At 55.3% G+C, this 57,671-nt stretch carries 33 protein-coding genes and 1 pseudogene; 18 read left to right on the top strand and 16 right to left on the bottom strand.

What is annotated here, in order from left to right; all coding sequences use genetic code 11:
• On the top strand, positions 1-310 hold a 310-nt coding region (locus tag ACJHYR_RS22895), incomplete at its 5' end, for an IS3 family transposase (RefSeq protein ID WP_032209474.1).
• 85 nt (positions 311-395) lie between these two features.
• Here ACJHYR_RS22895 and ybaL read toward each other — a convergent pair.
• Together ybaL and fsr are read right to left on the bottom strand one after the other, a co-directional pair.
• Positions 396-2,072, bottom strand: coding sequence for a YbaL family putative K(+) efflux transporter (ybaL, locus tag ACJHYR_RS22900; RefSeq protein ID WP_000546234.1), 1,677 nt, complete (start codon positions 2,070-2,072; stop codon positions 396-398).
• A gap of 237 nt (positions 2,073-2,309) precedes the next feature.
• On the bottom strand, positions 2,310-3,530 hold the full coding sequence (gene fsr / locus ACJHYR_RS22905) for a fosmidomycin MFS transporter (RefSeq protein WP_001251635.1): 1,221 nt from the start codon (positions 3,528-3,530) through the stop codon (positions 2,310-2,312).
• 217 nt (positions 3,531-3,747) lie between these two features.
• Here fsr and ushA point away from each other — a divergent pair, with 217 nt between their 5' ends.
• Positions 3,748-5,400: a bifunctional UDP-sugar hydrolase/5'-nucleotidase gene (gene ushA / locus ACJHYR_RS22910; protein WP_072837532.1), complete on the top strand. Its 1,653-nt coding sequence runs from the start codon at positions 3,748-3,750 to the stop codon at positions 5,398-5,400.
• A gap of 36 nt (positions 5,401-5,436) precedes the next feature.
• On the opposite strand, the gene ybaK is transcribed toward ushA, so the two are convergent.
• The 3 genes from ybaK to copA form a co-directional block, all read right to left on the bottom strand.
• Entirely contained in the window at positions 5,437-5,916 is a 480-nt protein-coding gene (gene ybaK / locus ACJHYR_RS22915) for a Cys-tRNA(Pro)/Cys-tRNA(Cys) deacylase YbaK (RefSeq protein ID WP_000186631.1), read from the bottom strand.
• A 203-nt stretch (positions 5,917-6,119) separates the two neighbouring features.
• Positions 6,120-6,914 carry a TraB/GumN family protein gene (locus tag ACJHYR_RS22920; protein ID WP_000365158.1) on the bottom strand — a complete coding sequence of 265 codons (795 nt, stop codon included), beginning with the start codon at positions 6,912-6,914 and terminating at the stop codon, positions 6,120-6,122.
• A 428-nt stretch (positions 6,915-7,342) separates the two neighbouring features.
• On the bottom strand, positions 7,343-9,847 hold the full coding sequence (gene copA, locus ACJHYR_RS22925; RefSeq protein ID WP_000083991.1) for a copper-exporting P-type ATPase CopA: 2,505 nt from the start codon (positions 9,845-9,847) through the stop codon (positions 7,343-7,345).
• 262 nt (positions 9,848-10,109) lie between these two features.
• On the opposite strand from copA, the gene glsA reads away from it, so the two are divergent.
• The 7 genes and pseudogenes from glsA (at position 10,110) to cueR (ending at position 38,658) form a co-directional block, all read left to right on the top strand.
• Entirely contained in the window at positions 10,110-11,042 is a 933-nt protein-coding gene (gene glsA, locus ACJHYR_RS22930) for a glutaminase A (protein ID WP_000883027.1), read from the top strand.
• A 2-nt stretch (positions 11,043-11,044) separates the two neighbouring features.
• Positions 11,045-12,337, top strand: a complete 1,293-nt coding sequence (locus ACJHYR_RS22935; RefSeq protein WP_000982143.1) for an APC family permease — start codon at positions 11,045-11,047, stop codon at positions 12,335-12,337.
• Between the two features lie 337 nt (positions 12,338-12,674).
• Positions 12,675-14,030, top strand: a complete 1,356-nt coding sequence (locus ACJHYR_RS22940) for a TolC family outer membrane protein (RefSeq protein ID WP_000090488.1) — start codon at positions 12,675-12,677, stop codon at positions 14,028-14,030.
• A 108-nt stretch (positions 14,031-14,138) separates the two neighbouring features.
• A pseudogene (gene siiEA, locus ACJHYR_RS22945) lies at positions 14,139-34,916 on the top strand (BapA-related adhesin SiiEA).
• A gap of 3 nt (positions 34,917-34,919) precedes the next feature.
• Entirely contained in the window at positions 34,920-37,082 is a 2,163-nt protein-coding gene (locus ACJHYR_RS22950; RefSeq protein ID WP_001586740.1) for a type I secretion system permease/ATPase, read from the top strand.
• A complete protein-coding gene (locus tag ACJHYR_RS22955) occupies positions 37,079-38,254 on the top strand; it encodes an HlyD family type I secretion periplasmic adaptor subunit (protein ID WP_001586741.1) in 1,176 nt (391 codons plus the stop codon). The genes ACJHYR_RS22950 and ACJHYR_RS22955 overlap by 4 nt, the downstream gene beginning before the upstream one ends.
• On the top strand, positions 38,251-38,658 hold the full coding sequence (gene cueR / locus ACJHYR_RS22960) for a Cu(I)-responsive transcriptional regulator (RefSeq protein WP_001026747.1): 408 nt from the start codon (positions 38,251-38,253) through the stop codon (positions 38,656-38,658). The genes ACJHYR_RS22955 and cueR overlap by 4 nt, the downstream gene beginning before the upstream one ends.
• A gap of 3 nt (positions 38,659-38,661) precedes the next feature.
• On the opposite strand, the gene ACJHYR_RS22965 is transcribed toward cueR, so the two are convergent.
• The 3 genes from ACJHYR_RS22965 to ACJHYR_RS22975 all read right to left on the bottom strand — a co-directional run bounded on the left by ACJHYR_RS22965 (position 38,662) and on the right by ACJHYR_RS22975 (position 40,419).
• Complete coding sequence (locus tag ACJHYR_RS22965) at positions 38,662-38,865, bottom strand: hypothetical protein (RefSeq protein ID WP_000664216.1); 204 nt, start codon at positions 38,863-38,865, stop codon at positions 38,662-38,664.
• Positions 38,862-39,284 carry a hypothetical protein gene (locus ACJHYR_RS22970; protein WP_001305512.1) on the bottom strand — a complete coding sequence of 141 codons (423 nt, stop codon included), beginning with the start codon at positions 39,282-39,284 and terminating at the stop codon, positions 38,862-38,864. The genes ACJHYR_RS22965 and ACJHYR_RS22970 overlap by 4 nt, the downstream gene beginning before the upstream one ends.
• Before the next feature lie 85 nt (positions 39,285-39,369).
• A complete protein-coding gene (locus ACJHYR_RS22975; RefSeq protein WP_247142178.1) occupies positions 39,370-40,419 on the bottom strand; it encodes a YadA-like family protein in 1,050 nt (349 codons plus the stop codon).
• Between the two features lie 1,102 nt (positions 40,420-41,521).
• On the opposite strand from ACJHYR_RS22975, the gene ACJHYR_RS22980 reads away from it, so the two are divergent.
• Positions 41,522-41,884, top strand: a complete 363-nt coding sequence (locus ACJHYR_RS22980) for a hypothetical protein (protein WP_001001643.1) — start codon at positions 41,522-41,524, stop codon at positions 41,882-41,884.
• A 185-nt stretch (positions 41,885-42,069) separates the two neighbouring features.
• On the opposite strand, the gene ACJHYR_RS22985 is transcribed toward ACJHYR_RS22980, so the two are convergent.
• A complete protein-coding gene (locus ACJHYR_RS22985; protein WP_000571817.1) occupies positions 42,070-42,528 on the bottom strand; it encodes an NfeD family protein in 459 nt (152 codons plus the stop codon).
• Entirely contained in the window at positions 42,525-43,442 is a 918-nt protein-coding gene (locus ACJHYR_RS22990) for an SPFH domain-containing protein (protein ID WP_000904488.1), read from the bottom strand. The genes ACJHYR_RS22985 and ACJHYR_RS22990 overlap by 4 nt, the downstream gene beginning before the upstream one ends.
• A gap of 145 nt (positions 43,443-43,587) precedes the next feature.
• On the opposite strand from ACJHYR_RS22990, the gene fetA reads away from it, so the two are divergent.
• Positions 43,588-44,265, top strand: coding sequence for an iron efflux ABC transporter ATP-binding subunit FetA (gene fetA / locus ACJHYR_RS22995; RefSeq protein ID WP_001157555.1), 678 nt, complete (start codon positions 43,588-43,590; stop codon positions 44,263-44,265).
• Positions 44,252-45,031 (top strand): iron efflux ABC transporter permease subunit FetB, encoded by a 780-nt coding sequence (gene fetB, locus ACJHYR_RS23000; RefSeq protein WP_001295323.1) that lies wholly within the window; start codon positions 44,252-44,254, stop codon positions 45,029-45,031. The genes fetA and fetB overlap by 14 nt, the downstream gene beginning before the upstream one ends.
• Before the next feature lie 62 nt (positions 45,032-45,093).
• Here the strand turns inward: fetB and cnoX are convergent, their stop codons facing one another.
• From cnoX to tesA, 3 genes are read right to left on the bottom strand one after another with little or no spacing between them, the layout of a single operon-like run.
• Positions 45,094-45,948: a chaperedoxin gene (gene cnoX / locus ACJHYR_RS23005; protein WP_001586744.1), complete on the bottom strand. Its 855-nt coding sequence runs from the start codon at positions 45,946-45,948 to the stop codon at positions 45,094-45,096.
• 60 nt (positions 45,949-46,008) lie between these two features.
• Entirely contained in the window at positions 46,009-46,818 is an 810-nt protein-coding gene (gene ybbO, locus ACJHYR_RS23010) for an NADP(+)-dependent aldehyde reductase (RefSeq protein ID WP_072837529.1), read from the bottom strand.
• Positions 46,808-47,431 (bottom strand): multifunctional acyl-CoA thioesterase I/protease I/lysophospholipase L1, encoded by a 624-nt coding sequence (gene tesA, locus ACJHYR_RS23015; RefSeq protein ID WP_001295836.1) that lies wholly within the window; start codon positions 47,429-47,431, stop codon positions 46,808-46,810. The genes ybbO and tesA overlap by 11 nt, the downstream gene beginning before the upstream one ends.
• On the opposite strand from tesA, the gene ybbA reads away from it, so the two are divergent.
• On the top strand, positions 47,402-48,088 hold the full coding sequence (gene ybbA, locus ACJHYR_RS23020) for a putative ABC transporter ATP-binding protein YbbA (protein WP_001110573.1): 687 nt from the start codon (positions 47,402-47,404) through the stop codon (positions 48,086-48,088). The genes tesA and ybbA overlap by 30 nt on opposite strands.
• Positions 48,085-50,499 carry a putative ABC transporter permease subunit YbbP gene (gene ybbP, locus ACJHYR_RS23025; RefSeq protein ID WP_059327832.1) on the top strand — a complete coding sequence of 805 codons (2,415 nt, stop codon included), beginning with the start codon at positions 48,085-48,087 and terminating at the stop codon, positions 50,497-50,499. The genes ybbA and ybbP overlap by 4 nt, the downstream gene beginning before the upstream one ends.
• Before the next feature lie 226 nt (positions 50,500-50,725).
• On the opposite strand, the gene dinQ is transcribed toward ybbP, so the two are convergent.
• The 3 genes from dinQ to allS all read right to left on the bottom strand — a co-directional run bounded on the left by dinQ (position 50,726) and on the right by allS (position 53,310).
• A complete protein-coding gene (gene dinQ / locus ACJHYR_RS23030) occupies positions 50,726-50,881 on the bottom strand; it encodes a damage-inducible type I toxin DinQ (RefSeq protein ID WP_001308457.1) in 156 nt (51 codons plus the stop codon).
• A gap of 339 nt (positions 50,882-51,220) precedes the next feature.
• Positions 51,221-52,315: a tRNA 2-selenouridine(34) synthase MnmH gene (mnmH, locus tag ACJHYR_RS23035; protein WP_001586746.1), complete on the bottom strand. Its 1,095-nt coding sequence runs from the start codon at positions 52,313-52,315 to the stop codon at positions 51,221-51,223.
• Between the two features lie 68 nt (positions 52,316-52,383).
• Positions 52,384-53,310, bottom strand: coding sequence for an HTH-type transcriptional activator AllS (gene allS / locus ACJHYR_RS23040; RefSeq protein WP_000460146.1), 927 nt, complete (start codon positions 53,308-53,310; stop codon positions 52,384-52,386).
• A 229-nt stretch (positions 53,311-53,539) separates the two neighbouring features.
• Between allS and allA the strand changes: the two genes are divergently transcribed.
• The 4 genes from allA to hyi all read left to right on the top strand — a co-directional run bounded on the left by allA (position 53,540) and on the right by hyi (position 57,575).
• Entirely contained in the window at positions 53,540-54,022 is a 483-nt protein-coding gene (allA, locus tag ACJHYR_RS23045; RefSeq protein WP_000776375.1) for an ureidoglycolate lyase, read from the top strand.
• A gap of 77 nt (positions 54,023-54,099) precedes the next feature.
• Positions 54,100-54,915: an HTH-type transcriptional repressor AllR gene (gene allR, locus ACJHYR_RS23050; protein ID WP_319963492.1), complete on the top strand. Its 816-nt coding sequence runs from the start codon at positions 54,100-54,102 to the stop codon at positions 54,913-54,915.
• 89 nt (positions 54,916-55,004) lie between these two features.
• A complete protein-coding gene (gene gcl, locus ACJHYR_RS23055; RefSeq protein ID WP_001309310.1) occupies positions 55,005-56,786 on the top strand; it encodes a glyoxylate carboligase in 1,782 nt (593 codons plus the stop codon).
• A gap of 12 nt (positions 56,787-56,798) precedes the next feature.
• Positions 56,799-57,575 carry a hydroxypyruvate isomerase gene (hyi, locus tag ACJHYR_RS23060; protein ID WP_000943560.1) on the top strand — a complete coding sequence of 259 codons (777 nt, stop codon included), beginning with the start codon at positions 56,799-56,801 and terminating at the stop codon, positions 57,573-57,575.
• Positions 57,576-57,671 lie beyond the last annotated feature (96 nt).

The following is a 57,671-nucleotide window of genomic DNA, read 5'->3' on the forward strand; positions in this document are numbered from 1 at the left end:
AGAAAAACCGCTGCTCCACAGTGATCAAGGGTGGCATTACCGGATAAAAAGTTATCAGTCTGCCCTGGCAGACAAAGGGTTAGTGCAGAGCATGTCGCGCAAGGGCAACTGCCTTGATAATGCGGTAATGGAGAATTTCTTTGGTCACCTGAAAGAAGAAATGTACTATCGCCGGGACTACAGAAGTGTAGAAGAGCTGGAAAATGCCGTTAACGAATACATAACTTACTGGAATCAAAAAAGAATAAAACTCAGTCTTGGGGGACTCAGTCCGGTAGAATACCGGACTGAGTATCAAAAAGCCGGTTAACTGAAACTGTCCAGGTTTTGGGGTTCAGTTCATGGCGCGTCTTATCAGGCCTATATATCCGCGCCTATTATCCGGCAACCACCGTTTACCCCGTCACCACTTCACCCGCCGGTGGTGTTTCCAGCAGTTCCAGCATAGTACGAGCAATTTCACGCTCACCCATCACTACCTGATTCGCGCCACGTTCGGTGATATACGCCACTTCATCGTCATAATGGGCGCGGGCGATAATCTCAATATCCGGATTTTTCGCGCGGGCAGACGCCACAATCTCGCCCGCTTCATAACCGTTGGGAATCGTCAGGATCAGCCATTTTGCACATTCCAGATGTGCCAGTTGCATAATCTCTTCGTTCGCCGCATTGCCCAATACTGCGCGGACCCCGCGCTCGCGCAGTTCATCGACGCGAGTACGTGACGTCTCAATCACCACTAAAGGAATATCAGAGGCGAGCAATTTCTCCCCCAGCAGGCTGCCTACACGACCGTAACCTACCAGTAGCGCATGGTTGCAAATATCCACTGGGATCTGCTTCTCTTCTTCGATAGCCTCTTCCAGCGTCTGCTCTTCCAGCGTTTCGGTCTTCGCCAGATATTTCTCCAGCAGCGCAAACAGGACCGGGTTGAGCATAATCGACAAAATCGCCCCTGCCAGTACCAGGTTTTGTCCGGCCTGCGGCAGTAAATTCAATGCCATTCCCAGTCCCGCCAGGATAAATGCGAACTCACCAATCTGCGCAAGGCTGGCGGCGATGGTTAACGCCGTGCGCTGGGAGTGACCAAACAGACGCACAAGGAACAGTGCCGCGACCGATTTACCAAACAGAATAATTGCCAGCGTCGCCAGCACTGCCAGCGGTTGCTGAATCAGAATTAACGGATCAAACAACATCCCGACGGAGACAAAAAACAGCACCGCAAACGCGTCGCGCAATGGCAGCGTATCGTGGGCGGCACGGTGACTCAGTTCAGACTCGTTCAGTACCATCCCGGCAAAGAACGCACCGAGTGCAAAGGAGACATCAAACAGCTCCACCGCACCAAAGGCAATCCCTAACGCCAGCGCCAGCACCGACAGGGTAAACAGCTCACGGGAACCGGTTGCTGCGCTACGTGCCATAATCCACGGCACCAGACGGCGACCTACCAGCATCATAATGGCGATAAATGCGATCACCTTGCCGATGGTGATCCCCATATCGACAGCAAGAGTGGCAAAGCCCACATCGCCTTGTTCCATCATTCCTGCCACTGCGGGCAGCAACACCAGCGTCAGAACCATTACCAGGTCTTCCACAATCAACCAACCGATGGCGATTTGCCCACGCTGACTGTCTATTAATTGCCGTTCTTCAAGTGCGCGCAGTAACACCACGGTACTGGCGGTGGAAAGGCATAAGCCGAACACGATACCGGTCATTAACGACCAACCCAGCACGGCGGAGAGCGCCATACCCAGCAGCGTCGCCACGGCTATCTGGGCGATCGCACCGGGAATGGCGATGGCCTTTACCGCCATCAAATCCTTCAGCGAAAAGTGCAGACCCACGCCAAACATCAACAGAATGACGCCCAGTTCAGCCAGTTCCGGCGCAAGCTTGGTATCGGCAACAAAGCCCGGAGTGAATGGTCCTGCCAGCACACCCGCTAACAGATATCCCACCAGAGGAGAAATACGTAGTTTATTGGCCAGCATGCCGAGGATAAAGGCGAGCACAAGGCCGCCAACAATGGTGGTGATAAGCGGGGTGGCGTGATGCATTCCGTCTCCTTTTCCTGGTGGTTATTGTCCATTTTTGGCCGGGAAAACCAAAATTACAGGTAATAGTTTATGACAATTTCATTGAAGATGTTTATGAATAATTGTTGAATTTTGCAGAAAAATGGAATTAGCTGCAAAAAAAGCACGGATCGGAAAACAGAAGGCGGTTTAACAGAGTAAAGGCTTATGGCGACTGTAAAACGATGCAGCCAAAGTTTGCCTTTGGCTGCAATGAAATCACTCTTTATGCCGGTTATCAGGCAGGAATATGGTCAACATTCCCAATAGTGGCAGGAAAGCACAGATTTTATAGACTAACTCGATGCTGGTGTGATCGGCGATAAGCCCCAGAACTGCCGCTCCCAGACCTCCCATGCCAAAAGCAAAACCGAAAAAGAGTCCAGAAACCATACCGATACGTCCCGGAAGTAGCTCCTGAGCGTAGACCAGAATGGCAGAGAATGCCGAAGCGAGGATAAATCCAATAATCACCGTTAAAACCCCCGTCCAGTGCAGGCTGGCGTAGGGTAAAATCAGCGTAAACGGCGCAACGCCGAGGATAGAGCCCCAAATCACATATTTCCGTCCAATTTTATCCCCTACAGGCCCGCCGATCACCGTACCTGCCGCAACGGCAAACAGGAAGGCAAACAGATGAAGCTGAGCATTCTGGATAGATAATCCGAATTTTTGCATCAGATAAAAGGTGTAATAGCTGCTGATGCTCGCCATATAGAAATATTTCGAGAAAATGAGGATTAACAGAATGCTGACCGCCAGTACCACTTTGTTGCGCGGCAGTGGATTGATAATCGTCGCTTTGGGTTTTCCTTTATTCATTCGGTGCTGTGCCGAGTACCAGCGGCTGATTTGCGCCAGCACCACGATCGCCAGCAGTGCCGCAAGCACAAACCAGGCAACGTTGCCTTTGCCATAAGGCGCGATAATCACCGCCGCCAGCAAGGGGCCCAGGGAGCTGCCAAAGTTGCCGCCGACCTGAAAGATAGATTGCGCCAGGCCATGCCGCCCGCCGGAAGCCATACGGGCCACGCGAGAAGATTCCGGATGAAAGACCGATGAACCGGTACCGACCAGCGCCGCCGCCAGCAGAACTGCGCCAAAACTGCCCGCCAGCGCAAGCAGCACCAGACCACTTAAGGTAAAGCACATGCCAATTGGCAACGACCACGGCATCGGATATTTATCGGTCCAGTAACCGACCACCGGTTGCAGTAGCGAGGAGGCGAGCTGGAAGGTGAGGGTTATCATGCCAATCTGCATAAATGTCAGAGAAAACTCTGACTGAAGCAGCGGATAAATCGCCAGAATCAGCGATTGGATCATGTCGTTCAGCAGATGTGAGAGGCTGATAGCACCTAAAATACCAAACGATGTTCGGGCCTTGGTCGTTGACGCAGCCGCGCCCGCCACAGGCTGGGTTTGTTCACTCATTGCCATAGGAAAGTCACTTTTTCAGGGTTGCTATGTAAAGAATGATCTTATTTGTGATTATTACCCGACTAACATACCTGTATGCGTCGCCTGAAGGAAGTCTCAACGCCGAATACAGAATTTCTAATCTGGATGCAGATTTATCTTCACCGGACGCAGACTTGTCTATGATGTCGCGTCATACTATTTTTCAACACGTTGAAATCAGGTCAGGGAGAGAAGTATGAAATTATTGCAGCGGGGCGTGGCGTTAGCACTGTTAACCACATTTACACTGGCGAGTGAAGCTGCTCTGGCGTATGAGCAGGATAAAACCTACAAAATTACAGTTCTGCACACCAATGATCATCATGGGCATTTTTGGCGCAATGAATATGGCGAATATGGTCTGGCGGCGCAAAAAACGCTGGTGGATGGTATCCGCAAAGAGGTTGCGGCTGAAGGCGGTAGCGTGCTGCTACTTTCCGGTGGCGACATTAACACTGGCGTGCCCGAGTCTGACTTACAGGATGCCGAACCTGATTTTCGCGGCATGAATCTGGTGGGTTACGATGCGATGGCAATCGGTAATCATGAATTTGATAACCCGCTCACCGTATTACGCCAGCAGGAAAAGTGGGCAAAGTTCCCGTTACTTTCTGCCAATATCTACCAGAAAAGTACCGGCGAGCGCCTGTTTAAACCATGGGCGCTGTTTAAGCGTCAGGATCTGAAAATTGCCGTTATTGGTCTGACGACGGATGACACAGCGAAGTTAGGCAACCCAGAAAACTTCACCGATATTGAGTTCCGTAAGCCCGCCGATGAAGCGAAGCTGGTGATTCAGGAGCTGCAACAGACAGAAAAGCCAGACATTATTATCGCGGCGACCCATATGGGGCATTACGACAATGGTGAGCACGGCTCTAACGCACCGGGCGATGTGGAGATGGCACGCTCGCTGCCTGCCGGATCGCTGGCGATGATCGTCGGTGGTCACTCGCAAGATCCGGTCTGCATGGAGGCAGAAAACAAAAAACAGGTCGATTACGTGCCGGGTACGCCATGTAAACCGGATCAACAAAACGGCATCTGGATTGTGCAGGCGCATGAGTGGGGCAAATACGTGGGACGGGCTGATTTTGAGTTTCGTAATGGCGAAATGAAAATGGTTAACTACCAGCTGATTCCGGTGAACCTGAAGAAGAAAGTGACCTGGGAAGACGGGAAAAGCGAGCGCGTGCTGTACACCCCTGAAATCGTTGAAAACCAGCAAATGATCTCGCTGTTATCGCCGTTCCAGAACAAAGGCAAAGCGCAGCTGGAAGTGAAAATAGGCGAAACCAATGGTCGTCTGGAAGGCGATCGTGACAAAGTGCGTTTTGTACAGACCAATATGGGGCGGTTGATTCTGGCAGCCCAAATGGATCGCACTGGTGCTGACTTTGCGGTGATGAGTGGAGGCGGAATTCGTGATTCTATCGAAGCAGGCGATATCAGCTATAAAAACGTGCTGAAAGTGCAGCCATTCGGCAATGTGGTGGTGTATGCCGACATGACCGGTAAAGAGGTGATTGATTACCTGACCGCCGTCGCACAAATGAAGCCAGATTCAGGTGCCTACCCGCAATTTGCCAACGTTAGCTTTGTGGCGAAAGACGGCAAACTCAACGACCTGAAAATCAACGGCGAACCGGTCGATCCGGCGAAAACTTACCGCATGGCGACATTAAACTTCAATGCCACCGGCGGTGATGGCTATCCGCGCCTTGATAACAAACCGGGCTATGTGAATACCGGCTTTATTGATGCCGAAGTGCTGAAAGCGTATATCCAGAAAAGCTCGCCGCTGGATGTGAGTGTTTATGAACCGAAGGGTGAGGTGAGCTGGCAGTAATCCGAAAGTGCCGGATGTTCGCATCCGGCACAATGCTTAATCGCGGCGGGCGATATCAGCAAATTTGGCATCGAGGATCTTCGCCAGATCGCCTGCCGCCAGTTCGATATCCAGCCCGCGCTTGCCGCCGGAAACATAAATAGTGGCAAATTCTTGTGCGGGGGCGTCGATAATCGTTGGCAGACGTTTTTTCTGCCCCAGTGGGCTAATCCCCCCAACCAGATATCCCGTCGAACGCTGCGCAACCATCGGATCGGCCATCTCAACTTTCTTGGCACCCAGCGCTTTTGCTACTTTTTTAAGATCCAGTTGACCTGCGACCGGCGTAACGGCCACGGCAAGGTGTTTCATATCACCGTTCACTGCGACCAGCAGCGTTTTGTAGACCTGATCCGGATTCAAACCTAATTTTTTGACGACTTCATCGCCAAAATTGGTTTCAGCCGGATCGTGCTCGTAGGTATGGATTTGAAACGAAATCTTGTTTTTTTCGAGTAATTTAACTGCGGGTGTCATGGTAATTTTCCTGCCTTAAACAAAAAAACGAAGCAAGCATACGCCTGATGGCGGTCCAAAAAAAAGAGTCATCTTGCCTAAGAGTATTGGCAGGATGGTGAGATTGAGCGACAATCGAGTTACACCGTCGCTTAAAGTGACGGCATAATAATAAAAATATGAAATTCCTCTTTGACGGGCCAATAGCGATATTGGCCATTTTTTTAACGCAACATCTGCGGCAAATTCCCTTCTCCATACAGGTGTAGTGCACCGACTGCGACCACATAGCGCCCCGGCGGCATGGCGCATAATTTGTCCCGCCAGGCGAGATTTCGCTGATGCATCAGCACATCGTACAGCGACTGACTGAACGTATTAGGCAGCGTTATTTCATTATTTTGCGGCGGCGCATTCAGCCACCAGCTCATCATTTGTTGCAGCAACCGTGCATTGGTGTGCCAGTGGGTCAGCGTATCGTCCAGCAGCGCCAGTCCGTTGTCAGGGAGCTGGAGCAACATGGCAATCTGGTTTTCTGCCCCTTCCAGTTCAATCACGGGTTTATGTTGTTGCTTCGCCGCCTGCAATAGCTGGTAATCGATACCGTATTCTGCCCGCAGCCCCAGTTTTTGTGCCTGCGTCGCCTGAAGAACCATCGCGATTTGCCACAGCGGTTGGGTAGAAAAGAGTGAGGTAGAAATGCCCATCTCCTGGCTAATGTGCTGCAGGTTTTGGAGTTGCTCCTCGCTAATGCGCTCTTCCAGCGCCTCGCAGGCAGGCAAATTAGCAAAAGGCGTATCGCTGGTGGAAACATCCGCCTCGACGATCAGCGCATCGGCGTTTTTGAGCTTTTTGAGCAAACGGGTGGGCAGGGGAGCCATATCGTGGCTGCCCATATGAATACTGCCAATCAGATGAAAATGGCGATTGCCGGGAAGAGAGATATCGATAGCAGGCCAGGTGTAATGATTACCGCGCAGCGCGGCCCAAAGCGTTTTTACCCGGTACAACAGATCCATACGACCTCCCTTTGTGAAATATCATGCTAGCGCGCGGGGAGGGATGGCGCAAATGGAGTTATGAGGCTTGTTCAGTGGTAGCTTAAATATGATCGAAAAATTGTTTTTGCTTTGAAACGAAAGACTGCACCGGTGTTGGTGGCGTCAAAATCGCCGAGGCGTTCCCTGAAGGCCGGGGCAGCCCACATGGATGTGGGCTGAGGGCGCGTTTTACAGGGATGTTACCTCGCGCCCGACCCGGTAGCCGCAAGGGATAAGCTGAGGGTACCGCGCAGCGGCGATTTTGTTCGCCAGAGCCCGGGGGTGCAGGGGGCGGCGGCGATTGGCCGCCCCCTGCGCGCTCCCTGCGCCAGTCACTTTATATGGCATGACTCATAAAAGGAGCGCAACAAGAACTGGATCTCACAAACGCATTAAGTAAATACCAATCACTCTTTCGGTTTAAACCGCAGTAACCGGTTGGCGTTACTCACTACGGTAATCGATGAGAGCGCCATTGCCGCTCCGGCGACCACCGGGTTAAGCAGTGTTCCAGTGAACGGCCACAAAATACCGGCGGCGACCGGAATACCAATGCTGTTGTAGATAAACGCGCCGAGCAGGTTCTGCTTCATATTGCGCAGCGTTGCGCGGGAAATCGCGAGCGCATCTGCAACACCCATCAGGCTATGGCGCATCAGGGTAATCGCCGCGGTTTCAATGGCAACATCACTGCCGCCACCCATCGCAATACCGACATCCGCCTGGGCCAGCGCTGGCGCGTCGTTAATGCCGTCGCCCACCATTGCCACCTGACGTCCTTCACTTTGCAGACGTTTGATCGCTTCGGCTTTACCGTCCGGCAGCACCCCGGCGATCACCTCATCAATCCCTGCTTCTTTGGCGATCGCATTGGCGGTGGTTGGGTTATCCCCGGTCAACATCACCAGACGATATCCCGCTTTATGCAGACGTTGCAGCGCCGCCACGCTATCACTACGCAACGGATCGCGTACTGCCAGCAAGGCCACCGCTTTCCCGTCAACCGCCAGCAGCACAGGCGTTGCCCCTTGCGATGCCTGAGCTGAAATATCTGCCTCAATCGCTTTAGTATCAACTTGCTGGTCATTTAACAGCGCCTGATTGCCCAGCAATACCGCATGACCTTCAGCTTCACCGCTCACACCCAGCCCGCGCAATGTGCGGAAACCGTTGACCTGCGGTAGCTGCATATCACCTGCTTTATCGAGGATCGCCCGTGCCAGCGGGTGGCTGGAACCTTGCTCCAGCGCCGCCGCCAGACGCAATGCTTGCGCTTCATCAACATCAGCAAATGTTTTTACTGCGACAACCTGCGGCTTCCCTTCGGTCAGCGTCCCGGTTTTATCGAACACCACGGTGTCGAGCGTACTGGCGCGTTGCAGCGCGTCGGCGTCCCGCACCAGCACACCAAACTCAGCCGCCCGCCCGACGCCCGAAATAATCGACATCGGCGTCGCCAGTCCCAGCGCACACGGACAGGCGATAATCAGCACCGTGGTGGCAATCACCAGGGTATAGACAATCTGCGGTGCCGGACCAAAGAAATACCAGATTGCCGCACTGATCAGCGCAATGACTACCACTACCGGCACAAACACGGCGGAGATTTTATCCGCCAGTTGACCGATTTCTGGCTTGCTGCTCTGGGCCTGTCGCACCATGCGAATGATCCGTGACAGCGTAGTATGGCTGCCGACCGCACTGGCACGAAACAGCACACTGCCGTCCTGTACCACTGTCCCGGCATGGACGCTATCGCCTTCGCCTTTTTGCTGCGGGATAGGTTCGCCCGTCAGCATCGCTTCATCCAGCCACGCTTCGCCTTGAGTAATCTCACCATCTACCGGCACACGGTCGCCGGTCGTCAGGCGCAGTAACATACCTGGCTGAACATCTGCCAGCGGCACGTTTTTTTCACCTTCGTCAGTGACCAGGCGCGCCGTCGGTGGGGTTAAATCGAGTAATTTCTCCAGCGCCTTAGAAGAACGCTGACGCGCGCGCGCTTCCAGCATATGGCCGAGATTGATCAGACCGATAATCATCGCGCTGGCTTCGTAATAAAGATGTCGCGCTTCCATCGGGAACCACTGCGGCCACAGGTTGACGCTCATCGAATAGAGCCACGCCACGCCCGTACCCAGCGCCACCAGCGTATCCATTGTCGCCGCGCCGTTCAGCAGGCTTTTCCATGCACTGCGGTAAAAATGCCCGCCGGCGAAAACCATTACCGCCAGGGTTATCAGGCCGATAACCAACCACAGGCTGCGGTTGTCGGCGGTGACCATCATGTTATCGCCGATCATCCCCCAGACCATCACCGGGATACCCACCGCCAGTGCGACAATCGCCTGCCAGCGGAAGCGCTTCATCGTAGCGACGGCGGTTTCTTGCTGGCGCTCGCGGCGTTTAGCGTCATCTTCAATCGCTTCCGCGCCGTAGCCCGCTTTTTCCACCGCCTGCACTAAATCTTGTGGGGAGGCACTGCCCATCACCAGCGCAGTACGCTCCGCCAGGTTTACCCGTGCCTGAGTGACGCCCGGTACGCTTTGCAACGCATTTTGTACGCGGGTGACACAGCTGGCGCAGCTCATGCCGCTCAGCAGCAACTGCTGGCTGTCATCGTCATCGGCGGTCGCTGCCGGAAGCGCCTCAGAAACCGCTGTCAGTGCTTCCGACGGGATTGATGACTCCGCCAGCGGTTTAGCCTTTGGGTGGCTTACAGATGCGTCATAACCCGCTTGTTTGATGGTTTCGATCAGCTGTTCTGCACTGGCAGTCCCGGTAACGTGCGCTTCAGTGACAGACACATCCGCCTGCTCAACATCCGGGCGCTGTTCGAGACTTTCTTTCACGCGTTTAACGCAGTGACCGCAGGACAGGCCGTCCAGGGTCAGGTCGATAGTTTGTGACATAAAACACTCCTTTTAAGACAGTTTTGACTGGCTGTGATAAAGGTTAAACCTTCCAGCAAGGGGAAGGTCAAGAAATTAATAAACCAGGCGGGTAAAAGTCCGTAAAGATTAAAAAATCGGCTCGATTTGCATCAGGATTAGACATTTATCTCTTTGTTTTCCTGTAGTTAAGTTGCGGGTGCTAAGTTAAATCAGGATGCCTGAAAATCGGCACCGGGGTGAGGAATTACCTCCCGCATCTATAAAAAGGAGTTAACAAAAGATGTTAGATGCAAACAAATTACAGCAGGCAGTGGATCAGGCTTACACCCAATTTCACTCACTTAACGGCGGACAAAATGCCGACTACATTCCCTTTCTGGCGAATGTACCTGGTCAACTGGCAGCAGTGGCTATTGTGACCTGCGATGGCAACATCTATCGCGCGGGTGAGAGTGATTACCGCTTTGCGCTGGAATCCATCTCGAAAGTCTGTACGTTAGCCCTTGCGTTAGAAGATGTCGGCCCGCAGGCGGTACAGGACAAAGTTGGCGCTGACCCGACCGGATTGCCCTTTAACTCAGTTATCGCCTTAGAGTTGCATGGCGGCAAACCGCTGTCGCCACTGGTAAATGCTGGCGCTATTGCCACCACCAGCCTGATTAACGCTGAAAATGCCGAACAACGCTGGCAGCGAATTTTACATATCCAACAACAACTGGCTGGTGAGCAGGTAGCGCTCTCTGACGAAGTAAACCAGTCGGAACAAACAACCAACTTCCATAACCGGGCCATTGCCTGGCTGCTGTACTCCGCCGGATATCTCTATTGTGATGCAATGGAAGCCTGTGACGTGTACACCCGTCAGTGCTCCACGCTCATCAATACTGTTGAACTGGCAACGCTTGGCGCGACGCTGGCGGCGGGTGGTGTGAATCCGCTGACTCATAAGCGCGTTCTTCAGGCCGACAACGTGCCGTACATTCTGGCTGAAATGATGATGGAAGGGCTGTATGGTCGCTCCGGTGACTGGGCGTATCGCGTTGGTTTACCGGGCAAAAGCGGTGTAGGTGGCGGTATTCTGGCGGTCGTCCCTGGCGTGATGGGAATTGCCGCGTTCTCACCACCGCTGGACGAAGAAGGTAACAGTGTTCGCGGTCAAAAAATGGTGGCATCGGTCGCTAAGCAACTCGGCTATAACGTGTTTAAGGGCTGATCATGATGAACACGGAAGGTAATAACGATAACAAACCCCTCGGTCTATGGAACGTCGTTTCCATCGGCATTGGGGCAATGGTGGGGGCGGGGATCTTCGCGCTGCTGGGGCAGGCTGCGTTGCTAATGGAAGCCTCGACCTGGGTCGCCTTTGCTTTTGGCGGTATTGTGGCGATGTTTTCCGGTTATGCCTATGCGCGCCTGGGGGCGAGCTATCCCAGCAATGGCGGTATTATCGACTTCTTTCGTCGCGGATTAGGCAACGGCGTCTTTTCGCTGGCACTCTCGTTATTGTACCTGTTGACGCTGGCGGTGAGCATCGCCATGGTCGCCCGTGCTTTTGGCGCTTATGCCGTGCAGTTTTTGCATGAAGGCAGTCAGGAGGAGCACCTTATATTGCTCTACGCGTTGGGGATCATTGCGGTGATGACGCTTTTCAACTCCTTAAGCAACCATGCGGTAGGGCGGCTGGAAGTGATCCTCGTCGGCATTAAAATGATGATCCTGTTATTGCTGATCATTGCAGGTGTCTGGTCGCTGCAACCGGCGCATATTTCTGTCTCTGCGCCCCCCAGCTCCGGTGCGTTCTTCTCCTGTATCGGGATAACCTTCCTTGCCTATGCGGGCTTTGGCATGATGGCGAACGCGGCGGATAAAGTGAAAGATCCGCAGGTCATTATGCCACGGGCGTTTCTGGTGGCGATTGGCGTTACCACGTTGCTTTATATCTCGCTGGCGCTGGTTTTGCTTAGCGATGTATCGGCATTAGAGTTAGAAAAATATGCCGATACCGCCGTAGCGCAGGCAGCTTCTCCGCTGCTCGGGCATGTGGGTTATGTGATCGTCGTCATCGGCGCTTTACTGGCGACGGCTTCAGCCATCAACGCGAACCTGTTCGCCGTGTTTAACATCATGGACAACATGGGCAGCGAACGCGAACTGCCGAAGCTAATGAATAAATCCCTGTGGCGGCAGAGTACCTGGGGCAACATCATTGTCGTGGTGCTGATTATGCTGATGACGGCGGCGCTGAATTTAGGCTCACTCGCCAGCGTTGCCAGCGCCACCTTTTTGATCTGCTATCTGGCGGTGTTTGTGGTGGCGATCCGCCTGCGTCATGATATTCACGCCTCGTTGCCGATTCTTATCGTAGGTACGTTGGTGATGTTGTTGGTGATCGTTGGCTTTATCTACAGCCTGTGGTCCCAGGGCAGCCGTGCGTTGATATGGATTATTGGTGCAATCTTACTCAGCCTTATTGTGGCAATGGTCATGAAGCGCAATAAAACCGTATAACACCTCTCTGCGCGCAGTACAGCCTGTACTGCGCCTTTGTCTTTAATTCAAATTTCCTTTCTTATTCCTTTAATAAATAAGTCACATAAAAATGATATATACGCGATAAATCTGTGATGCTAATCACTTATTACCGTGGATTATTCTTAATGTGTATGATGGTAATCTAAAAGTCGTAGTGTATTCTAAATAAATAACGTATAAGCTTTTTAGCTGCATTTCTTTGCCAATATCAATGATCGACAAAAGAGATGCACAAGTTATTACCCTTCTTAATAAAATGAGACTGGTTATAAAAACCAGTTAAAATAATGACCTGGAAGGAAGTGACTTATCTATGGCGCGATTCCAGTTTAAAAACCGTAAAAATAATGGACTTATTTTTTTTATAAGTTTTATGGTGATGGGAGAAGCTGCAATTGCTGCACCGCTGCCACAATGGGCGAATGCCCCAGCGGTAACGCCAGTTGCCCAATTATCTTTACAGGAAAGTATATTACGCGCCTTTGCGCGAAATCCCGACGTCACTCAACAGGCGGCGCAGATAGGTATTGGCGAAGCGCAAATTGATGAAGCCAAAAGTGCCTGGTACCCGCACGTTGGATTAACCGGCAATGCGGGACCGTCCCGACAAACGGACTCCAGTGGCAGGCTTGATAACAACGTTTCGTATGGCATAACCCTGACACAGCTGGTGTATGACTTTGGTAAAACTAACAACGATATCAAACTGCAAACTGCCGCCCGTGACAGCTACCGCTTTAAATTGATGGCAACATTAACCGATGTTGCAGAGAAAACGGCGACTGCCTATATGGAAGTCAGTCGTTATCAGGCTTTGTGCGATGCGGCTCAACGCAATATTCACTCGCTGGAAAACGTTTACAACATGGCGGCATTGCGTGCTAACGCTGGCCTGAACTCGTCGTCGGATGAATTACAGGCACAGACGCGCATTGCCGGAATGCGCTCAACGCTGGAGCAATATCAGGCGCAGATGGCAAGCGCCAAAGCGCAACTGGCGGTGCTCACTGGCGTACAGCCGGAGGCGATAGCCGCGCCACCTGCTGAATTAGCCGAGCAGCCGGTATCGCTGAAAAATATTGATTACCAGTCCATCCCGCTGGTGCTGGCGGCAGAAAACTTACGCCAGTCAGCACAGTACGGCGTGGAAAAAACGAAAGCGCAATACTGGCCAACGCTCAGTATTCAGGGGGGGAAAACGCGCTACCAGACCAGCGACCGCTCGTATTGGGATGATCAGCTACAACTGAACGTTAACGCGCCGCTGTATCAGGGCGGCGCGGTTTCTGCCCAGGTGCAACAGGCCGAAGGGCAACAAAAAATCTCTGCCTCGCAGGTCGAACAGGCAAAACTGGATGTGCTGCAACGAGCGTCTGTGGCATATGCCAACTGGACCGGCGCACGGGGTCGCGAAGAAGCCGGTTTAGCACAATCCGAAAGTGCGCACAAAACGCGAGATGTGTACCAAAATGAATATAAATTGGGCAAACGCAGTCTGAATGATCTATTAACCGTCGAGCAAGATGTCTTTCAGGCGCAATCGGCTGAAATAAATGCCAATTATGATGGCTGGGTCGCCGCCGTAAATTATGCCGCTGCGGTGAATAACCTTATTCCATTAGCGGGAATTAAACAGGGCTTATACAACGACTTACCCGACTTGAAATAATCCTGCCATTATTAATATCAGGTATGCCTCGTTGTTAAGTGATTACCTTTGTCTTATTTAGATAAATGGACTCGCTAAGGATATGCGCCATTTATCAGGAATGCCATTATGAGCCTGATTATTGATGTTATTTCGCGTAAAACATCCGTCAAACAAACGCTGATTAATCCTGGCGACGTCACGGTTGTTATTTATGAGCCTTCCGTGGTGCAGGTTCATGCTCAGGCCTCTGCCGTTGCGCGTTACGTCCGTGAAGGAAATGACCTGCTGATCTATATGCAGGACGGCACGGTGATCCGCTGCAACGGTTATTTCCTGCAAGCGGCGAATACCGCTGAACAATCGGAACTGGTGTTTGCCGATGGACAACAGCTCACCCACGTCACCTTTGCCGATACTGCTGCGGGTGGATTAGCCCCCGTAGAACTGACTGCCCAGACCACCGCGATTGAAAGCATTGCGCCATTTCTTGATACCGTTGCTCAGACCAGCACCTTCCCGTGGGGATGGCTGGCGGGGGCGGCGGTAGGCGGTGGCGCGCTTGGTGCACTGCTGGCAAGCGGTGGCGATGGCGACTCGAAAACGGAAGTGATTAGTAACCCTACGCCACCCGCTGAGCCTGGCAACGCCACTCCATCATTTTTAGTTACCGATAATCAGGGCGATCAGCGCGGCATTCTCGCCACCAATGACATCACCGATGATACCACGCCAACCTTTAGCGGCAGCGGGCAGGCGGGGGCGACTATTCAGATTAAAGACAGTAACGGCAATACTATTGCCAGTACTCAGGTAGACAACAACGGTCACTGGAGTGTCTCGTTACCCACGCAAAGTGCAGGTGAACATACCTGGTCAGTGGTGCAAATTGTCGGCAGTACCATCACTGACGCCGGTTCGATAACGTTAACCATCGACAATAGTCAGGCCAGCGTGCAGGTTGCCACCACCGCAGGCGATAACATTATTAACGCCAGCGAACAGGCCGCCGGGTTTACGCTTTCTGGCACCAGTAGCCATCTGGCGCAGGGAACAGAACTCACCGTTACGCTAAACGGCAAAACCTACACCACCAGCGTAGGCGCTAACGGTGCCTGGAGCGTGCAGGTGCCGACCGCCGATGCACAGGCGTTAGGCGAAGGGAATCAGGCGGTGCTGGTCAGTGGGAAAGACGCCACAGGCAATACGGTCACCGGCGCGCAGCTGCTAACGGTCGATACCCAACCGCCAACGCTTGCCATCAACACCATCGCTCAGGACAACATCATCAGTGCTGCGGAACATAACGTCGCGCTGGTACTGAGCGGCACGTCGAATGCAGAAGCGGGGCAAACCGTAACACTGACCGTCAACGGGAAAAGCCATACAGCAACCGTCGGTAGCGACGGAACCTGGCAAGTGACGCTGCCTGCCACGGAAGTCCAGGCACTGGCGGAGGGTAATTATGCTGTCAATGCCAGTGTCAGCGATCGGGCAGGAAACACCACCAGCCACAGCGCGAATTTCACGGTAGACACCTCAGCACCCGTGGTCAGCGTTAACACCGTGGCGGGCGACGATATTCTTAATAATGCCGAGCAGGCCGTCGCGCAGATCATCTCCGGACAAGTCAGCGGTGCTTCTCCTGGCGATACGGTAACGGTGAAATTGGGCACTCATGTCCTGACGGGCATCGTGCTGGCAGATGGCAGCTGGAATGTGGCGCTGGACCCGGCGGTAACCCGCACGCTGGATCGCGGAGCCAATACGATTTTCGTCACCGTGACAGATGCTGCAGGAAATACTGGCGCGGCGTCTCGAGCAATCACGCTGGTCGGTGTTTCTCCGTTGATCACCATTAACACCGTCTCCGGCGATGACATTATCAGTGGCGCAGAAAAAGGTGCGCCACTGACCCTTACCGGTAGCACTCAACAGGCCGAGACAGGACAAACCGTCACAGTAACCCTGGCTGGACAGAGTTTTACCACTACCGTGCAGGCTGATGGCTCCTGGAGTCTGACGGTACCTGCCGCCGCGATGGGAAATCTGCCTGACGGCGCGGTGGCGATTACCGCTTCTGTGACGGATCTCAGCGGCAATACCGGCAACACCTCCCGCACCATTACCGTCGACAGCCAGGCCCCGGCGTTGAGCATCGATCCACTGACCGCTGATAACATCATTAACGCCGCCGAAAGCGGGCAGGATTTGCCCATCACCGGCACCACCGACGCTCAGCCGGGGCAGACGGTGACCGTTACGTTGAATGGGCAAACCTATCAGGGCATCGTGCAGTCCGACGGCACCTGGAGCGTGACCGTTCCCGCCGCCAATGTTGACGCACTGGCTGACGGCAACGCCACGGTCACCGCCAGCGTGAACGATGTCGCCGGTAACCCGACCAGCGTTTCACGGGTGGCGCTGGTCGATGCCACGCCTCCGGTGGTGACCATTAATCCGGTGGCGACCGATAACGTCATCAACACGCCGGAACACACCCAGGCGCAAATCATCAGTGGCACGGTTACTGGCGCGCAGGCGGGCGATATTGTCACCGTTACGTTAAATAATTCCGATTACACCACGGTGGTGGATGGTTCCGGCAACTGGAGTCTGGGTGTTCCGGCTTCCGTTGTCAGCGGACTGGTGGACGGCAGTTATCCTGTCAGCGTCTCGGTAACCGACCGCGCAGGAAACAGCGGCAGCCAGTCATTGACCGTCACGGTCAATACCGCAGCGCCCCTTATCGGCATTAACAGCATTGCGGGCGATGATGTGATTAACGCCAGCGAAAAAGGAACCGATGTCCAGATTACCGGCACCAGCGATCAGCCTGTTAATACCGCCATCACCGTGACGCTGAACGGGCAAAATTACACCACCACGACCGACGCCTCCGGCAACTGGAGCGTCACCGTTCCGGCATCGGCGGTAACCGCACTGGGCCAGGCCAACTACACGGTAACGGCGGCGGTAACCAGCAGTATCGGCAACAGCAACACCGCCAGCCATAACGTGCTGGTTGACAGCGCGCTGCCCGGCGTGACCATTAACCCGGTGGCAACCGACGATATTATTAACGCCGCCGAAGCGGGCGTCGCGCAAACCATCAGCGGGCAGGTTACTGGAGCGGAAGATGGCGACACGGTAACTATTACGTTGGGCGGTAATACTTATACGGCGACGGTGGGCAGCAATCTCACCTGGAGCGTGAGCGTTCCGGCGGCAGATATTCAGGCGCTGGGTAATGGCGATTTAACGGTGAGCGCCTCGGTCACCAATCAAAACGGCAACACCGGCAGCGGCACGCGGGATATCACCATCGACGCCAATCTGCCCGGTCTGCGGATCGATACGGTGGCAGGCGATGATGTGGTCAATATCATCGAGCACGGGCAGGCGCTGGTGGTCAGCGGCAGCAGCTCGGGGCTGGCTGAAGGCACGCCGCTTACCGTCACAATTAATAATGTGGAATACACCACTGCGGTGCAGGCCGATGGTAGCTGGAGCGTGGGCGTCACGGCGGCGCAGGTTAGCGCCTGGCCTGCGGGGACGATTAATATTGCCGTGTCCGGGGAAAGTAGCGCCGGAAATCCGATAAGCATTACGCATCCGGTAACGGTGGATCTCACTCCGGCGGCTATTACCATCAACACTATCGCCACGGACGATGTGATTAACGGCGCAGAAAAAGGCGCTGATTTAACCCTTTCCGGCACCACCACAAATGTAGAAGCCGGGCAAACGGTCACCGTCACCTTTGGCGGGAAAAATTACACTGCCAGCGTGGCGAGCGATGGTAGCTGGAGTGCCACCGTTCCCGCTGCCGATTTAGCGTTATTAACCGATGGCAGCGCCTCCGCGCAGGCCAGCGTCAGCAATATTAATGGCAATAGCGCCTCGGCGGTGCATAACTACAGCGTCGATAGCAGTGCCCCGACCATCATTATCAATACCGTTGCCAGCGACAATATCGTCAACGCCAGCGAAGCCGATGCGGGTGTGACGGTGAGCGGCAGCACCACCGCTGAAGCGGGGCAGATTGTTACGGTAACGCTCAATAGCCCGACCGTGCAGACCTATCAGGCAACGGTACAGGCCGACGGCAGCTGGAGCATTAATATTCCGGCGGCAGATCTTGAGGCATTGACCGATGGCAGCCACACCCTGACCGCCATGGTCAATGACAAAGCGGGCAACCCGGCGAGCACCACGCATAATCTGGCGGTGGATCTCACCGTTCCGGTACTTACCATCAACACCATTGCGGGCGATGACATTATTAACGCTGCCGAACACGGGCAGGCGCTGGTGATTTCCGGCTCCAGCACCGGCGGGGAGGCGGGGGATGTCGTCACCGTTACGCTAAACAGTAAAACCTACACCACGACGCTGGATGCCTCCGGCAACTGGAGCGTCGGCGTTCCGGCGGCAGATGTCACCGCACTTGGCAGCGGCCCGCAAACCGTGACTGCGACCGTTACCGATGCCGCCGGTAACAGCGATAGTGAGACGCACACGGTCACCGTTAACCTTACCGCACCGACCATTGGCATTAACACCATCGCCACCGATGACGTGATTAACGCCACCGAAAAAGGCGCGGATCTGCAAATTTCCGGCACCAGTAATCAGCCCGCAGGCACTACAATTACGGTGACGCTGAACGGGCAAAATTACACCGCGACGACCGATGCTTCTGGCAACTGGAGCACCACGGTGCCAGCCTCCGCTGTCGGTGCGCTGGGCGAAGCCAGTTACACGGTGACGGCGAACGTCACCGATAGCGCGGGCAACAGCAATTCCGCCAGCCATAACGTGCAGGTCAATACCGCGCTGCCTGGCGTCACCATTAATCCGGTGGCGAGCGACGATATTATTAACGCCGCCGAATCGGGCGTGGCGCAGACCATCAGCGGGCAGGTGACGGGTGCGGCGGCGGGCGATACGGTTACCGTAACGCTTGGCGGGAAAACCTACACCGCTACCGTGCAGGGCAATTTAAGCTGGAGCGTGGACGTTCCGGCGGCGGATATTCAGGCCATCGGTAATGGCGATCTGACGGTTAACGCTTCGGTGACCAACGGCGTTGGTAATACCGGCAGCGGTTCGCGCGATATTGTGATAGACGCCAACCTGCCAGGTCTGCGCGTCGATACCGTGGCGGGCGATGATGTGGTCAACAGCATCGAGCACGGTCAGGCACTGGTGATAACCGGTAGCAGCAGCGGGCTGGCGGCGGGCGCGGCGCTGACGGTGGTGATCAATAACGTCACCTACGGCGCGACGGTATTAGCCGATGGTACATGGAGCGTTGGCGTTCCGGCGGCAGATGTGGGCAACTGGCCTGCGGGTACGGTGAATATCACGGTTTCAGGTGCCACTAGCGCAGGAAACCCGGTCACTATCACCCATCCGGTCACCGTCGATCTGGCGGCGGTGGCGATCTCCATTAACACCGTTTCCGGCGACGATGTGATTAACGCCGCCGAAAAAGGGGCAGATTTAACCCTTTCCGGCAGCACTTCCGGCGTGGAAGCGGGGCAAACCGTCACCGTCACCTTTGGCGGTAAAACCTACACCGCCACCGTAGCGGGCGATGGTAGCTGGACAACCACCGTACCCGCCGCCGATCTCAGCGCGTTACGCGACGGCGACGCCACGGTACAGGCCAGCGTCAGCAATATTAACGGCAACACGGCTTCGGCGACCCACGCCTACAGCGTCGATGCCACGGCACCGACGCTTGCCATTAACACCATCGCCACTGACGATATTCTGAACGCCGCCGAGGCGGGCAATCCGCTAACCATCAGCGGCAGTAGCACCGCCGAAGCGGGGCAGACGGTAACTGTCACGCTTAATGGCGTGACTTACACCGGCACCGTCCTGGCGGACGGGAGCTGGAGCGTCAGCGTGCCGACGGCGGATCTCAGCAATCTGACCGCCAGCCAGTACACGGTCAGCGCCTCGGTAAGCGATAAAGCGGGTAACCCGGCAACCGCCACTCACGGGCTGGCGGTGGATCTCACCGTTCCCGTATTAACCATCAACACCGTCTCCGGAGATGACATTATTAACGCCGCCGAACACGGACAGGCGCTGGTGATCTCCGGTTCCAGCGCTGGCGGCGAAGCGGGCGATGTCATCACCGTTACGTTAAACAGTAAAACCTATACCACCACGCTGGACGCTTCCGGCAACTGGAGCGTCGGCGTTCCGCTGTCAGATGTCACTGCGCTGGGCAGCGGCCCGCAAACCATCACAGCTACCATTACCGACGCGGCAGGCAACAGCGATGATGCCAGCCGCACGGTCACCGTGAATCTGACCGCGCCAACCATTGGTATCAACACTATCGCCAGCGATGACGTGATTAACGCCACGGAAAAAAGCGCGGATCTGCAAATCACCGGCACCAGTAATCAACCCGCAGGCACCACAATAACGGTGACGCTGAACGGGCAAAATTACACCGCGACGACCGATTCCTCCGGCAACTGGAGCGCCACGGTGCCAGCCTCGGCGGTTAGCGCGCTGGGGGAAGCCAACTACACGGTAACCGCGAACGTCACCGATAGTGCAGGCAACAGCAATTCCGCCAGCCATAACGTGCTGGTCAACAGCGCGCTGCCTGCCGTCACCATTAACGCGGTGGCGACCGACGATATTATTAACGCTGCTGAATCCGGAAACGCGCAAACCATCAGCGGCCAGGTCACGGGCGCGGCGGCGGGCGATACGGTCACCGTTACGCTGGGCGGCAACACCTACACCGCCACGGTGCAGGCTAATTTAAGCTGGAGTGTCAGCGTTCCGGCGGCAGATATTCAGGCCATCGGCAACGGCTCTCTCACCGTAAACGCCTCGGTGACCAACGTCGTCGGCAACACCGGCAACGGTTCGCGAGACATCACTATCGATGCCAATCTGCCTGGCCTGCGGGTCGATACCGTGGCGGGCGATGATGTTATTAACAGCATTGAGCACAATCAGGCGCTGGTGATCACCGGCAGCAGCAGCGGATTAACGGCGGGAACGGCGTTAACGGTCGAGATTAACAACGTTACTTATGGCGCGACGGTATTAGCCGACGGCACGTGGAGCCTCGGTATTCCGGCGGCAGACGTCAGCAACTGGCCTGCGGGTACGGTGGATATTACGGTAAGCGGCACCAACAGCGCCGGAACAACCTCTACCATTACCCATCCGGTTACCGTCGATCTGGCGGCGGTCGCCATCACCATTAACACCCTTTCCGGCGATGATGTGATCAACGCCGTGGAGAAAGGCGAAACGCTGGTCGTAAGCGGCAGCACCAGCGGTGTGGAAGCTGGGCAGACGGTGACCGTCACCTTTGGCGGTAAAAATTACACCACCACTGTGGAAGCCAACGGCAGCTGGACGGTGAATGTGCCGCCTGCCGATCTCGCTGCGCTACCGGACGGCGCGGGCAACGTGCAGGCGAGCGTCAGCAATATTAACGGCAACAGCGCCCAGGCCGATCGCGCGTATAGCGTCGATGCCACCGCGCCGCTTATTACCATCAACACCATCGCCAGTGACGATATTCTCAACGTGAGCGAAGCGGGCGCGGGGATCACCATCAGCGGCACCACCACGGCGCAGGCCGGGCAGACGCTGACCGTCACGCTGAATAACAACACGTACCAGACCACCGTTCAGGCGGATGGCACCTGGAGCGTGAATGTTCCGGCAACAGATTTAAGCGGATTAACCGCCAGCAGCTATACCGTGACTGCGACGGTGAGCGACAAAGCGGGTAACCCGGCAAGCGCCGACCACGCGCTGGCGGTGGACGTCACTGCGCCGGATCTCACCATTAATACCGTCGCAGGCGATGACATTATCAACGCCATCGAACATGGTCAGGCGCTTGTCATCAGCGGAACCAGCACGGGCGCGGCGGCGGGCGATGTGGTCACGGTTAACCTGAACGGTAAAAACTACACCACCACGCTGGACGCTTCCGGTAACTGGAGCGTCGGCATTCCGGCGGTGGATGTCACGGCGCTGGCAACGGGAAGCCAGACCATTACCGCCAGCCTGAGCGATCGCGCGGGCAACAGCGACAGCACTACCCATAATGTGACCGTTGATCTTAGCGGCCCGATGCTGACCATCAGTACCGTCTCCGGCGATGACATCATTAATAATGCGGAGAAAACCCAGGATCTGACCATCAGCGGCGGCTCCAGCGGTCTGGCGACTGGCACCACGGTCACCGTGATGTTGAACGGCCTGGCGTACAGTGCCACCACCGACGGTTCCGGTAACTGGAGCGTTACCGTGCCTGCTTCGGCGGTCGGCGCACTGGGCGAGGCGGTGTACCAGATTAGCGCCAGCGCCACCGACAGCGCGGGCAACAGCGGCAGCACCACCCATACGGTGAATGTCGAATCGCTCCTGCCAGGGGTAATCATTAATACCGTGGCGGGCGATGACATTATCAACGCCGCTGAAATCGTTGTGGCGCAGACCATCAGCGGTCAGGTCACGGGAACGGCGGTTGCGGGGAATACGGTGATTGTCACCATTGGTGGCAATCAATATAACGCCACCGTGCAGTCAGATTTAAGCTGGAGCGTCAGCGTACCTGCGAACGTTTTGCAGGCGCTGGGCAACGGTGAGCTGACCATCAGCGCCTCGGTGACTAATAACGGGGGTAATACCGGCACCGCAACGCACGATATCGTGATAGATGCCAACCTGCCAGGTCTGCGCGTCGATACCGTAGCAGGCGATGATGTGGTCAATATTATCGAGCACGGTCAGGCGTTGGTAGTCACCGGTAGCAGTACCGGACTGGCGATGGGGGCGGCGTTGACGGTAGTGATCAACGGCGTCACCTATGGCGCAACGGTACTCGTCGATGGCACCTGGAGCGTCGGTGTTCCGGCGGCAGATGTCACAAACTGGCCTGCGGGGACGGTCAATATTGCCGTTTCTGGCACCAATACCGCCGGAACCACAACCAGCATTAGCCATCCGGTCACGGTCGATCTCGCGGCCGTGGCGATTACCATTAACACCCTTTCCACTGACGATGTGATTAACGCCGCCGAAAAAGGCAGCGATTTGCAGCTCTCCGGCACCACCTCCGGCGTGGAAGCGGGGCAGACCATCACCGTTATCTTCGGTGGCAAAAGCTACACCACCACGGTTGCCGCGGATAATAGCTGGGGGCTGACGATCCCAGCCGCCGATCTCGCAACCTTGCCAGACGGCGCAGCAAACGTCCAGGCCAGCGTCAGCAATGTCGCTGGCAACAGCGCCCAGGCAACGCATGCATACAGCGTTGATGCCACTGCACCCTCCGTCACCATCAACACCATCGCCACGGACGATATTCTTAACGCCGCCGAAGCGGGATCGGCGCTGACCATCAGCGGCACCAGCACGGCAGAAGCCGGGCAGACGGTGACCGTGACGCTTAACGGCGTCAATTACAGCGGTAACGTGCAGGCAGACGGAAGCTGGAGCGTCAGCGTCCCGACCGGCGATTTAGCTAACCTCACTGCCAGCCCCTATACGGTGAGCGCAGCGGTCAGCGACAAAGCCGGAAATCCGGCCTCGGCGACGCATAACCTGACGGTGGACCTTGCCGCTCCGGTTGTCACCATTAACACGGTGGCGGGCGATGACATCATTAACGCCACAGAACACGGACAGGCGCAGATTATCAGCGGCTCGGCAACGGGCGCGACGACGGGTAACACGGTTTCCGTGACGATTGGCACGACCACTTACACCACCGTGCTGGACGCCAACGGCAACTGGAGCATCGGCGTGCCTGCCAGCGTCATTTCCGCGCTGGCGCAGGGCGATGTGACCATTACCGCCACGGTCACCGACTCCGCAGGCAACAGCGGCACGGCCTCGCACACTGTCACCGTGGCGCTCGGCGCGCCGATACTCGGCATTAACACCATTGCCGTCGACGACATCATTAATGCCACGGAGAAAGGCGCGGATCTGGCGATTTCCGGCAGCAGCAACCAGCCTGCGGGTACGCAGATAACCGTTACGCTCAACGGGCAAAATTACACCACCACTGCCGATGCTTCCGGGAACTGGAGCGTGACCGTTCCGGCGTCACGGGTGAGCGCCCTCGGTGAAGCCACTTATACGGTGACTGCCGCCGCCACTGACGCCGATGGCAACAGCGGTTCCGCCAGCCATAACGTGCAGGTTAATACCGCGCTGCCGGGCGTCACCATTAACGTTGTCGCGAGCGACGATATTATTAACGCTGCCGAAGCGGGCGCGGGCCAGAGCATCAGCGGGCAAGTGACGGGCGCGGCAGCGGGCGACACGGTAACCGTCACGCTCGGCGGGGCGACTTACACTGCCACGGTGCAGGCGAATTTAAGCTGGAGTATTAATGTTCCGGCAGCCGCTTTACAGGCGCTGGGCAACGGCGAGCTGACCATTTCGGCTTCGGTAACGAACAGCGTAGGCAATACCGGTAACGGCACGCGTGAAATCACCATCGACGCGAATCTGCCCGGTCTGCGGATTGACACCGTGGCGGGCGATGACGTGGTCAATATTATCGAGCACGGACAGGCGCTGGTGATTACCGGCAGCAGCTCCGATCTGGCAGCGGGCAGCAACGTCACGCTGACCATTAACGGGCAAACCTATGTTGCGGCGGTACTGGCGGATGGCTCATGGAGCGTCGGCGTTCCGGCGGCAGATGTCAGCGCCTGGCCTGCGGGGACGGTCACAATTACGGCGAGCGGCAACACCACCGCCGGAAATCCGGTGAGCGTTACGCATCCGGTGACTGTCGATCTCACTGCGGTGGCGGTCAGCATCAACGCCATTACTGCCGATGACGTGATTAACGCTGCCGAAAAAGGCGCGGCGTTAACGCTCTCCGGCAGCACTTCTGGTGTGGAGGCCGGACAAACGGTCACCGTGACCTTTGGCGGCAAAACTTACAGCGCCACGGTGGCTGCGAACGGTTCCTGGAGTACCACGGTTCCGGCGGCGGATATGGCGGCCCTGCGTAATGGCGATGCCAGCGCACAGGCCAGCGTCAGCAATGTTAACGGCAACAGCGCCACCACGACTCACGCTTACAGCGTCGATGCCAGCGTGCCAACGGTGACCATTAACACCATTGCGGGTGACGATATTCTTAACGCTGCCGAAGCCGGAGCTGCGCTGACCATCACCGGCAGCAGCACTGCGGAAGCGGGGCAGACGGTGACCGTCACCCTCAATGGCGAAAACTATACCGGCACGGTTCAAACGGACGGTAGCTGGAGCGTCAGTGTGCCTCAAGCCGACGTAAGCGCCCTGACCGCCAGCAACTACACCGTTAGCGCGGCGGTGAGCGACAAAGCCGGAAACCCGGCCTCGGTTAATCACAACCTGACGGTGGATACGTCTGTTCCGGTCGTCACCATCAACACGGTGGCAGGCGATGATGTGATCAACGCGACGGAACACGCACAGGCGCAGATTATCAGCGGCTCCGCCACGGGTGCGGCAACCGGTAGCACCGTGACGGTGACTATCGGCACAAATACTTTCACCACGGTGCTGGATGCCAGCGGCAACTGGAGCGTCGGCGTTCCGGCAAGCGTTGTCTCGGCACTGGCGAACGGCACGGTGACCATCAACGCCAGCGTCACCGATGCCGGAGGAAACAGCGGCAGCGCCACCCATCAGGTGACGGTCAATACCGGGCTGCCGACCATTACCTTTAACGCCATCAGCGGCGATAACGTCCTCAACGCCGATGAAAAAGGCCAGCCGTTGACCATTAGCGGTAGCAGTACGGGGTTGGCGACCGGCGCACAGGTTACCGTCACACTCAACGGTCATAACTACAGCGCTACCACCGACGCGGCGGGCAACTGGACGTTAACCGTGCCGGTGAGCGATCTGGCGGCTTTAGGCCAGGCCAACTATATCGTCAGCGCCAGCGCCACCAGTGCGGCAGGCAACACCGCCAGCAGCCAGGCGAATTTACTGGTCGACAGCGGCCTGCCGGGTGTCACCATTAACACCGTGGCGGGCGACGATATTATCAACGCCGCCGAAGCGGGTGCGGGCCAGACCATCAGTGGGCAGGTGACGGGCGCGGCGGCAGGCGATACGGTCACCGTGACGCTGGGCGGCAACACTTACACCACCACGGTACAGAGCAACTTAAGCTGGAGCGTCACCGTTCCGACAGCCGATCTCCAGGCGTTGGGCAATGGCGATTTGACCATTACCGCCTCGGTCACCAACGCGAATGGCAACACTGGCAGCGGCTCGCGGGATATCACCATTGATGCCAACCTGCCGGGTCTGCGCGTGGATACCGTGGCGGGCGATGATATCGTCAACAGCATCGAACACGGGCAGGCGCTGGTGATCACCGGCGGCAGCAGTGGTCTGAATGCCGGTGTGCCATTGACGATCACGATTAACGGTACGGCTTATTCCGCCACGGTACAGGCGGACGGGAGCTGGAGCGTTGGCATTCCGGCGGCAAACGTCAGCGCCTGGCCTGCGGGGGAGTTAATCGTCGAAGCGACAGGACAGAGCAGCGCCGGAAATCCGGTCAGCGTCAGCCATCCGTTCACCGTCGATTTAACGGCGGTGGCGATCAGCATCAACACCGTTGCCAGCGACGACGTAATTAACGCCGCCGAGAAAGGCACTGGTCTGACCCTTTCCGGCAGCACCAGCGGAATTGAAAGCGGGCAAACCGTCACCGTCACTTTGGGCGGCAAAACCTACACTGCAAGCGTCGCCGCCAACGGTAGCTGGAGTGTGAACGTTCCGGCGGGGGATTTAGCAACCCTGCCAGACGGCGCGGCGAACGTGCAGGCCAGCGTTAGCAGCGCGAGCGGTAACAGCGCCTCGGCGATCCATGCGTACAGCGTTGACGCCAGCGCGCCGACGCTCACCATTAACACCATTGCCAGCGACGATATTCTTAACGCCACGGAGGCGGGAAGCCCGCTCACCATCAGCGGCACCAGCACCGCCGAAACCGGGCAGACGGTCACCGTCACCCTTAACGGCGCAACCTACAGCGGTAATGTGCAGGCAGACGGTAGCTGGAGCGTCAGCGTTCCCCCTTCAGCCTTAGGCGCGCTGAGCGCAAGCAATTACACCGTCAGCGCCACGGTCAACGACAAAGCGGGCAACCCCGGCAGCGCCAGCCATAATCTGGCGGTAGACACCACCGCGCCGGTTCTCACCATTAACACTGTGGCGGGCGATGACATTATCAACGATGCCGAACATGCGCAGGCGCTGGTGATCTCCGGCACCAGCACGGGCGGGGAAGCGGGCGATGTGGTGAGCGTTGTGCTCAACGGCAAAACCTACACCACCACCCTGGATGCCTCCGGCAACTGGAGCGTTGGCGTTCCAGCGGCGGATGTTGCGGCACTCGGTAGCGGTGCGCAGACCATCACCGCCAGCGTCAGCGATCGGGCAGGTAATAGCGACGACGCCAGCCGCACCGTGACCGTCAGCCTCAGCGCGCCAGTGATTAGCATCAACACCATCGCGGGCGATGATGTGATCAACGCGACGGAAAAAGGATCGAATCTGGCGCTTTCCGGCACCAGCGATCAGCCTGCGGGTACGGCGATCACCGTGACGCTGAACGGACAAAACTACAGCGCCACCACCGACGCCTCCGGCAACTGGAGCGTTACCGTGCCTGCCTCTGCTGTCAGCGCGCTGGGCGAAGCCACCTACAGCGTGACGGCGAGCGTCAGCAATGCTCAGGGTAACAGCAGCACCGCCAGCCATAACGTGCAGGTCAATACCGCGCTACCGGGCGTCACCATTAATCCGGTAACGACGGACGATATTATTAACGCCGCAGAAGCAGGCAGCGCGCAAACTATCAGCGGCCAGGTCACCGGGGCGGCGGCGGGCAGCACCGTCACCGTTGAACTGGGCGGTAAAACTTACACCGCCACCGTCCAGGCTGATTTAAGTTGGAATGTGAGCGTACCTGCCGCCGACTGGCAGGCGCTGGGTAACGGTGAGTTAACCGTTAACGTCTCGGTAACCAACGCCGTTGGCAACACCGGTAGCGGCACGCGCGATATCACCATCGATGCCAGTCTACCCGGCCTGCGGGTGGATACCGTCGCGGGTGATGATGTGGTGAATATTATCGAACACGCTCAGGCGCAGGTGATTACTGGCAGCAGTTCCGGTTTTGCCGCAGGTACGGCGTTGACGGTGGTGATTAATAACCAAACTTACGCCGCCACGGTGCTGGCAAACGGCAGCTGGAGCGTCGGCGTTCCGGCGGCGGATGTCAGCAACTGGCCTGCGGGAACGCTGAACATTACCGTTAGCGGCGCGAACAGTGCCGGAACGCAAACCAGCATTACCCATCCGCTGACAGTTGATCTCAGCACTGTCGCCGTCAGCATAAACAGCATCACCAGCGATGATGTGATTAACGCCGCCGAAAAAGGTGCGGCGCTAACGCTCTCCGGCAGCACGTCCGGCGTCGAAGCGGGGCAAACAGTTACCATTACTTTTGGCGGCAAAACCTACACCACCACGGTGGCGGCTAACGGTAGCTGGAGCACCACCGTTCCGGCTGTGGATATGGCGACCCTGCGTGACGGCAATGCCAGCGCCCAGGTGCGGGTGACTAACGTCAATGGCAACAGCGCCACGGCAACGTATGAATACAGCGTCGATAGCGCCGCGCCAACGGTGACCATCAACACCATTGCCAGTGATAACATCATCAACGCCAGCGAAGCGGCGGCGGGCGTGACGGTATCCGGCACCAGCACGGCGGAGACGGGGCAGACGCTGACCGTCACGCTTAACGGCACTAACTACCAGACCACGGTGCAGGCAGACGGCAGCTGGAGTTTAACGCTGCCCGCCAGCGACTTAACCGCACTTGCCAATAACGGCTACACCCTGACCGCCTCGGTCAGCGATTTGGCGGGTAACCCTGGCAGCGCCAGCAAAGGTGTGACCGTCGATACCACCGCGCCCGTCATCAGCTTTAACACCGTGGCGGGCGATGATGTGATTAACAACGTCGAACACACTCAGGCGCAGATTATCAGCGGCACCGCCACGGGCGCGGTCGCGGGCGACCGCCTGGTGGTGACCATCGCCGGGCAGCAGTATGTCACCAGCACCGATGCCAGCGGCAACTGGAGCGTCGGCGTGCCTGCCAGCGTGATTTCCGGCCTTGCGGACGGCACGGTGACCATCAGCGCCACCATTACCGATAGCGCAGGCAACAGCAGTACGCAGACGCACAACGTGCAGGTAAACACGGCGGCAGTGTCGCTCTCGGTCAGCACCATCAGCGGCGATAATATTATTAACGCCGCCGAAGCGGGCAGTGCGCTGACCCTGAGCGGCACCGGAACGAACTTTGCCGCAGGTACAGTGGTGACCGTGTTGCTTAACGGCAAAGGCTACAGCGCTACCATTCAGAACAACGGGAGCTGGAGTGTGAACGTGCCGGCGGCAGACGTCGCGGCACTGGCGGATGGCACCAGCTACACGGTTAGCGCCTCCGCCCAGGACAGCGCCGGAAACAGCGCCACGGCCTCGCGCAGTGTGGCGGTGGATCTCACCGCGCCGGTTATCAGCATAAACACGGTTTCAACGGACGACCGACTCAACGCCGCCGAACAGCAGCAGCCGTTAACCCTTAACGGCTCGACCAGCGCGGAAGTAGGGCAGACGGTAACCGTCACCTTTGGAGGCAAAACTTATACCGCCACGGTGGCCGCCAATGGCACCTGGGCGCTGAACGTGCCTGCGGCAGATCTGGCAGCGCTCGGGCAGGGCGCACAGACCATTACCGCCAGCGTGAACGATCGCGCCGGTAACCCCGGTCAAACCACGCACGCCCTGACCGTCGATACCGTTGCGCCAACGGTCACCATCGCCACGGTGGCGGGTGACGATATTATCAACAACGCCGAGCAGCTTGCCGGGCAGACCATCAGCGGCACCACCACCGCTGAAGTGGGCCAGACGGTGACCGTCACCTTTAACGGTCAGAGCTGGACTGCAACGGTCGGCAGCGGCGGAAGCTGGTCGGTGTTTATTCCGGCGCAGCAGTTTGCCGGATTAAGCGACGGCAGCTACACCATTAGCGCGACGGTTAGCGATCAGGCCGGAAACCCCGGCAGCGCCAGCCGTGGCGTGACGCTGAACGGCGATGTGCCCACCGTCACCATCAACACCTTTGCGGGCGATGATGTGGTGAACGCGGCGGAACACGGCACATCGCTGGTGATCAGCGGCACCACCACCGCGCCGGTCGGACAGACGCTGACCCTGACCTTAAACGGCAAAACCTACACCACCACGGTACAGACCGGCGGTAGCTGGAGCTACACCCTCGGCAGCGCCGATGTCACTTCGCTGGCGGACGGCAATGCCTACGTGATTAACGCCTCGGTGAGCAACGCCATTGGCAACACCGGCAGCAGCAATCACACCATTACTGTCGATCTCAGCGCCCCGGCGATGGGTATTAATATCGATTCCCTGCAAGCCGACACCGGGCTTAGCGCCAGCGACTTTATCACCAGCGTCAGCCCGGTGGTGGTCAACGGCTCGCTCACCGCCGCGCTTGCCAGTAACGAGACGGCACAAATCAGTATCGACGGCGGCGTAACCTGGACCACGCTCACCGTTACCGGCACGACCTGGCGCTATAACGACAGCCGCACGCTGACCGATGGCAACTATCTCTATCAGGTGCGGGTGATTGACGCTGCGGGCAACGTCGGTGCCACCGACAGCCAGAATGTGGTGATCGACACCATCGCGCCAGATCCCGCGGTGAAAACCATCGCCATCAGCGCGATCACTACCGATACGGGCCTGATCACTAACGATTTTGTCACCAGCGACACGACGCTTGCGGTAAGCGGCACGCTGGGCGCGGCGCTTTCTGCCGGTGAGTTCGCGCAAATCAGCATTGATGGCGGCACCACCTGGCAGAATCTTTCGGTAAGCGGTTTGACCTGGACCTGGCTTGACGGGCGGACGCTGACCGATGGCAACTACAACTATCAGGTGCGGGTTATCGACACCGCCGGAAATATCGGCGCGACCGCCAGCCAGATAGTCACTGTGGACACCACCGCGCCGCTGGCGAGCAAAACCATCGCCATTGCTGGCATCAGCGATGACACTGGGTTAAGTAGCAGCGATTTTGTTACTCGCGACACCACGCTGACCGTGCGCGGCACGCTCGGCGCGGCGCTTGCCGCCGATGAACGGGCGCAAATCAGCCTCGACGGCGGTGTCACCTGGACCACGTTAACCGTTATCGGCACCAGCTGGAGCTATGCCGATGGTCGCACACTGACCGACGGCACCTGGAACTACACGGTGCGGGTGGTGGATCTGGCGGGGAACGTTGGGCAGACCGCAACGCAAAATGTGGTGGTCGACACCACCAGCCCGGAAGCGGCGAAAAGTATCACCATTACCGGTATCAGCGATGACACCGGAGCCAGCAGCAGCGATTTTATTACCAGCGACACCTCGCTTACCGTGCGCGGCGTATTGGGGGCGGCGCTCGGCGCTAACGAGTTCGCGCAAATCAGTACCGACAACGGCGCAACCTGGGTGAACGTGACCGTCGCCGCAGACGGCCTTAACTGGAGTTACGTTGACGGACGCACGCTCACCAACGGCACCACCACCTGGCAGGTGCGGGTGGTCGATCTGGCGGGCAACGTTGGCGCAACCGGCAGCCAGTCGGCGCAGATTGACACCGTGAACCCAGCGCAGGTGCTCACCATCGCCAGCATCAGCACCGACACGGGGAGTTCGGCAACTGACTTTATCACCAGCGATACCTCGCTCACGCTGACCGGTTCGCTGGGGGCGGGGCTTGCCAGCGGCGAAGTGGCGCAGATTAGCCTCGACGGCGGCGCGACCTGGATCACGCTCACCACCAACGGCACGCAGTGGACCTACACCGACGGCCGCACGCTGACCGACGGCAGCTACGTTTATCAGGTGCGGGTGCTGGATCTGGCGGGAAATACCGGTCCGGTGGTGTCGAAAACGGTGGTGGTCGATACGATTAACCCCACCGCGACGCCGACCATTGTGTCGTACACTGATGACGTCGGGCAGCGGCAGGGGACATTAAGCAGTTCGCAGGCCACCGACGACACTACGCCGTTGCTGAACGGCGTGCTCTCCGGCCCGCTTGCCAGCGGTGAAGTGGTTTACCTCTACCGTAACGGCCTGCTGTTAGGCGCGGTAACGATGGTAGGCGCACTGAACTGGACCTACAGCGACAGCGGGCTGGTGAGCGGTGCCTACACCTACAGCGCGCGAGTGGTGGATCTGGCGGGGAATATCACCTCCTCCAGTGATTTTGTCCTGACGGTCGATACCTCTATTCCGACCACGCTGGCGCAAATTACCAGCCAGACCACGCGCGATACCACGCCGATTATCAGCGGGGTGATCACGGCGGCACTCGCCAGCGGGCAGTATGTTGAAGTGGTGATCAATGGCAAAACCTACACCTCTGAACCGGGCGGTGCGGTGGTAGTCGATCCGGCGCACAACACCTGGTATGTGCAACTGCCGGATACCGATGCGCTGACAGTTTCCGCGACCGCCTATACCGTTACTGCGCAGGTAAAAAGCTCGGCGGGAAACGGCAATAACGCCAATATTAGTAACGGCACGGTGACGGTTAACGCAACGATTGATTATACACCGACCTGGACCACCACCAGCAAAACCACCGCCTGGGGGCTGACCTACGGCCTCGACTCGCACGGGATGTGGACGGTGCTGGCAAACCAGCAGGTAATGCAATCGACTGACCCACTCACCTGGTCGAAGACCGCGCTGACGCTGTATCAGAGCGGCAACAACTATGCCACCAGCTCCATCGCCGATTACGACCGTAACGGTACGGGCGATCTGTTTATCACCCGTGATGACTACGGTACAGGCTATATCAACGGCTTTACCAATAACGGCGATGGCACCTTTTCCAGCGCTATTCAGGTCACCGTCGGCACCCTGACGTGGTACGGCTCGATTGTGGCATTTGATAAAGAGGGCGACGGCTATCTCGACTTCTGGATTGGCGACGCGGGCGGGCCGGACTCCAACACCTTCCTGTGGAACAACGCAGGTACGCTGGTAGGTAACTCCACCACGTCGAACAGCGGCGGTAGCGCCACGGTGGGCGGGGCGGTGACGGGGTATCTTTCGCTCAACGAAGGTTCTGGCGTCGATCTGAACAATGACGGCAGGATCGACCTGGTTCAGCACACCTACAACCTGAACAACTATTACACGCTATCTTCGCTCATCAACTAGGGGAATGGGACGTTTGTCTGGGGGCAGAACACCACCAATACCTTCCTGAGCGGGGCGGGCAGTGGCGCTATGAGCAGCAGCGTTTCCATGACCTGGGCGGATTTCGATGGTGACGGCGATATGGATCTCTTCCTGCCTGCCAGCCAGGGAAGAGCTAACTACGGCTCCCTGTTATTCAACACCAACGGCGTGCTGGGCAGTCCGGTGGCGGTGGGGGCAACGGCAACCACCTACGCCAGCCAGTTTAGCGTGGCGGTGGACTGGAACCATGACGGTCTGATGGATATCGCCCGTATCGCCCAGACCGGACAATCGTATCTTTATACCAACGTCAGCAACGCCAGCAACTGGACACAATCGGCCCTCGGAAGCAGTCAGAGCGGTACGACCAGCGGCGTGGCGGCAATGGACTACGACTGGGACGGCGCGGTGGATGTGCTGGTGACTAAACAGTCGGGCAGCGTCTATCTTATTCGCAACACCAACACGGTGAGCTACGGCACTTCGCTGCACCTGCGCATCACCGATCCCAACGGCATTAACGTCTATTACGGCAATACCGTGAAGCTGTACAACTCGGCGGGGGTGCTGGTCGCCACGCAAATCATTAACCCGCAGTCGGGGATGGGGGTTAACGACACCTCGGCGCTGGTCAACTTCTACGGGCTGAACGCCGGGGAAACCTACAACGCGGTGCTGATCAAATCCACCGGCACCACCGCCAGCAATATCGACCAGACGGTAAACACCACCTGGGGCGGCTTACAGGCCACCGATGCCACTCACGCTTACGATCTCAGCGCCGAAGCAGGCACCGCAAGCAACAACGGCAAGTTCGTCGGCACGGGCTATAACGACACCTTCTTCGCCACCGCAGGCACCGATACTTACGATGGCTCCGGCGGCTGGGTGTACAGCTCCGGCACCGGAACGTGGCTGGCGAATGGCGGGATGGACGTGGTTGATTTCCGCCTCTCGACGGTGGGCGTGACCGCGAACTTAAGCAGCACCACCGCGCAGGCTACTGGCTTTAACACCTCGACATTTACCAATATCGAAGGCATTTCCGGCTCGAATTTTAACGACACTCTGACCGGCAGCAGCGGCGATAACCAACTGGAAGGGCGCGGCGGCAACGACACGCTCAACATCGGCAACGGCGGTCACGACACCTTGCTCTATAAACTGCTCAACGCCAGTGACGCCACTGGCGGCAACGGCTCGGATGTGGTGAATGGCTTTACGGTAGGGACATGGGAAGGCACCGCCGACACCGATCGCATTGATATTCGTGAACTGTTACAGGGCAGCGGCTACACCGGCAACGGCAAAGCCAGCTACGTCAACGGCGTGGCAACGCTGGATGCGCAGGCCGGAAACATCGGTGATTTTGTCAAAGTCACCCAGAGCGGCAGCGACACCATCGTGCAGATCGACCGCGACGGCACGGGCGGCACTTTTGCGGCAACTAACGTGGTCACGCTGACGGGCGTGCATACCGACCTCGCCACTTTGCTGGCGAATCATCAGTTGATGGTGGTGTAGAGAATGAAAAAAAATGCCCAGTCCGTGGAAGCCTGGCTGGAGGCGATGATCGCCGTGGCGCGTTATTACCGCCTTGATTTTTCTCAGGAGAACGTGCGCGCGACCGTCAACTGGGAGCGCGACAGCAAGCGGGAGGAGTTGCTCACCGACATGGCGCGGCAACTGGGAATGGGGCTGCGGCTGGTGGAGTTTTCCGCTGATTCGCTTAACCCCTGGCGGCTGCCGCTGATCGCGGTATTTGATAATCAGCAGGTTGGCGTGATCACCCGCCGTGACAATCACGACAATATCAGCATTCAGTTCAGCGGTGACGAAGGGCTGGAAACTACGCTTAACGTCGCGGATGTTGAGGATAAAATCGTTGAACTGGCGCTACTGCGCCCGCTCAGCGCCATCCCTGACGCGCGGGTGGATGACTACATTCGCCCGTATCAGGCGAACTGGTTCTGGAGCCTTTCCCTAAAAGACTGGCGGCGCTACGGCGATATTATGCTGGCCTCGCTGGTGGCGAACGTGCTGGCGCTGGCGGCGATGATTTTCTCGATGCAGGTTTACGACCGGGTGGTTCCGGCGCAATCGTACCCGACGCTATGGGTGCTGTTCGCCGGGGTGATGATGGCGATCCTGTTTGAGTTCTGTATGCGCATGGTGCGCACACATCTTTCGGATGTGATCGGCAAGCGGGCGGATCTGCGCATTTCGGATCGCGTTTTTGGTCACGCATTACGGCTGAAAAATAACGTGCGATCGAAATCCACCGGATCGTTTATCTCGCAGATCCGCGAGCTGGAATCGGTGCGGGAGCTGATTACTTCCACCACCATCGGCGCGGTGGCGGATCTGCCGTTCTTCCTGCTGTTTGTCTTTATTTTATGGATGATCGGCGGCTGGCTGGTGCTGGTGGTTTTGCTGGCGCTGCCGTTATTGGTGATCCCCGGCCTGCTGGTGCAACGACCGCTGGCGCGGCTGGCGAACGAAGGGATGCGCGAGTCGGCGGTGCGTAACGCTACGCTGGTGGAAGCCGTGCAGTCGATTGAAGATATTAAGCTGCTGCGCGCCGAACAGCGTTTTCAGAATCAGTGGAACCACACCAACGACGTGGCCTCGTCCATCAGCATGAAGCAACGTTTTCTCACCGGGCTACTGCTCACCTGGACCCAGGAAGTGCAGTCCATCGTTTACGTGGTGGTGCTTCTGGTGGGCTGCTTTATGGTGATGAACGGCGACATGACTACCGGCGCACTGGTCGGGACGACGATCCTGGCTTCGCGCACCATCGCGCCGCTGTCGCAGATATCCGGCGTGCTCTCGCGCTGGCAGCAGGCGAAAGTGGCGCGCAACGGACTTGATGAACTGATGAAGCGCCCGGTGGATCAGCCGGAACACGGCAAACTGGTGCATAAAGCGGTGCTACACGGCAATTATCAGTTCAGCAACGCTATCTTTTATTACGACGAAGAAGAGAAAATTGCCGATGTGGCGATTGGCAAACTCAACATTCAGGCCGGAGAGAAAATCGCCATTCTTGGGCGCAACGGCGCGGGTAAATCAACGCTACTGCAAATGCTCGCCGGAATGCGTATCGCCCAGCAGGGGCAGGTGCTGCTGGATAACATCAGCATCGGTCAGCTTGATCCGGCGGATCTGCGCCGCGACATGGGGCTGCTGAGCCAGACCGGGAGACTCTTTTTCGGTTCGCTGCGGGAAAACCTGACGATGGGGATGCCGGAAGCCAGCGATGAAGATATCGAACGCGCGTTAACCCTCAGCGGGGCGCTGCCGTTTGTGCAGAAGCAGAAAAACGGCCTCAACTACATGATTCAGGAAGGGGGATTTGGCCTCTCTGGTGGTCAGCGGCAAACGCTGCTGCTGGCGCGGCTGCTCATCTCTCAACCCAATATCGTGCTGCTCGATGAACCCAGCGCCTCGCTGGACGAAATGGCGGAAGCGCATTTAATCGAACAACTGAAACAGTGGATTGGCCATCGCACGCTGATTATCGCCACTCACCGCACGGCGATGCTGCAACTGGTGGACCGCATTATCGTGATGGATCAGGGGCGGATTGTGATGGATGGCGCGAAAGAGGCCATTTTGCGTGAACAGAGCGAACCCACGGCGCGACGGGTGGTGTTGCAGGAGAAGAATAAGGGGTCTGCCGCATGAACGGACAACTGCAATACAACCGTGGCCTGACTGAACCCCGCTTGCCGCGTTCGGCGCTGGCGGTACGCGTTACCGCTGTGATGCTGCTCTGTTTTCTCGGCTGGGCGTGGTACTTCCAGCTTGATGAAGTCACCACCGGCAGCGGCACGGTAGAACCCTCCGGGCGCGAACAGGTGGTGCAGTCGCTGGAAGGCGGAATTCTGTATCATCTCGACGTCAAGGTTGGCGATATTGTTGAACAGGGCCAGCCGCTGGCGCAGCTTAACCGCACCAAAACGGAATCCGACGTCCAGGAAGCAATGTCGCGGCTGTACGCGGCGCTGGCAACCTCGGCGCGGCTGCGGGCGGAAGTGAGTAATAAACCGCTGGTCTTCCCTGACGAACTGAATAAATTCCCCGAACTTATCGAGTCGGAAACGGCGTTGTACAACACTCGCCGCGACGGGCTGAACAAAGCCACCACCGGGCTGACGCAGGGGATTAGCCTGGTCAACCGCGAACTGGCGATGACCCAGCCGCTGGTAAAACAGGGGGCGGCGAGCAGCGTTGAAGTGCTGCGCCTGCAACGCCAGGCCAATGAAATGGAAAACAAACTCAGCGACGTGCGCACGCAATATTACGTTCAGGCGCGCGAAGAGTTAGCGAAAGCCAATGCGGAAGTGGAAACCCAGCGTTCGGTGATCCGCGGGCGGGAAGATTCTCTCACCCGGCTCAACTTTACCGCGCCGGTACGTGGCATTGTTCAGGACATTGACGTCACCACGGTTGGCGGCGTCATTGCCCCCGGTGGTAAACTGATGACCATCGTGCCGCTGGATGAGCAACTGCTGATTGAGGCAAAAATCTCCCCGCGCGATGTGGCGTTTATCCACCCGGGGCAAAAATCGCTGGTGAAAATAACTGCCTACGATTACTCCATCTACGGCGGCCTGCCGGGAGAAGTGGCGGTAATATCACCAGACACCGTACAGGATGAAGTGCGGCGCGATGTTTATTACTATCGGGTGTACATTCGCACTTTCAGCAACCATCTGGAAAATAAACATAAACAGCAGTTTCCGATATTTCCCGGCATGGTGGCGACGGTCGATATCCGCACCGGCAAAAAAAGCGTGCTGGATTATCTGTTGAAACCCTTTAATAAAGCACAGGAGGCGTTGCGCGAACGATGAACATTAGCGATGTAGCAAAAATTACCGGCCTGACCAGCAAAGCAATCCGCTTCTATGAAGAGAAGGGGCTGGTGACGCCGCCGATGCGCAGCGAAAATGGTTATCGAACCTACACGCAGCAGCATCTCAACGAACTGACCTTACTGCGCCAGGCGCGCCAGGTGGGCTTTAACCTGGAAGAGAGCGGCGAACTGGTGAATCTGTTTAACGACCCACAGCGTCACAGCGCCGATGTAAAACGGCGCACGCTGGAGAAGGTAGCGGAGATCGAACGGCACATTGAGGAGCTGCAATCCATGCGCGACCAGCTACTGGCGCTGGCGAATGCCTGCCCTGGTGATGACAGCGCCGACTGCCCGATTATCGAAAATCTCTCCGGCTGCTGTCATCATCGGGCGGGGTGAAAATCAGTTAATCCCCGTTTGCACCGAAAGAATATGCTGCAAACTTTCTACCATTATGCGCCCCGATTGAAATAAGCCTTCCTGGATTTCGTTGTTAACATTCACAGCGTGAACCAGGGAGGCTAATAACACCACTTGCAAGAAGGCAAAAATAAACGCACCGATAATCATAATATGCGTCAGGGGGATTTTCCTTTGCTCCTTCATTTTAAATAACCCACAAACTGACCTTCCTTCATTAAGGCGACTTTTCCCGTGTGGTGATAAACAATGACGTTATAAAGACCTGACTGATAAACAGTGGCATCTTTATTGTCTTCATCAATTGCACATAATGAATCATTGAGATAAGCAAAGTTCTTACTGCTCATTCTAAAGGTCATGCCAAATCCTTTATAAATAGATTTTTTAGCGGCCTGGGCATGTTGTGCGGCTTCTGCATTTTTAAATGCCTGCGCCTCGGATGCACTTAAAATAGCCGTCTGACGCTGTTGTTCTGCGAGATAACAGGTGTCATGGCTGACGCCCTGCGCCTGGCAATCTGCGATGCGGGAAGTGGGTGAACTACAGCCAGCCAGTAATATAACCGCCAGCAGGGAAAACGATTTAATGGAACTATTCATCATTGTTAACCTTAAATAATGTACAAATTAATGAAGAGGTGAAACCCGGCAAGCTTCCTTGCTCTTATTTATATTGAGGATTGGAATATTAGAAAGAATATCCCACGCCGACACCCGCGCCGAAATCAGATTGCGTATCCGCAGAGACACCGGCTTTAATCACGGTATGCGTTCCGGCATTAAAAGATGTTCCGACAGACACCGCAGATTCACCGTTGAAGGTTCCCGCTCCCGCTGACATCATCATAAAGTCACCGGCTTTCACCTGTGGTTGTGAGGCGATAGCGATGGCTGATGCAGTTCCCGCATTGGCTTCTTTACGGTTGTCCTCAACTTCGTTTTTCAGCGAACTGAAATGGTTATTGAGCGTAGTAATCTGCTGGCTATTATCCGCTACTCGTTTTTGCGTGTTGCTTAACTGCTGATGCGTTTGGGTTACGTCTTGTGTCAGGCTGTCAATTTGTTCATGCGTTTGTGTTGAGTCTTGCGCCAGACGCTGAATTTGTTCCCCGTACTGCACACTATTGATATGCTGTTGCGTTGCCTGGTTAGTCGCCAGAGTATCTATTTTTTGTTTTTGTTCTGCTGCAGTACGCGCATTCGCATCATTTTGTGCTCTCAGTCCGGCGTTAACCATCTCTTGATAATGTGCGTTGGTCTGGGCATCGCCAAGTGCGGAAACCGTTTTTTGCGTCGCGTCGATTTGTTTCTGCTGATCGTCCATTTGTTGCTGCTGGGTGTCAGCTTGTGCCTGTTGCGCATTGGCAGCGGCTGTCTGTCTGGCGTCAATCATGCTCTGATATCGGGCGGCAGTCTGCACATCCCCGGTGGCGGCAACGATTTTCCGGGTTTCGTCGAGTTGTTGCTGTTGGTCAGCAAAATCGCTGCGGTTCTGTTCGATATTATTTTTGTTTTCTGTCACAGCACCGGAAAGTTTGACGCCGTTCATCAGAGCGGTGTTGGCGTTAGCGTTGGCATGGTCAGCCGTTGACTGGGCATGTGCGACATCGCCTTTTATGTTGGTGACGTCTGACTGCACTGCGGAGACATCATTACGGATGTCGGTGATGGCGGCTTTATTGGCATCAATATCCGTCTGCGCCACCGTGATGGCGTGTTGCGCGTCATCAGCTTTCAGTGAAGCCCAGTTGGCGGCATGTTGTGCGTCCTGAATGGCGGTATCCTGCCCGTTGTCGCGGACGATCTGTTTTTGCTCGTTTGATGCCAACAGTTTCTGCTGGTCAGCAATATCGCTGCGGTTCTGTTCGATGTTGTTTTTGTTTTCTGTCACAGCACCGGAAAGTTTGACGCCGTTAATCAGAGCGGTGTTGGCGTTAGCGTTGGCATGGTCAGCCGTTGACTGGGCATGTGCGACATCGCCTTTTATGTTGGTGACGTCTGACTGCACTGCGGAGACATCATTACGGGTATCGGTGATGGCGGCTGTATTGGCATCAATATCCGTCTGCGCCACCGTGATGGCGTGCTGCGCGTCATCAGCTTTCAGTGAAGCCCAGTTGGCGGCGTGCTGCGCGTCCTGAATGGCGGTATCCTGCCCGTTGTCGCGGTCGGTCTGCGCTTGATTGGTTATCGGGTTCAGCGTATTGGTGGGCTGTACGGGAGAAGCAGCTGTATTTTCCTGAGGCGTCGTTGTCTGGTAATCATGCGCAATCAGATAATTTTGTGCGGCTACACTATTCCCTGTCCTTTCTAAAAATCGACCAATTTTCTGATCAATTTCCGATTGCGACATTCCTGGCTGGATTACCGTTAATTCTGTCGTTGCCGCCTCAACAGTATCACCCGCAAACGCAGATGGACTTACCGCGGTAGCAACAACGACAGCCAGTAAAGACAGCTTTACAGTTTTCATGCATTTTTTCTCTTTCAAAGTAAGTCACATATTTGTTTCTATAAGCAACGTAAAACGTTGTTATAAGAATTAATCTGCGTTGCAATTTAATCGAAATCTACGCCGCCATTTGTGTGATGTAAAGCGCATTTTTGTCTGGTGTAAGCGTAAACACCACCAATAAGAAACAAAAAATGTTTCTTATATAAATAAAATCGAAAATCATTTTGTGCTCTTTCAATGTAAAAAAGAGTAAAGACTTGTTTTGATAAGCGAAATAAATTCTGTTTCTGGACTAAACGTGAAGCGGTTCCTGATGTGTGCTAAAATGCGTTATCTTTGATAAATCTCAATTTTTAAGAGGTTTACGCCAGGCAGGAAAATTTAAATGAATGAATTTGAGAAGATTTTTAATGAAATGAATCTGGACCGGGCATTGCTACCGATCCTTTTTCGTTCGAACCGGTCAACAGTGTGGAAATATTTAAGTGGCGATAGTACGGCTCCTGCCTCAGCTATGTCACTGATTATGCTGTTGCAGTTAATCCAGAAACGAAACCCCGATCTGTTAGCCGAATGGTTAACGCTTTCTGATTTTACCATTCCGCCAGAAGTTTACCTGGACCAGCCTGATTACTGGAAAGGGTGGGTGTATACCCAACACAAGGTCAATAAAAACGTCCTGGAATATCTAAAAAAACACTATCCGGATGAAGACCAAAAAAACATGAATAAAGGTAGTGACGAGTAATTTGCCAATGCCAGTTAATATAGCGGAGGCGGCCTACGATTCGGGCGCAGACTTCCAGGGTATGATAAGACGCGCCCGCGCCGCATCAGGCATCAGCGCATAACCGCCGGATGCGGCGTAAACGCCTTATCCGGCCTACGGTTGAGTGCAGTTTTGTAGGCATGATAAGACGCGTCAGCGTCGCATCAGGCGATGACCGCACGGATAATCAGCGTTATCCCTTCTATCGCAATCACCTCAACATGCGTACCTGCACCGAGATCCTCGCTGGCGCTGACAGGCCATGAACTGTCGCCGACGCGCATATGACCTCGCCCATTGACCAGCGGTGATTCCAGTACAAACCGTCTGCCGATCAATTGTTGACCGCGCTGATTAAGATGACTGTCGCTGTGCTTTTGTTCGCGCACCCGCCGCGACAACCATTTCCACCACAGCCAGGCGGCGAGCAGCGTCAGAATGGCAAACATCACCCCTTGCCACTCCCAACCCAGCGGTAGCAACCAGACCACCAGGCCAGTAATCACCGCTGCGACACCGCTCCAAAGCAGATAACCATTGCTGCCCAGCATCTCGGCAGCCAGCAATAAACCGCCGAGACTGAGCCAAAAAATATGCGGATGGATAGCTATCATCTCGATCATGATTTATTTCGCTCGTTCGCGCTGTCTTTCACCAGTTCAGCAATCCCGGCAATCGACCCCATCAGGCTGCTGGCCTCTAATGGCATCATCACCACTTTGCTGTTACTGGAGGAACCAATCTGTTGTAACGCTTCGGTGTATTTCTGTGCGACGAAGTAGTTCACCGCCTGAATATCACCAGAAGCAATGGCTTCCGACACCATTTGGGTCGCGCGGGCTTCCGCTTCGGCAGAACGTTCACGAGCTTCAGCCTGTAAAAACGCCGACTGACGTTCGCCTTCCGCTTTCAGGATTTGCGACTGTTTTTCACCTTCAGCTTTGAGGATTTCCGCCTGACGGATCCCTTCCGCTTCAAGGATGTAAGCGCGTTTGGTACGTTCCGCTTTCATCTGCGCGTTCATTGAAGAGATAAGCTCTGCCGGTGGGCGCACGTCGCGAATTTCAATACGGGTGACTTTAATCCCCCACGGGTTGGTGGCCTCATCGACAATACGCAGCAGGCGTGAGTTGATGCTGTCGCGCTGAGAGAGCATTTCATCAAGTTCCATTGAACCCAGCACGGTACGGATGTTAGTCATGGTCAGGTTGATGATCGCCAGCTCCAGATTGCTGACTTCATAAGCCGCGCGCGGGGCATCAATCACCTGAATAAAGCACACGGCATCGATGGTAACGTTGGCGTTATCTTTCGAGATAACTTCCTGGGAAGGGATGTCGAGCACTTGCTCCATCATATTGATCTTGCGACCAATGCGATCCATAAACGGCACCACCAGACTTAGCCCAGGCTGTAACGTTTTGGTATAGCGACCAAAACGTTCTACTGTCCACTGATAGCCCTGCGGCACGATTTTGACGCACGCGCCGACAATGACCAGCGCGACAAAAATGAGAATCGGGATAAAGATAAGCATCGGAAAAACCTCCTGTTGTACCGTCCATAATCAGCAAAATTGCTGCTTGATTAAACAAATTATACCTGATTACTGAAAGAGAGTTCCCCCTTATTCCTGCGAAGGATAAACTGTTTTTAGTAAAAATCAGAAAAAGGGAACAGCGATGCAGGAAAATAGTCCTTTGCTTCAGCTACAAAACGTAGGATATCTGGTGGGTGATGCGAAGATTCTTAATAACATCAATTTTTCGCTGCGTGCTGGCGAATTTAAGTTAATTACCGGTCCTTCTGGTTGTGGCAAAAGTACGCTGCTAAAAATAGTTGCTTCATTGATCAGCCCAACCAGCGGAACGTTACTGTTTGAAGGTGAGGATGTCAGCACACTAAAGCCAGAAAGCTACCGCCAGCAAGTCTCTTATTGCGCCCAGACGCCGACGCTGTTTGGCGACACGGTATACGATAATCTGATCTTTCCCTGGCAGATCCGTAACCAACAGCCTGACCCAGCCATTTTTCTCGATTTTCTCGAACGCTTCGCCTTACCGGACACCATTTTGACGAAGAATATCGCCGAGCTATCTGGTGGTGAAAAACAACGCATCTCATTGATTCGTAACCTGCAATTTATGCCGAAGGTTTTATTGCTGGATGAAATCACCAGTGCGCTGGACGAAAGTAATAAACATAACGTTAATGAGATGATCCACCGTTATGTGCGCGAGCAAAATATTGCCGTGCTGTGGGTGACACACGATAAAGACGAAATTAATCATGCGGATAAGGTGATTACACTGCAACCGCATGCCGGAGAAATGCAGGAAGCACGCTATGAACTCGCATAATATTACTAACGAATCATTAGCACTGGCATTAATGCTGGTGGTGGTGGCAATCTTAATTAGCCATAAAGAAAAACTGGCGCTGGAGAAAGATATTCTCTGGAGCGTCGGGCGCGCGATAATTCAGCTGATTATTGTCGGCTATGTGCTGAAGTATATTTTCAGCGTGGATGATGCCAGCCTGACATTATTGATGGTGTTATTTATCTGCTTTAATGCGGCGTGGAACGCGCAAAAACGCAGTAAATATATTGCTAAAGCTTTTATCTCATCGTTTATTGCCATTACGGTCGGGGCGGGAATTACCCTGGCGGTGCTGATTCTCTCAGGGTCGATTGAATTTATCCCGATGCAGGTGATCCCTATCGCCGGGATGATAGCCGGTAACGCCATGGTAGCGGTGGGGTTGTGTTACAACAATTTAGGGCAACGGGTTATTAGCGAACAGCAACAGATTCAGGAGAAATTGAGTCTTGGCGCGACGCCGAAGCAGGCTTCAGCGATATTGATTCGCGACAGTATTCGCGCGGCTTTAATTCCGACGGTCGATTCAGCAAAAACGGTTGGCTTAGTGAGTTTACCGGGAATGATGTCCGGGCTGATATTTGCCGGGATTGATCCGGTGAAGGCGATTAAATATCAGATTATGGTGACCTTTATGCTGCTCTCAACCGCCAGCCTGTCGACCATTATTGCCTGCTATTTAACCTATCGTAAGTTTTACAATTCGCGCCACCAGTTGGTGGTGACGCAATTGAAGAAGAAATGATGCAATGCCGGATGCGCAGCATCGCATCCGGCGTTGTGGTTCATGTGCCGATCAACGGAAACTCAATACAACAACGCATACAGCTGGCGGCGATACTTCGACGCCAGTGCATCACCTGTACCCAGCGCAGCGAGGATCTCCTGGAACGTTTTACGCGTCTGACCGTCTGCGGCGGTGAGATCTTTACGCAGATGCCCAAACAGTAACTCCAGCGCCTCTTCATTGCGCCCAACCTGATGCAGTTGCAGTGCCAGTTGCGTCGCCAGTGCGGCATCTTCTGGATTCTCTGCCACCTGCTGTTGCAGCTGTTGAATTTCCGGCGTATCTGCCGCCTGCTTCAGCAGTTCGATTTGCGCCACCAGCCCCTGGTAGCGGGTGTCCTGATCCTGTAACGGAATGGTTTTCAGTACCGCTTCTGCATCTTCAGAACGGTTCAGCGCAATCAGCGTTTCTGCCAGCAGCAGGCCGATCTCCCCGTTCTGATTCGACAACTGCCAGGCGTCTTTCAGCAATGGCAGGGCGTCGGTGTAATTGCCTTCCTGCATCAGCTGCATCGCCTGCTGCGCTTTCAGTTCTTCTTCGCGCGGCAGCACTTTATCCAGCAGGGCGCGGATCGCCTCTTCCGGTTGCGGCCCCTGGAAGCCGTCTATCGGTTGCCCGTTCTGGAAAAGATACACGGTTGGAATCGCGCGCAGACCAAACTGGGCGGCAATCATCTGCTCCGCGTCGCAGTCCAGCTTCGCCAGAATAAATTGCCCGTTGTACTGCGCCGCGAGGCTTTCCAGAATTGGGGTTAACTGCAAACAGTGCTGACTACGTTCAGACCAAAAATAGAACAGCACCGGAGTGGTCATCGACTGTTCTAGAACCTGTTGCAGGTTAGATTCGTTAATGTTGACAATATTTTCTACGGACATGGAGTCGCTCTCTGTTGTCGATATTTTCTTTGACATGGGGGCTTAAGCGCGCGCTTCAACTCACCCCTGCAATATTTTGTCCATCACGCGCCCCGGCAGCAGGCGCTTGAGCACCATTACTGCCCAGGTCACCAGCGTTACCGGATAGCGCATCTTCGGCTTATCGCTAATAAAAGCATGGCGCACTTTGTCGACCACCGCTTCCGGCCCCAACGTAAAGCGGGCGGCGATGCCGGGATTTTCGACAGGTTTATCACTTTGTGTCTGGTTGACGTTGTCGGTAAAACGAGTACGAATAGGACCGGGTTCAATCAGGCTGACTTTAATTCCGCTGTGGCGCAGCTCCATGCGCAGCGCGTCTGACCACGCCTCCAGCGCATATTTACTGGCTGCGTAAGCGCCTCGACCCGGCGTGGAGATTAATCCCATCACCGATGAGGTCATCACAATACGCCCTTCACCGTGCGGTAACATCGCGGGTAACAGGCGCATGGTGAGCTGGTGCGCGCCGAAAAAGTTGGCAGAAAACTGCTGTTCCATCTGCGCACGGCTGATGGTGGAAAGGGGGCCATACATGCCGAATCCGGCATTGTTAAAGATCCCATACAGACAATTATCGGTCAGGGCGATCACTTCGTCGGCTGCGCGATCAACACTTTCTGGCGAATCCAGATCGATCAACACGCCGGTAAATCCCATGCTGTTCATGCGCTCAACATCATCCGCTTTCCGGCAACCTGCCAGCACATGAAAACCCTGGCGTTTTAATTCGAGCGCACTTTCCAGGCCAATTCCACTGGAACATCCGGTAATTAAGACCGATTTTTGCATAACTTTACCTGTCAGGATCTCCGTTGCTTTATGAGTCATGATTTACTAAAGGCTGCAACTGCTTCGCCATCCAGTCGGCAATAAACGGCTGGGCGTCGCGGTTGGGATGAATACCGTCATCCTGCATCCATTGTGGTTTGAGGTAGACCTCTTCCATAAAAAAGGGCAGCAGCGGAACATCAAACTCTTTGGCGAGTTTGGGGTAAATGGCACTAAAGGCTTCATTATAACGGCGACCATAGTTTGCAGGCAGACGTATTTGCATTAACAATGGTTCAGCGTTGGCGGCTTTGACATCCTGCAAAATCTGGCGCAGCGTTTGCTCGGTTTGCTGTGGCTGAAAACCACGCAAACCGTCATTGCCGCCCAGTTCAACCAGCACCCAGCGCGGCTGATGCTGTTTCAGCAGAGCCGGAAGGCGCGCCAGCCCTTGTTGCGAGGTGTCGCCGCTGATGCTGGCATTGACTACCGACGTTTTACTCTGCCACTTATCATTCAACAAGGCAGGCCAGGCCGCGCTGGCAGACATTCGATACCCGGCGCTCAGGCTATCACCCAGAATCAATAACGTGTCCGCTGCGGCGGCACGGAAGGTTAACAGGACCAGGAACAGGAAGGGCAAATGCCAGCGGAAAACATTGTTGAAGTTCATCATCTTAAGAAGTCCGTCGGTCAGGGGGAGCATGAACTCTCCATCCTCACCGGAGTTGAGCTGGTTGTCAAACGTGGCGAGACCATCGCACTGGTGGGCGAGTCGGGATCGGGTAAGTCAACCTTGCTGGCGATCCTCGCCGGGCTGGATGACGGCAGCAGTGGCGAAGTGAGTCTGGTGGGACAACCTCTACATAATATGGACGAAGAAGCGCGGGCAAAGTTGCGCGCGAAGCACGTAGGCTTTGTTTTTCAGTCATTTATGTTAATTCCTACCCTTAACGCGCTGGAAAACGTCGAGCTTCCGGCGCTGCTGCGCGGTGAGAGTAGCGCAGAAAGTCGTAACGGGGCGAAAGCGTTGCTCGAACAGTTAGGGCTGGGTAAACGTCTGGATCATCTTCCGGCACAGCTTTCTGGCGGTGAACAGCAACGAGTGGCACTGGCACGAGCCTTTAACGGTCGACCTGATGTGCTGTTTGCCGACGAACCCACCGGCAACCTTGACCGCCAGACCGGCGATAAAATTGCCGACCTGCTGTTTTCCCTCAACCGTGAACATGGCACCACGTTGATTATGGTGACCCACGACCTGCAACTGGCGGCACGCTGCGACCGCTGCTTACGGCTGGTGAACGGGCAGTTGCAGGAGGAAGCATGATTGCACGTTGGTTCTGGCGCGAATGGCGTTCGCCGTCGCTATTAATTGTCTGGCTGGCGCTAAGCCTGGCGGTGGCCTGCGTGCTGGCGCTGGGCAATATCAGCGATCGCATGGAGAAGGGCTTAAGCCAGCAAAGCCGTGAGTTTATGGCGGGCGATCGGGCGTTGCGCAGTTCGCGCGAAGTGCCGCAAGCGTGGCTGGAGGAAGCGCAAAAGCGCGGCCTGAAAGTCGGCAAGCAGCTGACTTTCGCCACCATGACATTTGCAGGCGACACACCGCAGCTGGCGAACGTCAAAGCGGTGGATGATATCTACCCGATGTATGGCGATCTGCAAACTAATCCCCCTGGCCTGAAACCGCAGGCGGGCAGCGTATTGCTGGCCCCACGCCTGATGGCACTGCTTAACCTGAAAACGGGCGACACCATTGACGTGGGCGATGCCACCTTGCGGATTGCCGGAGAAGTGATTCAGGAACCGGATTCCGGTTTTAACCCCTTCCAGATGGCTCCGCGTCTGATGATGAATCTGGCGGATGTTGATAAAACCGGAGCCGTGCAGCCGGGGAGTCGGGTCACCAGGCGTTATAAATTCGGCGGCAGCGAGAATCAGCTCGACGGCTATGAGAAATGGTTGTTACCCCAGCTTAAACCCGAACAACGCTGGTACGGTCTGGAACAGGACGAAGGCGCGCTGGGGCGCTCGATGGAACGCTCGCAACAGTTCCTGCTGCTTTCGGCGCTTCTGACCTTGCTGCTGGCAGTGGCAGCGGTGGCGGTGGCGATGAATCATTACTGTCGCAGTCGATACGATCTTGTGGCGATCCTCAAAACGCTGGGGGCAGGGCGAGCGCAACTGCGTAAGCTAATCGTCGGTCAGTGGTTGATGGTGCTGGCGCTTTCAGCCGTTACCGGCGGGGCGATAGGCCTGTTGTTCGAAAACGTGTTGATGGTGCTGCTCAAGCCCGTTCTGCCTGCTGCACTACCGCCTGCCAGCCTCTGGCCGTGGCTGTGGGCGCTGGGCACCATGACGGTCATCTCGCTGCTGGTGGGGCTACGACCGTACCGCCTGTTGTTGGCAACGCAGCCTTTACGCGTATTGCGTAATGATGTGGTCGCGAACGTCTGGCCGCTCAAGTTTTATCTGCCGATTGTCAGTGTGGTGGTTGTGCTGCTGCTCGCCGGATTAATGGGCGGCAGTATGCTGCTCTGGGCGGTGCTGGCGGGCGCGGTAGTGCTGGCTTTGCTGTGCGGTGTGCTGGGCTGGATGCTGCTGAATGTACTTCGCCGCATGACGCTGAAATCGCTACCTCTGCGCCTGGCGGTTAGCCGCCTGTTACGTCAGCCGTGGTCAACGTTAAGCCAGCTTTCGGCATTTTCGCTCTCCTTTATGCTACTGGCACTGCTGCTGGTGTTGCGTGGCGATCTGCTCGACCGCTGGCAGCAGCAGCTACCGCCAGAAAGCCCGAACTACTTTTTAATCAACATCGCCACAGAACAGGTTACACCGCTAAAAGCGTTCCTCGCGGAACATCAGATAGTCCCGGAATCATTTTATCCGGTGGTGCGGGCGCGGCTGACGGCGATTAACGACAAGCCGACAGAAGGCAATGAAGATGAGGCGCTTAACCGCGAACTCAATCTTACCTGGCAAAATACGCGGCCCGATCATAATCCGATTGTTGCCGGTAACTGGCCGCCAAAAGCCGATGAAGTGTCGATGGAAGAGGGGCTGGCGAAACGCTTAAACGTTGCCCTCGGAGATACCGTGACTTTTATGGGCGATACCCAGGAGTTCCGCGCTAAAGTGACCAGCCTGCGCAAAGTGGACTGGGAAAGTCTGCGGCCTAATTTCTATTTTATTTTCCCGGAAGGGGCATTAGACGGGCAGCCGCAGAGCTGGCTTACCAGTTTCCGCTGGGAGAATGGCAACGGCATGTTGACGCAACTCAACCGCCAGTTCCCGACCATTAGCCTGTTAGACATTGGCGCGATTTTAAAACAGGTCGGCCAGGTGCTGGAGCAGGTAAGTCGGGCGCTGGAAGTGATGGTGGTGCTGGTCACCGCCTGCGGTATGTTGCTGTTGCTGGCACAGGTGCAGGTGGGAATGCGTCAGCGTCATCAGGAGCTGGTGGTGTGGCGCACACTCGGTGCGGGGAAAAAACTACTACGCACGACATTGTGGTGTGAGTTCGCCATGCTCGGGTTTGTTTCTGGCCTGGTGGCCGCAATTGGTGCGGAAACGGCGCTGGCAGTGTTGCAGGCGAAAGTGTTTGATTTCCCGTGGGAGCCAGACTGGCGATTGTGGGTTGTGCTGCCGTGCAGCGGTGCGCTGCTGCTGTCGCTTTTCGGCGGCTGGCTGGGTGCGCGACTGGTTAAGGGTAAGGCGCTGTTCAGGCAGTTTGCGGGGTGATGACAGGCGTTAGATTGCCTGATGCGCTACGCTTAACAGGCCCACGAGGATCGTGCAATATATTGATTTTGCAAGATTGTGTAGGCCGGATAAGGCGTTTACGCCGCATCTGGCATGAACAGTGTGCATTGTGTGCATTTTGGCAATAAATATGAAACCAACTGTCATGTCGGTTTTTTTAAAGGCCGAAGGTGGTAAACCTTCGGCCTTAGCTACGTTTCCTCAGTTATTCAATAAACTGACGGATCAGTTCCAGCAGCGCGATTAGCGCCTTAAGAACGATGAGAACTTTATCGAGAAAAGTTTTCATCCGTTGCTCCCTTAAGGGAGAAAGACAATCACAGCTTACCCTTACGTTGCCTGTAACTATGATTTTCTTCATGTGCTAGATGAGGACTGCCTCTCTCCAAATTAGAGCACCAGAATCAGCACCACCTGTATCCTGACCAGGACTTAAAAGTACTTTTCCGCACTGCGGTAATCCCTTGAGGCAGTATCACTACTAGCGTCGGGATTGTATCGCCAACATAGCTGTTTGAATATGTAGGCATCCTGACTTATAATTCACTTGCTAGATGAGGACTGTTTCATTTCTGCCCGGAACCACCAAGTCTTGGGCGGAAAAAATAAAAAAACCGACTGTCATGTCGGTTTTTTTATATCTGTATTCTGGTGCAACCATTCTGTTCTCACGACAATCGCCGTTTCAGAATACCGTCCATCACCACGCCTTAACCCATTCCGCCACTTCCGCCCACTCACCGCGAAAGACGATTTTTTCCGCTCTTTTCTCAAGCTGATAGCGATACATCGGGTCGTAATATTCTTCAAGTAACGGCACCAGCCAGGCCAGATGACCGTCGGTGCTATTGGTTGCGAGTTGCGTTGTCAGCGCAGCATCCAGCCGGGCAGCCAATTCGTTATAGCGCTGTAGCCCCAGCCGACGCTTAATAGCCGAAAGTCCGTGATGCAGGTATTCGCAGTACTCCTGCCAGCCCTGTTCGTCGCCGTACGCATGGGTAAAATCATGATGCATACGCAAGAAATACTCTTCGTTCAGGCGTTCAAGACGGATCTCAAACGGATCTTCTACCACCGCAATCGCCGCCTGAGTCATTCGCTCGCGCAGACATTCCGGCAGGTGATTCGAACCGATCATCCGGCTTTCATCTTCCAGCACCCACAGGTGCAAATCCTGACGGGCGTCGGTTTTTAGCATTTCGGCAGCCAGCAGGTTTTCAAAACTCGCCTGGCTAAGTTGTGGTTGTAACGTGCGACCAAACGCCGAACCGCGATGGCGCGCCAACCCTTCCAGATCAACACCGTTCGGCTGTTGCTGCACTAGCAGCGTTTTACCGCTGCCAGTACAACCGCCAATCAGCACTATCGGTTTTTGTGACAGTTCAATGGTCGCCTGAATCGCGGTCTGGCGCAGTGCCTTATAACCACCTTCCACCAGCGGATAATTAATCCCCGCTTCATGCAGCCAGCGTTGCACAATATGTGAACGTTGACCGCCTCGGGCGCAGCAGAGAATACCTTGCGGATTTTGCAGGCACGCTGCCCGCCAGGCGTCCATACGCTGCTGACGAATTTCACCCGCCACCAGTTTATGACCCAGCGCCAGCGCCGCGTCTGACCCTTGCTGTTTATAACAGGTGCCAACGGCGGCGCGTTCATCGTTATTCATTAACGGCAGGTTGATAGCGGCAGGCATTGCGCCTTGCTCAAACTCGATGGGGGCGCGAACATCAATAATGGGCGTATCAGCAATCAGCAGGGCACGATAGTCCTGTTCCGTGTGTCTCTCTTGCATAGTTAAAAGTGAACCTCAAATCAGCTTGCGCGCTATTTTACGCGCCAACGCGCAAGGAAACTTGATTTTTAACTGCGTGGGGTGCCGAAAATTTCTAAAAATCCGCTGATTTCCGGCCTGCGCTGGGTAAACAAGGTCACAATATCTTCTACCGCTTTGCCGCTGCCAAATTTGCGCCATGCCAGACTCAATGGCGAAGGAGGGCGCATCGTTGGGATTACCCGGCTGACCAGTTGTTGATTATCGATCATTGACTGGCAAAGTGATTTTGGCAAAAAACCAATGCCAACGCCCGCCAGATGGGCGGCGATTTTCGTTTCCATATCAGGAACAATAATCTCTTTTTGCCCTGGCAATCGCCAGGCGACGCGTTTGGTTAAGGTGCGGGCGCTGTCTTCAATATTGACCGCCGGAAAGCGACGCAACTGCGCTTCTGTTAGCGGCTCTTCAACGTTCGCCAGCGGATGATCCGCCGCCATGACAAAGCGCCATTGCACCGATCCTAAGGGATCAAGACTAAAGGTATTTGCCAGCGCCTCGGTTCCCGTGACGCCGATAGCCAGTGAAAAACCTTCGTACAATAGCGAGTCCCAGACGCCCATATAGATTTGCCGGGAGATGTGGAACTGGGTAAAGGGGTAACGTTCATTCAGCCACGCCAGCAGCTGGGCGACGGCCTGGGGATTGTAGAGCAGGTTGTTGATGACAATATTCACCTGGCGTTCCACGCCATCATTCACCTGTTGCAGCTCGCTGGGCATACTTTCCAGCCAGCTCAGCCAGTCTCTGGCCTGAGAAAGTAGATGCTCGCCAGCCGCTGTCAACGTCACGCTGCGAGTCGTGCGGAAAAACAGCGCCACTCCGGTATTCTCTTCCAGAAGTTTAATGCGATAACTGATCGTCGCCGTGGTTTTACATAATCGTTCTGCCGCTTTTGAAAAACTTCCTGTTTCAGCAACCGCAATGAAAGTCCGCAAGGTTTCTGGATCGAACATCTTCAGGTATCCCCTTTTAAATCCGCAAGTTGCGTGATTTTCTTATCCTCTGATTTATCAGTATTTTTACATGATAACCCTGTTCAATTTGTGGACTAAATCTAGTTTTGGAAAAATATTCCAACTTTTGTGTTGATGTTGTTCTCTTAAGGTTTTAGATTGCCTGTTATTGAAACCAAGCTGACCGGTCGGCGCTGGTTGAACGGAATTATGTTACAAGGACAAAAAGATGAAACTTCAGGTATTACCGTTAAGTCAGGAAGCCTTTAGTGCTTATGGCGATGTAATCGAAACGCAGCAACGGGATTTTTTCCATATTAACAATGGACTGGTAGAGCGTTACCACGATTTGGCGCTGGTTGAGATTCTTGATCAAGACCGTACGCTCATCAGCATTAACCGCGCGCAACCGGCGAATCTGCCGCTGATCATTCACGAACTCGAACGTCATCCGCTGGGCACTCAGGCCTTTATCCCGATGAAAGGTGAAGTGTTTGTGGTGGTCGTGGCGTTAGGTGACGACAAACCAGACCTGTCAACGCTGCGGGCGTTTATCACCAACGGTGAACAGGGGGTGAATTACCATCGTAACGTCTGGCATCACCCACTTTTCGCCTGGCAGCGCGTCACCGATTTTCTGACCATCGATCGCGGCGGCAGTGACAACTGTGATGTTGAAAGTATTCCTGAACAGGAACTCTGTTTTGCGTGACGCCTGCAACCGACTTGCATAAGATAAACTAATTGTTCATTGTTTATGCTCACTTGTAGGTCGGAGTTAACGTAGGTATGACGGAAGTTAGACGGCGCGGCAGGCCAGGACAGGCGGAGCCTGTGGCACAGAAGGGCGCACAGGCGTTAGAGCGGGGAATTGCGATTCTGCAATATCTGGAAAAAAGTGGGGGGAGTTCGTCGGTTAGCGATATTTCTCTCAATCTGGATTTGCCGCTCTCCACGACCTTTCGCTTGCTGAAGGTTTTACAGGCAGCGGATTTTGTCTACCAGGACAGTCAGTTAGGCTGGTGGCATATAGGATTAGGTGTTTTTAACGTCGGTGCGGCGTACATCCATAACCGCGATGTCCTCTCCGTCGCCGGGCCGTTTATGCGCCGCCTGATGTTACTTTCCGGCGAAACGGTCAATGTCGCGATTCGTAACGGCAATGAAGCAGTATTAATTGGTCAGTTAGAGTGTAAATCGATGGTCAGGATGTGTGCGCCGCTGGGCAGTCGTCTGCCGCTGCATGCTTCCGGCGCGGGCAAGGCGCTGCTTTATCCGCTGGCGGAAGAGGAGTTGATGAGCATCATTCTGCAAACCGGTTTGCAGCAGTTTACGCCAACGACGCTTGTGGATATGCCCACCTTGCTGAAGGACCTGGAACAAGTGCGTGAACTGGGCTATACCGTAGATAAAGAAGAGCATGTTGTAGGCCTGAATTGCATAGCTTCAGCAATTTACGATGATGTAGGTAGTGTTGTTGCCGCTATCTCCATCTCCGGGCCTTCATCAAGACTGACAGAAGATCGTTTTGTCAGTCAGGGTGAGCTGGTCAGAGACACCGCCCGCGATATCAGCACGGCGTTGGGACTGAAAGCACATCCATAGTGTCTGTCGCATCCCGCTCTGCGGAGCGGGTTTTTTTGACAAAATTTGAAAGTTGGAAAATTTTTCCAATTAATAGAGGTAGGAATAAAATGGCAAAAATGAGAGCCGTTGACGCGGCAATGTATGTGCTGGAGAAAGAAGGTATCACCACCGCCTTCGGCGTTCCGGGAGCTGCAATCAATCCGTTCTACTCAGCGATGCGTAAGCACGGCGGTATTCGTCACATTCTGGCGCGTCATGTGGAAGGTGCTTCGCACATGGCGGAAGGTTATACCCGCGCAACGGCAGGGAATATCGGCGTATGTCTGGGGACTTCCGGTCCTGCGGGCACGGACATGATCACCGCGCTCTATTCCGCTTCTGCTGATTCCATTCCTATTCTGTGTATTACCGGCCAGGCTCCGCGCGCCCGTCTGCATAAAGAAGATTTCCAGGCCGTTGATATTGAAGCAATTGCTAAACCGGTCAGCAAAATGGCGGTTACAGTTCGTGAAGCGGCGCTGGTGCCTCGTGTGCTGCAACAGGCATTTCACCTGATGCGTTCTGGTCGTCCGGGTCCGGTACTGGTGGATTTACCGTTCGACGTACAGGTTGCGGAAATCGAGTTTGATCCTGACATGTACGAACCGCTGCCGGTCTACAAACCTGCTGCCAGCCGTATGCAGATCGAAAAAGCTGTAGAAATGTTAATTCAGGCCGAACGTCCGGTGATTGTTGCCGGGGGCGGGGTAATCAATGCTGACGCAGCTGCACTGCTACAACAGTTTGCTGAACTGACCAGCGTTCCGGTGATCCCAACGCTGATGGGCTGGGGCTGTATCCCGGATGACCACGAACTGATGGCCGGGATGGTGGGTCTGCAAACCGCGCATCGTTACGGTAACGCAACGCTACTGGCGTCCGACATGGTGTTTGGTATCGGTAACCGTTTTGCGAACCGTCATACCGGTTCGGTAGAGAAATACACCGAAGGGCGCAAAATCGTTCATATCGATATTGAGCCGACGCAAATTGGCCGCGTGCTGTGTCCGGATCTCGGCATTGTCTCTGATGCTAAAGCGGCGCTGACACTGCTGGTTGAAGTGGCGCAGGAGATGCAAAAAGCAGGTCGTCTGCCGTGTCGTAAAGAGTGGGTCGCCGACTGCCAGCAGCGCAAACGCACTTTGCTGCGTAAAACTCACTTCGACAATGTGCCGGTGAAACCGCAGCGCGTGTATGAAGAGATGAACAAAGCCTTTGGTCGCGATGTTTGTTATGTCACCACCATTGGTCTGTCACAAATCGCTGCGGCACAAATGCTGCATGTCTTTAAAGACCGCCACTGGATCAACTGTGGGCAGGCTGGTCCGTTAGGCTGGACGATTCCGGCGGCGCTGGGCGTGTGTGCCGCTGATCCAGAGCGCAATGTGGTGGCGATTTCCGGTGACTTCGACTTCCAGTTCCTGATTGAAGAATTAGCCGTTGGCGCACAGTTCAACATTCCGTACATCCATGTACTGGTCAATAACGCCTATCTGGGGCTGATTCGCCAGTCGCAGCGCGCGTTTGATATGGATTACTGCGTACAGCTCGCGTTCGAAAATATTAACTCCAGTGAAGTGAACGGTTACGGCGTCGACCACGTAAAAGTAGCGGAAGGTTTAGGTTGTAAAGCGATTCGCGTTTTCAAACCGGAAGATATAGCACCAGCCTTTGAACAGGCGAAAGCCTTAATGGCGCAATATCGGGTACCGGTAGTCGTGGAAGTTATTCTCGAGCGTGTGACCAATATTTCGATGGGCAGCGAACTGGATAACGTCATGGAATTTGAAGATATCGCCGATAACGCAGTGGATGCACCGACTGAAACCTGCTTCATGCACTATGAATAAGGGAGATAAATAATGTTACGTTTCTCTGCTAATTTATCGATGTTATTTGGTGAATATGATTTTCTCGCTCGTTTTGAGAAAGCTGCGCAGTGTGGTTTTCGCGGCGTTGAATTTATGTTTCCTTATGACTACGACATTGAAGAATTAAAACAGGTGCTGGCGAGTAATAAACTCGAACATACGCTGCACAATTTACCGGCAGGTGACTGGGCGGCGGGCGAGCGGGGTATTGCTTGTATTCCTGGCCGTGAAGAAGAGTTTCGGGATGGCGTAGCAGCAGCGATTCGTTATGCTCGTGCGCTGGGTAATAAAAAAATTAACTGTCTGGTCGGTAAAACGCCGGCTGGTTTCAGCAGTGAACAGATTCACGCAACGCTTGTAGAAAACCTGCGTTATGCCGCGAATATGCTGATGAAAGAAGATATTTTATTACTGATTGAACCTATCAACCATTTTGATATTCCTGGTTTCCATCTCACCGGAACTCGGCAGGCGCTGAAATTGATTGATGATGTTGGTTGCTGCAATTTGAAAATTCAGTATGACATTTATCATATGCAGCGGATGGAAGGTGAATTAACCAACACTATGACTCAATGGGCCGATAAAATTGGTCACCTGCAAATTGCCGATAATCCGCATCGCGGCGAACCGGGAACCGGAGAAATTAATTACGAATATCTCTTTACGGTAATTGAAAATTCTGACTACAACGGTTGGGTTGGGTGTGAATATAAACCCCAAACCACCACGGAAGCCGGTTTACGCTGGATGGATCCGTACCGTTAAAACGTAACGCTATTCAGACAATGCTTTTTTAGGTCGCTAAGTCGGCAGGGGATCGTGTTGTCTGAATTCAGGAAAAGCGAAATTTAAAAGAGGTTA

Origin of the sequence: Escherichia sp. WS1450 (assembly GCF_046487395.1) — a bacterium.
Taxonomy (GTDB): domain Bacteria; phylum Pseudomonadota; class Gammaproteobacteria; order Enterobacterales; family Enterobacteriaceae; genus Escherichia; species Escherichia coli.

Bases quoted from the DNA above. Each gene is read 5' to 3' on its own strand.
- ybaL (WP_000546234.1), bottom strand. From the start codon at position 2,072: ATGCATCACGCCACCCCGCTTATCACCACCATTGTTGGCGGCCTTGTG.
- fsr (WP_001251635.1), bottom strand. From the start codon at position 3,530: ATGGCAATGAGTGAACAAACCCAGCCTGTGGCGGGCGCGGCTGCGTCA.
- ushA (WP_072837532.1), top strand. From the start codon at position 3,748: ATGAAATTATTGCAGCGGGGCGTGGCGTTAGCACTGTTAACCACATTT.
- ybaK (WP_000186631.1), bottom strand. From the start codon at position 5,916: ATGACACCCGCAGTTAAATTACTCGAAAAAAACAAGATTTCGTTTCAA.
- ACJHYR_RS22920 (WP_000365158.1), bottom strand. From the start codon at position 6,914: ATGGATCTGTTGTACCGGGTAAAAACGCTTTGGGCCGCGCTGCGCGGT.
- copA (WP_000083991.1), bottom strand. From the start codon at position 9,847: ATGTCACAAACTATCGACCTGACCCTGGACGGCCTGTCCTGCGGTCAC.
- glsA (WP_000883027.1), top strand. From the start codon at position 10,110: ATGTTAGATGCAAACAAATTACAGCAGGCAGTGGATCAGGCTTACACC.
- ACJHYR_RS22935 (WP_000982143.1), top strand. From the start codon at position 11,045: ATGATGAACACGGAAGGTAATAACGATAACAAACCCCTCGGTCTATGG.
- ACJHYR_RS22940 (WP_000090488.1), top strand. From the start codon at position 12,675: ATGGCGCGATTCCAGTTTAAAAACCGTAAAAATAATGGACTTATTTTT.
- ACJHYR_RS22950 (WP_001586740.1), top strand. From the start codon at position 34,920: ATGAAAAAAAATGCCCAGTCCGTGGAAGCCTGGCTGGAGGCGATGATC.
- ACJHYR_RS22955 (WP_001586741.1), top strand. From the start codon at position 37,079: ATGAACGGACAACTGCAATACAACCGTGGCCTGACTGAACCCCGCTTG.
- cueR (WP_001026747.1), top strand. From the start codon at position 38,251: ATGAACATTAGCGATGTAGCAAAAATTACCGGCCTGACCAGCAAAGCA.
- ACJHYR_RS22965 (WP_000664216.1), bottom strand. From the start codon at position 38,865: ATGAAGGAGCAAAGGAAAATCCCCCTGACGCATATTATGATTATCGGT.
- ACJHYR_RS22970 (WP_001305512.1), bottom strand. From the start codon at position 39,284: ATGATGAATAGTTCCATTAAATCGTTTTCCCTGCTGGCGGTTATATTA.
- ACJHYR_RS22980 (WP_001001643.1), top strand. From the start codon at position 41,522: ATGAATGAATTTGAGAAGATTTTTAATGAAATGAATCTGGACCGGGCA.
- ACJHYR_RS22985 (WP_000571817.1), bottom strand. From the start codon at position 42,528: ATGATCGAGATGATAGCTATCCATCCGCATATTTTTTGGCTCAGTCTC.
- ACJHYR_RS22990 (WP_000904488.1), bottom strand. From the start codon at position 43,442: ATGCTTATCTTTATCCCGATTCTCATTTTTGTCGCGCTGGTCATTGTC.
- fetA (WP_001157555.1), top strand. From the start codon at position 43,588: ATGCAGGAAAATAGTCCTTTGCTTCAGCTACAAAACGTAGGATATCTG.
- fetB (WP_001295323.1), top strand. From the start codon at position 44,252: ATGAACTCGCATAATATTACTAACGAATCATTAGCACTGGCATTAATG.
- cnoX (WP_001586744.1), bottom strand. From the start codon at position 45,948: ATGTCCGTAGAAAATATTGTCAACATTAACGAATCTAACCTGCAACAG.
- ybbO (WP_072837529.1), bottom strand. From the start codon at position 46,818: ATGACTCATAAAGCAACGGAGATCCTGACAGGTAAAGTTATGCAAAAA.
- ybbA (WP_001110573.1), top strand. From the start codon at position 47,402: ATGCCAGCGGAAAACATTGTTGAAGTTCATCATCTTAAGAAGTCCGTC.
- tesA (WP_001295836.1), bottom strand. From the start codon at position 47,431: ATGAACTTCAACAATGTTTTCCGCTGGCATTTGCCCTTCCTGTTCCTG.
- ybbP (WP_059327832.1), top strand. From the start codon at position 48,085: ATGATTGCACGTTGGTTCTGGCGCGAATGGCGTTCGCCGTCGCTATTA.
- dinQ (WP_001308457.1), bottom strand. From the start codon at position 50,881: ATGAAGAAAATCATAGTTACAGGCAACGTAAGGGTAAGCTGTGATTGT.
- mnmH (WP_001586746.1), bottom strand. From the start codon at position 52,315: ATGCAAGAGAGACACACGGAACAGGACTATCGTGCCCTGCTGATTGCT.
- allS (WP_000460146.1), bottom strand. From the start codon at position 53,310: ATGTTCGATCCAGAAACCTTGCGGACTTTCATTGCGGTTGCTGAAACA.
- allA (WP_000776375.1), top strand. From the start codon at position 53,540: ATGAAACTTCAGGTATTACCGTTAAGTCAGGAAGCCTTTAGTGCTTAT.
- allR (WP_319963492.1), top strand. From the start codon at position 54,100: ATGACGGAAGTTAGACGGCGCGGCAGGCCAGGACAGGCGGAGCCTGTG.
- gcl (WP_001309310.1), top strand. From the start codon at position 55,005: ATGGCAAAAATGAGAGCCGTTGACGCGGCAATGTATGTGCTGGAGAAA.
- hyi (WP_000943560.1), top strand. From the start codon at position 56,799: ATGTTACGTTTCTCTGCTAATTTATCGATGTTATTTGGTGAATATGAT.